Below are 57671 nucleotides of genomic sequence, written 5' to 3'. Positions count from 1 at the left end.
ATCGATGTCTTTGACGAGGGAGATCTTTTCGGAATCCGGCCGCTTTTAGCTAATGATACTTATCGAGGGTCTTCCGTTGTTCGTGAAGAGGGAATCATCTACTTCTTGCCCTTGGCTTCTGGTAAAAGGATCTTGGAGGGAAACGCTCGGGTGGCGATGTACTTTGCACGGGATTTTGCATCGTCCCGTAAGGGACTTAGAACTCAAGGGCTTGAGGCGATAACACTCGCTGATGTTCGGAAAGATGTTCTGTGCGGGACTGATGAGGTGCTGATTCGCCATGCCGCATTAGATATGAGCGAACGAGGCGTCGGGAGCTATGTGGTTGTCGATGATCTCAGACGTCCTGTAGGGATTGTCACTGACCGGGATCTGCGGGTGCAGGTGGCTACGGGTAAGGTGCCTTTGGAAGATCCAGTGACGGCCATCATGAGTTCACCCGTCCGCACAATGGCTCCAGATCAAAGTCATGCGGCTTACTTGATTCAAATGGTGGAGCGAAAAATCCATCACTTGGTGATTACAGAGGATGGGACAAGCAACTCCGCTGTAGTAGGCATGGTTAGCGAGCACGATATTCTCGCCGCGCAGGGTGATCATCCCGCTTTGATCATCCGCGAAATCCGATCCGCAAGCACGCGGGAGAAAGCCATGAAATGGAGAGATAAAGGTGATCGCCTTATTGAGCGTTACTTGGAACAAGACGTACAAGCGTCTACCATCAGTGCGCTTTCTGCCGCTATGAATGAATCGGTTTATCGACGAGTGGCTCGGGAGGTAGAGCAGGAGTTGGGTCCGCCACCCTGTGATTATACTTGGTTGATGCTGGGGTCTTTAGGGCGAAGAGAACAATTGATTCGCACGGACCAGGATCACGCTTTAGTGCTTGAAGATCAAAACGAGACCATTGATGCCTATTTCAAGGAATGGGCGGAGCGTGTCTGTGCTGGCCTCACCGCCTTTGGTTTTGAACCGGACGCCGCGGAGATCATGCCTACGGAAAGGAAGTGGAGAAGTTCCATTGCCGAATGGAAAGAGCGTTTTTCATCATGGATTCGCGTTCCGGATGAAGAACACGTTCTACAAACGACCATATTCTTTGATTTTCGACCTATTGACGGGCCAGATGAGCGCTCCAGAGCGCTGGCTGAACATATTTATGCCGAATGCGACCTTCATGAACGCTTTGCTTCGTTTTTGGCACGGGACGGTGCTGAAACTCCTCCGCCTTTGAGCTTTTTCCGACAGTTTATAGTCGAAAAGTCCGGGGAGCACAGAGATGAATTTGATTTAAAGCTCCGAGTGTTGTTGCCGCTCGTGGATGTTGCACGCATCCTAGCGCTCCAGCATCAAATCATGGACATCAACAATACACGAGAACGCTACCTGAAGGCAGCACAGGTTGAACCAACCAATGCCAAGTTGTTCCGAGATGCCGCGGAGGCTTTTGACTATGCCCTTAAACTGCGAGGAAGTGTCGGCATGAGGAATGAGACGTCGGGCCGATATATTCCGCTTTCCGACTTGAGTAAAATGGAACGTCAGTCTTTGCGGAGTATATTCGAGATCATTCAGAGCCTGCAGTCCATGCTTAAGGTTCGTTTTCAACTCAATTATTTTAGAAGCTGATGTGGGGCTGGTTTTCTAAGCGAGGTTCCACTGGCACACGCTTGTCACCGCGCGATGGATTCGGAAGGCGTCAAGTTGTTTTTGATTGTGAAACGGACGGCCTTGATCCCCAAAAGAACAGGATTCTTTCGTTGGGAGCCGTTGAAATTGTGGATCGAAAAATTCAATTAGAGAGCTCTTTTGAATGGCGACTAAAGCGATCATCCTTTGATGGTGGAGGGGCAGAAATACACGAGTTTACCGGAAGAGATTTGATTAGTGGGTTGGAAGAAGAAGAGGCTGTTAAACGATTTGTCGACTTCGTCGGAACGGACCTGCTCGTTGGTCATTTTATCGATTTTGACGTGGCCTTGATTCAAGAGTCCTTGAAGAGGTCCAGTATGCCGCTTTTAGAGAATAAAACCTACGACACCTTGGAGGTTGCTCGTCGGAAATTTCCCGATGGTGTAGAGCGAGGTCAAAAATCCTGGGCCTTATCTAAAGTTTGCCAAAAGCTCGGTCTCGAACATCACGGTGCACATACGGCATTAGGTGACGCCTATATGACTGCGGAATTATTCCTCTATTTGACTTCCGAGTAACATCCCCTTCCTTTCACCGTTGTTTTACTACCTTCCAATCATGAAAAACGCACGACTTTCGGGTGCACTATGCGCACTGTTACTGGCTTTCGGAGTTCATTCTGCTGAGGGTCAAGCTCTGTATTCCAGTCAAGAGTCTCTGAACCGGGTTTGGTCAAACCCTGCGGAAACAGGGTTTCAGACCATCGGAGGGTTGAGATTAAACACTCGACTTCAGCGTTTCTCCGGTGTGCCGGGAGTACCCTATCAAAGCTACTGGGTGACCAATGAAAATCGAATCAATGAGTGGTTCAATACCGGAATTTCTTTCTATTACGATTTAGATGGCCTAGCCTTGAATAGATTCCAGTTTGGCGTTCCTCTAGCTATTGATTTCGGGGATGAATTTCATTGGTCCGTAGGAGCTACTCCTTATGCGCATTTAAGCTACTACGGAACTGATCCAGGCGGTCCACCCATCGATACTCCGGGGGGATTTCCGGCTGAAAACGAGTGGATCTGGAATTTCGGAGCCCACTTTGGAGCCGCCATGGAGTATAGGGGTTTGCATGCTGGTGTGTCCTTTTTCAATGCGGTACATACGGAGAAGGACTTTACGGAATACGACGTGAGCCGAGTCTATGTTTCTTATCGATTTGAGCTGCAGGAGGACTTAGACCTGGAGCCGGTAGTGACCTTTCGACTCAACGAACAAAGCAATGCGAATGATTTTGGAGCCCATCTCTGGATTCGGGATGCGATGCTCATAGGGGCTCATTGGAGAGCCGCAGAATTAGATGGTCAGAACTGGCTCATTTTGCAGGTGGGATATGCCGCCATCAATCAATTTGAGTTCTACACCTCTTTTGACTTCGATATGGGGGTGACGTACCCGGGCTTCACGGCCGAGGTTGGGCTGCAGTACAGCTTTAATGACTAGGACCTAGTTCAGTGTTGCTTGATCTCGGATACTGCTTTGTCTGCACGTGCAAAAGCGGTCTTATTCTTCCACTTGAACCAGCTATTACCTATCGTTTTGCGCAGCAAATCGTCAACGTGCGTAGCGATACCTACTTTCCAAAGTCCTAAAAAGCGTGTGCTCCAACGAGGGCTCAATGAACGCAAGCTCATGGCAAATCCACCCTCCAGATACTCAATGTGGTGCCACCAAGCACTGGGAATAAAGAGCGTATCACCCATCTCCATAATTGTGCTTACCCCGCGCACGTGTTCTAGAGCTGGGAATTTCTCGTAATCCGGATGGTCCACGTCAACTTGGCTGTGGACGCCAAAAGGAAAACGGTAGAGTAATTCGCTCTGATCAGGAGGGAACAAGACTACGCGCTTTCTTCCGTGGAATTGGGTTAAAAAGACATTGGACATATCCATATCCTGATGAATGCGAACAATACTATTGGCTCCTCCAAAGAAGGTAAATGGAAGTTGTTTAACCCAACCCGAATTGATGTCTGGAAACTTAAAGTCATTCTTCAACTCCGGCATGTGCTTGAAGATGTTGAAGAGAAAAATTCGTTTGTTGGTCGGCTCGCGTTCGATGAGATCTAAGTAATCTCCAAAACGCATGTATTCATCAGGAGCCTTAAAGGAGCGGTCTACCTTTTCGGGGATTTCATCAAAAATTCCCACTTCAAGGTCCCCTAGGTTTTCCCGAAAGAAATCCATGGTCCACTTCGTATACGCTGGCTCATCCTTCAACAAGCCTCGAATGACCACGGGTTTATTTGGGAGGACGTATTTTTTGCGGAACTGCTCGGCAGTGATCTCTCCAACTTCGTAACGGTCTATGGGTGCACTAAAATCAATCGGCATAGGTCTGTCTCCTTCTCCTGGGCAAAATTAGATGCCCGTATAATTGTGTGGAGTGATTTTTATCATCTCCTGTTTAACTTCTTCGCGGACCTCCAACTGGCCGATGAAGACTGCCAGAGATTCCTGAGTGATGTGCTCGTTGGTCCGGGTTAGTGCTTTTAGGGCTTCGTAGGGTTTGGGGTAGCCCTCACGTCGAAGAATGTTTTGAATGGCCTCAGCCACAACGGCCCAATTCGCTTCCAATTCAGAGGCAATTCGTTCTTCGTTGAGCAGTAATTTACCCAATCCTTTTAACGTGCTTTTAATGGCGAGTATTCCGTGTGCCAATGGCATCCCGGCATTTCTCAGTACAGTGGAGTCCGTCAAATCGCGCTGTAGGCGCGAAATCGGGAGCTTCGCTGCCAAGTGCTCCAAAAGGGCGTTTGCAATTCCCAAGTTTCCTTCTGAATTCTCAAAGTCGATGGGATTCACCTTATGGGGCATGGCGGAACTACCTACTTCCCCGGCCTTAATCTTCTGTTTGAAGTAGTCCATGGAGATGTAGGTCCAAATGTCTCGGTCCAGATCCATGATGATGTTGTGGACGCGCTTCATCCCATCGCAGAATGCGGCAAAGTAGTCGTAGTGCTCAATTTGTGTGGTGGGCCAACTGTGCTTTAAACCGAGTACTTCCTCCACAAATTGAGTTCCAAAGGACTTCCAATCCTGATTTGGGTAGGTTACCTGATGGGCGTTGAAATTCCCGGTTGCTCCACCAAACTTCGCGGCGAATGGGATGCGCTCAATCTCGGCCATCTGAAGCTTCAGGCGTTCAACGAAGACCGCAATTTCTTTTCCCAAACGGGTAGGGGAGGCTGGTTGGCCATGGGTGCGCGCTAACATGGGAATATGAGCCCATTCTTGGCTCAGCTCATTCAAGCGCTCAATTAATTCCTCAAGTGCTGGCAAATAGGCTCGTCGGTAACCTTCTTTGAGGCTGAGCGGAATGGCTGTATTGTTGACGTCTTGAGAAGTCAGACCGAAGTGCACAAACTCAACGTACGATTCCAAGCCCAGAGCTGGGAAACGCTTCTTGATGAAGTACTCTACCGCCTTAACGTCGTGATTTGTCGTCTTTTCCGTTTCCTTGATTTCTTGAGCGTCTTCCTCAGAAAACTCCGTGTAAAGTGCACGCAAATCGTCAAAGGTTGAACTCGGTACATCAGCCAATTCTGGAACTCCAGAACCACACAAGGCAATGAAGTATTCAATTTCAACACGAACGCGGTATTGAATCAGGCCAAATTCGGAAAAGAAAGGCGCCAGTTCTTCCACTTTGCTTCGGTAGCGACCGTCGACGGGAGAAATGGCGGTTAAAGCGTTGAGCTTCATGGGTCTCTTATTAGGCGGCAAAGGTAGTAAAAAGGCACAGAAAATGGTATCATTGCAGCCTAGTTCAGTCCTATGGATTTGGTTCGCGTCAGCGCAGTTTCATACCTCAACACCCTGCCTTTTCAATACGGCTTTGTCCACGGCCCCAAGATCGCTATGGACCTGAGTTTGGATATTCCTTCAGAATGCGCTCAAAAGCTCATCGATGGACAGGCAGAGGTTGGGCTCATTCCAGTGGCGACACTCCCTGAGTTGCCTGAATTCAGCATCATCACGGACTACTGCATTGCTGCCGATGGTCCCGTACGAACCGTCCTCTTGTACAGCGATGTACCCATTCACCAAGTGGAGACCATTTGGCTCGATTATCAAAGCAGAACCAGTGTGAACCTCTGCCGCATCCTCTGCGCTGAATTCTGGAAGGTCAATCCGGAATTCAAGGCCACGACTCCTGGTTTTGAGCAGGGCTTTGGTGATCGAGAAGCCGCTGTGGTCATTGGCGACCGCACCTTTCGGATGGAAAAAGAGTACGCCTACACCTATGATTTGAGTGAGGTTTGGAAGAATATGACCGGCTTGCCCTTTGTCTTTGCCGCTTGGGTAGCGCACGCCGTGGTTACTCCCGAATTTACTCGGGCCTTCAACGACCTTTTGCGCTTTGGCATGGAGCATCGGCAAGAGGCGATTGATCAATACCTTCGGGAAAATGATGACCCCGGCGACCTACGGGGCTACCTTACGGATTCGATTAAATACGAATGGGGGACCAAAGAAGCTCAAGCACTCCAACTCTTTTTGACCAAGTTGGACGGCTTGCCGCCACTGCCTAAGTAAAACTGATCATCGCCCGGAATACGGCTTTGTCTCTCGGGGTACTATAGGCCTCCATGGTGTGATCGGTACCCTCGACCGAACGCTTGGATAAAATTTCTTCCCCTTCCGTCGTTTCCGCGAGGTAATTCGTGACTATTCTATTCCAGGGACGTTCCCATTCAGCACTTTCGAAGGTGTCCAATAGCCAACGGAGGTACTTGGTGTTGTTCACGTGTCGATTCAAGTCAATGTCGCTGAAGGGCACGATAAAAGAACGCTCTCGATCTGCCCTCTCTACGGGTTCCACTTTGAGTGGCATCTCCTCAATGGCATGAATATGCGCGCGTTCCGTGAGAATAGGTGCTAAATTCTCCAGAGGACTGACCCTACGGGTCGATGCGTCCAGCAGCACGTAGCTAGACGTAGCCCGTCCAAAGGTTTGTCCCTCTGAATCTTTCCACAGCCAATCCCGCCGGGCAAAGAAACCATCCTTTCCTTTTGGCCAGGTTTGCAAGCGCACTTCTTCTCCGGAACGAGGAAGGCGATCAAATTCCACTTGCATGCGGGTAACCACCCAGAAAACTCCCTGCTCCCTCAAAGCTTGTACTCCATAACCCAGTTCTTCAGCATGGAACCACGCAATCTCTTCCATGCGTTCCATGACTCCCGCGGGAGTCATTTTTTGATGGATATCGCTTTCCGAGGGGCGGACGACAAAGGTGGATTCTCTTGTGCTCTTCATTACTCGATGCGGTGACCCCGGGCCTTTTCAAGGATTTCGAACCAGCGCTCTCGGCTCATTTCTTCCGAGTGCTCGGTCATGAAGGCCTTCCAGCGCTCTGGCTTGGTGGAGCCAACAATCGGAAGGGGATTGGAAGGGTGTCGACGCATCCACTGTAAAACTTCACCGGGTTCGGCAATGTCCGTGAGTTTTCCACCACCCAGAGGTCCCCAAATCTGTGGTCGTTTCTTTCGGTGAGCCAATTGGTCGAGTTGTCCATTCCAAATGGGATCGAGATGCGTTAAACTCCATTCGATCTGGTTCGTCTCCAGCGCTATGTGCTTATTCAACAAATCCCATTGGTGGGGTAGGAAGTTCGATGTGCCCGCTGCCTCGAGCAGCCCTTCCTCTTGAAGACTTTGAAAGGCATGGGCGATTTCTTCGTAGACCATGAGGGGATCGGGCCGATGGATGAGGAGCATGTCCAGATAGTCGGTTTGAAGGTGCTCCAAACTGCGTTGCGCCGCAGTACGGATGTACTCGAAGGTCGTATTGTAGTGCTTGACTTCTCCTCGAACGATCCCGCACTTGGTGATGAGCGTAAGCCTTGAACGATCCGCGCCACTGTCTTGAAGGGCAGTGCCGAATTCAGCTTCTCCTTTTCCTTCACCGTAGATATCGGCCAGATCGAAATGATCAATGCCCATCTCTACGGCTTCCGCAATCCGATCACCCTGTTCTTGTGGAGACCAGCCCGCACCCCAAGCGCCCCAGCGCATGGTCCCTAAAATGAGTCTTGGTTCACTCATAAAGCTTGCTTTAAGATTCGCACGGTTCGTTTTTCTCCATTCGGCCATGTGAACTCGGCGAAGTACATTCCCGCCGGAAGCGCGCCCGTGGATAGTTCGTATTCCCCGAGGGACCAAGCTGATCGCGATAGATTAACCATCATGGCCAGTTTGCCTTTGGTCGAGTAAAGCCTGATGGATGTAGGCCGATCAGAAGCGTGTTCTACTCGGAAACGAACACTATCGGCAAAAGGATTTGGAAAAGTGGTGACCTCTGGTACTAAAACCTCTTCTGGTGTGGACAACTCATCGAGAGGGAAAGCGAAGTCGATGAGCTCGTCCAAAGTGGCACGCCATAGCCCCCAACTATGCCCTTCATAATATTCTCCCCAATGCACCGGGAATCCCTCTTGAATGAGCGAGTCTCTCAAGGTGCGGTTGTAGTATTTAACCGACTCATAGGTTCCCCAAACCATGGCGACCCGGATATTGTCAGCATCACTCTGGGCAATGACATCGAGTGTGTGGAAATCATCGGGCCAAAAAGCGCCACTGTGAAACCCGACATTTCCGAAGACTTCTTCGTGCTGAAAGGCAATCAGCGCAGAGATATTCCCACCAAAGGAATCCCCGAGCACCATGCGGCCCCACGGTCCATTAATTGTGGAGTACATGCCGTCAATGTAGGGCACCAATTCTTGCGCAAAGAATGCGGTGTAGGCATCGCGGAGAGCAAAGGCGTATTCGTCGTTGCGATTAGTGGGCGTTACAAAGACGCCGATAACGGGCTGAATGGAGTCTGCGGCAATGAGGTTGTCCAGAACGGTGGTCGAACTTCCGAGAAGTCGGTATTCCGTACCGTCTTGAAAATACACCGTCGGATAGTTCTGCGTACTGTCGTAGTTCGGTGGTAAATAGACGTGAACAGGGTAGGTTTTATTGGTATTGGTGCTGTTGATGCTGTGGGTAATGATCGTTCCGGATGGGACGGAAGGGTCGACGACAATCTCCCAGGGCTGAACGTATTGAGGCATGGCCAGCTCACTGTTGGCGCCAAAGCCTCCGGGAGCTGTATGTGGGTTTAAGGGATCCAAAACCCAATTGCCGCTGACAATGAGTTTGTAGTCTAATCGAGCCGTAGGCTCAAAACTCAGACTTCGATACTTTAAGGTTGAACCTCCAATGGGAAAGAGGTCGTTTCCACTGGGGTTCCAGCTGTTGAAATCACCCGCGACTTGTACGGAGGTGGCACTTCCTCGATGTAAGAAGACCGCTGAATCACCGCTGACGTAGGGGGTTTCGGGGTGTACTAGGAAGAAGCTGTCTATAAGGGCTTCTTGGACCGTCGAGTTTCCCTGATTCGCTAACAAGGCGTAGTACAGGGTTTGAAAATCATTCTGTCCTGAGCTCAAAAGAGGAATCAGTGCAAGGGCGATCAGCAGTCGTTTCATAGCGTTGAAAGGAATTGTACGAGAACATCTCGGTATTCTTCGGGGTGATCCAATACGGACTTGGCGTGCTCAGACCCCGGTGCCAGCCATTGTTGCTTAGGGCCAGGGTAAGCTTCGAAGTTCTCGTGAATCATGTAGGTGGGTACAAAGGTGTCGCTGTCTCCGTGGATGAACAGCATGGGCACCTCTCCATCGGCGATTTCCGCCCGCGGGACCACATCGTTGAAGTCGAATCCAAAGCGCCAGCCACTGACTCGATTGGCCCAGCGGGTAATGCCCCAGTCCGGTAACCCGTAGTCGTCGGTCAGCTTGTAGGACAGTACATCACGTGTGCTGGAATAGCCACAGTCTTCAACCGCAAAATTGATGGGCTGTTGACGCTTCGACCATCCGGTGTACATCATCACGGTTCCAGCGCCCATGGATTCTCCGTGGACTCCTACAGGCAAACCAGGTGCTCGTTCGCGGACCTCGGCCACCATGTGGTCTAAGTCTTCGCGCTCCAGCAGGCCGTAGCTCAAGAAGGGTCCTCCGCTCATTCCGTGGAATCGGTGGTCATAGATAAGTACGTTGAATCCTAAGTCATGCCAAATAACGGCGTATTTCACCATGGACCAGCGGTCCATGCGATAGCCGTGGCAGAGGACCACAGACCCAATAGCCGAATCCACGGGGATCCACGTGCCTTCGAGTTCATAGTCAAAAGCGCCTTGAAGTCGGAAGGTGTCCGAATTCACTGACATTGCGCGATAGGCAGTGGTGTCCAACCAGCCCAAATCAACAATGCGTTGATATTGACTTGTTCCTCGCCAATTGTCCGGACGCAAAGCGACTTCAGAGAAGTAATAGCCGATGGCCGAAAAGAGAATAAAATAGAGGATAATGGCCCCGATTGCGGAGCGCACGACGATCTTTCTGTTCATGGGGAAAAGTTACGGCCTTCGGCCGAGAAATCATCGATCCTTGTCGTGCCAGCCCCGGATTTTCAAAAAGACGGTGTCCTGAGATCCCTGCAGGTAACTTCTGTTGGGAATGTCCTCTCCATTTCCCTTGGTTTCGACCGTTGCCCAACTGCCTCTGTTGATTTTGTAGCTAAATCGATAGTTGACACGAGGGATGGTCAACACATAGCCAATCTCCGTTCGATCGAAGCGCAACTCTTCTTTATTGACTTCCCAATTGAACTGACTACTGGCGAGGTATAGGTCCTCTTGATCCGGAGTACTCATGGGGACATCTGTGACGACGAAGGTCAGCGAATTATGCTCTTCCGCTAATTGGTCCCACCATCCTTCAATGCGCACGGGAATGGTGTCGTGATCCTCCGGATCGATGTACCTGTTGATTCGGGGGTAGCCTTCTGCGTCAATTTCTCCGCTCTTCCACGAACCTCTGTGAAATTTGTAGTGCGTTCCAAACTGTGTTTTGGGTACGACAATGTGCCAGGGTCCTGGGCCGGCAGGCAAGAAGCCGAATTGCGAATCTTCTAGGTTCCAGTCGTTGAAATCACCGACGATGTAGATGGAATCCTCGGTTGAGGATGGAATGTCATCGACCCGAAGGGTCACGAAATTGCAAAAGTTCGGGTTGAGGTCTGACCAGTTTTCAATGCGTACCCGGGCAAAGGCATCTTCGCGAACGGAGAGTGTTCGGTTTTCAATTTCATATCCGCAACTGTCGGCTTCAACGGAAGTCCAGTCTCCACGGGTGAACTTGTATTCGATGTCTCCGACACCCGGTCCCAGTTGAACGAAGTAGCTCTTGGTTTCGGGCCGATAGGTCATCCGGTAGCGTTCATCTCCAGGATTCCACTGATTGAAATTCCCTGAAATATAGATGTCGGCTTGAGGCGGAGTATTCTCTGGAACATCCACCAGCTCAATTTCGGCGTTGTTGCAGCCGACCAGGAAGAGGAAACCTGCGAAGAGTAGGCCGAACTTTTTCATTGATCCATCCATTGCAAAAACTCTTTCGTTCGGCTCCGACTCACCAAAACACGTTCGTCAAAAGCTGGATTTAACTCCAGCATATATTGTCCTGCTCCGTAGCGTTCAATTTTTTCCATTGCAGTCATGGAGACAATAATCTTTCTACTGATTCGGAAGAAGAGCTCGGGATCTAGAATTTCGGTGAGCTTTTCCAGATTGTATTCCACAATACTGTTTCGCCCTTCGTAATCTCGAAGAAAGACAGTGTCGTCCTCTGCATAGAAATAGGCGATATCCTCGACCTTATAGTGCCGTAGGCGTTGCCCCACTTTGCCTACCATTCTCTTCTTGTAGGGCACTTCTTTATGACGCAAGGCATGAACCAGCTCCTTGTACATTGGAGTAGAGTGGGCAGGAGCCTCAAAGTACATGCGGTACTTCTCAATGGCGTGCGCCAACTTGTCCTTTTCCACGGGCTTCAGCAAATAGTCCACGCTGTACACCCCGAAAGCCTGAAGGGCGAACTGGTCGTAGGCCGTGGTGAAAATGACCGGTGACTTGACCTCCACTTGGTCAAAGATTTCAAAACTCAGACCGTCGGACAGTTGAATGTCCATGAAGATAAGGTCTGGAGCTGGGTTGTTTTGTAAATACTCCACAGCGTCTTCTACAGATTCCAAACCGGCCGTCATGCTCACATTGGACTCAAGGTCACCTATGAGGCGCATGAGTTCGCGTTGCGCGTGAGGCTCGTCTTCAATGATTAAGAATTGTTCTTCTTGGGCCATAATAAAGGGAGTTCAACGGAAAAGAATTCAGTGTTCTGTACAATCAAAACTTCACGAGTAGTGAGGGCGGCATACCGACTCTTGATGTTCTTGAGACCGACACGGGTCGATTCTTCGAGCGTTTGCTTGGGCTGAAAATTGTTTCGGACTTCAAGGCTTCGTCGCATTTCATTGTAGCGCAATTCAATATGTAGGGGACGCTTTAGGGAAACCTCGTTGTGCTTGAGCGCATTCTCGATGAGGAGCTGCAAACAAAGAGGTGGGAGCTGCATGTCCAAGGCTATGTCTGGAACCTCGGTAGTGAACTTCACGCGGTCTTCAAATCGCGTCTCTATGAGGTCTCTATAGGCCTCCATGAGTTGCCACTCTTCCCTCAATTGCACGGTTTCCCGATCGCGAATCTCCAACACGTGCCGATATACTTGAGAGATGCGACGCAAAAACGTGGTCGCCCGCTCCTGGTCCTCGTGAATCAGGGAGCTCAAGGTGTTGAGGGAATTGAACAAGAAATGGGGGTTGATTTGGGCGCGCAAGGTTTCCAATCGAACCTGGAGGTTTTCCTTCTTGTAGCGCTCCACTTCAGCAAGGGAAGAACGCCAGCGATCAAGGATAAATGCTCCGGTTACCCCGGCTACGTATAGGCTGGAAAGCAACCAACCCGTAACGACTTCGATTTGGAGGTAGTGAAGGCTGAGGTAATAGGCTCCTTCGGTTTCCCAAAGCTGGGCATAGCTTGCTAAGACGATGAATCCACCTACCCAAAAGGCCAAGACCGCGAAATGGCGGAAAAAGCGTGAACCTAAGCTGATGTTTGGATTGGCCTGGCGGAAGCGCTCGCGGTAGAGGTAGTCGATGCCCATGATCGCCAAGGCGCAAAGGGCGTCGATGAAGAAGTGATCTTCACGCAGCTCTACGGTGTACGGATTGTACACCAGCTTCACCAAAAAAACGATGAACCGGAAGGTGACCGCGATGAGCGCGGCAAATCCGATCCATCGAAAGAAGATTACGAGTCGTGTCAGCACAGCGGGAAATTAAGGCTTATTCGCTAAAGTTGCCTCAGGCTGTGCGGTGCTTCCGATCTGTACCAGGTCGCGCGTCAGCGTAGTGTCCGCTTGGCGCATTTCCAAGGTGTACTGCCCTTCTGGGAAATCGGCCAGCAAGAACTGCCCGTGGTACTGGTCCGTCTTCTTCCACTTCTTGCGGAAGACCACGTGGCCGTCTTGTCCGAGCAGGACCATATAGAGGTCTTGTTCTAAAGGGTTGTTGAATTGGACGTCAACGACTTCGTCTTGTGTTTCAACAGCAACTTGAAGCAGTGAAGCCGGTGGAGCTGGTGCGGCCTGAGCGTTAGCGCCAAGTGTGGCGAGGCCGAGTGCGATGGTAAGGAGGACTGTTTTCATGTGTGACAAAGAATTAGTGTGTGATGTGTTAAGTGTTTCTGTCATTGTACGCTTCAAAGGTGCAGCACCCCCGGTACTCCATTATGATAGAGTCCGGTGAGTGGTAAGCTTTCGCCGGTGAGTGGTTCAAAGTGCCTACGGCACGATGTTGAAGCCTCCAGAATGGTGTAGATTTGTGCGGTAGATCCGCGCATCGGCCCGTAGGGCCAAATACTCATCCTTGTATATCAATACATTAAAAAGGAATCCCTACCTTTGCAGCCCTTTTGAGCGCATGGGTGAATCGAAAGGGAATTCAATGAAGTTAAACGTCTCTGTACGTGCGCGCTAGATCACCCCACATGTATAGATACAAAGTGGACCCTGAATATGTCAGAGGAAAACAAAAACAAAGAAGTAGAAGAGGTGAAAGCCGACGCTACTGAAAACGCTGCCGCTGAGGCAGAAACTACTGCGGAAGAAGCCACTTCCGAGACTCCAGAAACTACAGAAGAACAAGTCGAAGAGCCTGCCGCTGAGGAAGCTGCTGCTGAAGAGCCTGTTGCTGAAGAAGCACCTGCTGCAGAAGAAGCTGCTGAGGAACCAGCTGTTGAGGAGGCTGTTGAGGAGCCAGCTGCGGAAGAAGCTGCTGAGGTTGCTCACGTTGAAGCTCCAGCTGAAGAGCCGGTTGCTGAAGAGCCTGTCGATTGGGACAACTTAGACGACAGCGGAATCTCCTACACGACTGAGGAGCACGACCAAATGGAAACCATGTACCTCGGTACGCTGAGCAGCGTTATCGAAAACGAAGTGGTAGACGGTGAGGTTGTGACGATGACGGATCGCGAAGTGATCATCGACATCGGTGCGAAGTCGGAAGGAGTTATCTCTTTGAACGAGTTTCGTTATAACCCAGAATTGAAAGAGGGCGATACCGTTGAGGTACTCGTGGACAAGCAAGAAGATAAAAACGGTCAGTTGGTGTTGTCTCACCGCATGGCACGTAGCATCAAAGCTTGGGACCGCGTGAACGCCGCTCACGACAACGAAGAAGTCATTACTGGTTTCGTGAAGTGTCGTACCAAAGGAGGTATGATTGTCGATGTATTCGGAATCGAGGCCTTCTTGCCAGGATCTCAAATCGATGTGAAGCCAATTCGCGACTACGATCAGTATGTGGAGAAGAACATGGAATTCAAAGTGGTCAAGATCAACCACGAATTCAAGAATGTTGTTGTTTCACACAAAGCATTGATCGAGGCCGACATCGAAGCTCAGAAGAAAGAGATCATCGGAAAGCTCGAGAAAGGACAAGTATTGGAAGGTACTGTGAAGAACATCACCAGCTACGGAGTATTCGTAGACTTGGGAGGTGTAGACGGATTGGTACACATCACGGATTTGTCTTGGAGCCGCATCAACCACCCAAGCGAGGTGGTAGAGCTCGACGAGAAGATCAACGTGGTTATCTTGGACTTCGACGAAGACAAGACACGTATCCAGTTGGGTCTCAAGCAGCTTAACGAGCATCCATGGGATAGCTTGAGCCAGGAGATCAAAGAAGGTGATAAAGTGAAAGGTAAAGTCGTTGTACTTGCTGATTACGGTGCCTTTGTTGAAATCCAGCCAGGTGTTGAAGGTCTTATTCACGTAAGTGAAATGAGCTGGTCAACACACTTGCGCAGTGCTCAAGACTTCATGAAAGTTGGAGATGAGGTAGAGGCGATTGTCTTGACCTTGGATCGCGACGAGCGCAAAATGAGCTTGGGTATCAAGCAATTGACGCCAGATCCATGGACGGATATCACCAGCAAATACCCACTCGGATCTAAGCACACAGGTTTGGTTCGCAACTTCACCAACTTCGGCGTATTCGTAGAGTTGGAAGAAGGAATCGACGGATTGATCCACATCAGCGACTTGAGCTGGACCAAGAAAGTGAAGCACCCAGCGGACTTCACCAAGATTGGAGCAGACCTCGAAGTAGTTGTTCTCGATCTCGACGTAGAGAACCGCCGTTTGAGCTTGGGTCACAAGCAAGTTGAAGACAATCCATGGGATACTTACGAAGGCATCTTCTTTGAAGGTTCTATCCACGTAGGTAAAGTCACGGACATCGTAGACAAAGGAGCTCAAGTTCTGTTTGAAACAGAAGGATTGGAAGCCTTTGCTCCAACACGCCACACTGCCAAAGAAGAAGGTGGAAACTTGGTGAAAGGAGACGAAGCGAAGTTCAAAGTGATCGAATTCAACAAAGATTCTCGCCGCATCGTGGTATCGCACACGCAGATCCACCGCGACATGGCAGATGAGGATAAGAAACAGCGTTCAGCTGCACGTAAAGCGGAAGCGGAAGAAGCTACACGCAACGTGAAGAAAATCCAGTCGAAAGTAGAGAAGTCTACTTTGGGTGACTTGGATGTCCTCAGCAAGTTGAAGGAAGAAATGGAAAAAGGAGAGAAGAAGTAATTCTTCCCCAACACCATATTTCAAGTAAAAGCCGCTCCGAGCAACCGGGGCGGTTTTTTTATTTGCTATTTTTGTGCGATGACTCAACGCACGCTACTCAACGCGAAGGAGGTGGACATCACCTTAAACCGGCTCAGCGCTCAGCTGATCGAGCAGCATCAAGATTTTTCTGATACCGTTATCATTGCCCTTCAACCCCGCGGGACACGCCTTGCGGATCGACTCAAAGCGCTCGTTGAACGCTTTGACATTGTTGAAGAAGTGCAATTGGGATATCTAGACACCACATTTTTCCGGGATGACTTTCGTCGTCGTGATGAGCCGCTAAAGGCCAACCAAACCAAGATTGACTTCTTGGTCGAAGGAAAGAAGGTGGTCTTTGTGGACGATGTGCTCTACACGGGCCGTTCGGTTCGCTCGGCTATGGATGCCCTACAGAGCTTCGGTCGCCCCGCGCAGGTGGAGCTACTGGTCTTGATCGATCGCCGCTTCAGTCGACATTTGCCTATTGAGCCCAATTATACGGGCCGATCGGTCGATTCCCTCGCCAGTGAACGCGTCAATGTATTGTGGAAAGAGTCTGACGGAGAAGATAAAGTTGAATTGACCAGTGCCCAATCATGAGTGAATTATCCGTGAACCACTTGCTCGGTATCAAAGACCTTCAACGCGAAGATCTCGAGCTCATTTTCAAAACCGCGGATCAGTTCAAAGAAGTCATCAATCGCCCGATCAAAAAGGTGCCTTCTTTGCGAGACATCACTATCGCCAACCTCTTTTTTGAAAACTCGACTAGGACCAAGCTCAGTTTCGAACTGGCGGAAAAACGACTATCTGCAGACGTAGTGAATTTCTCCGCGAGCGGATCTTCGGTGTCCAAAGGGGAGACCCTAATCGATACCGTCAACAATATTCTGGCGATGAAGGTGGATATGGTCGTTATGCGCCACCCCAACCCGGGAGCGGCCGTTTTCTTGAGCAAAAACGTCGACTCGCGCATCGTGAATGCCGGAGACGGTGCGCACGAGCACCCGACTCAAGCACTCTTGGATGCCTATTCGATCCGTGAACGAACAGGAGGTGTTGAAGGCAAAAAAGTAGTCATCGTTGGAGATATTCTGCATTCGCGTGTTGCTTTGAGCAACATCTTTGCCCTTCAGAAGCTAGGAGCTGAGGTAAAAGTCTGCGGACCGGCTACCTTGATTCCCAAACACATTGAGGCCTTGGGCATCGAAGTGGAGTCCAACTTGGACGAAGCCCTTGAATGGTGTGATGTGGCCAATATGCTTCGCATTCAACTCGAAAGACAAGACACGAAGTTTTTCCCCTCCTTGCGCGAATACAGCGCCCAGTATCAGGTGAACATGGAACGCCTGAATCGACTTGATAGCCCCATCACCATCATGCACCCGGGTCCGATTAACCGCGGTGTCGAAATCACCTCAGATGTGGCGGATAGTGAACACAGCATTATTCTGAACCAAGTAGAGAACGGTGTGGCCATTCGGATGGCGGTCCTTTATCTCTTGGCGTCGAAAATTGATCGATCCGCCTCATGAGCTTTACCATAGAAACAGAGGATAAGTACAAGATTGTGCGCTGCGCGGCGACCGAAATTGATGGCATGCTCTTTGGACAAATGGAAGAGGAGCTCAAGGATTATTATGCGGCAGGCGACCACTTGCTGATTGACTTTCTCCCGGCGAAGTCCATCACCTCTGAAGCGGTGGACGCTTTGTTGGACCGGGCCGAAAAGCAAATGGAAGCCCAGAAAACCTATGTGCTGATCAACAACAGCGCTGAGGTCGTCCAAGCCTTCGACGACAACCTAGCTCTTGTACCCACCGAGCATGAAGCGGTGGACTATTTTAATTTCGACGAACTCGAAAGACAATACGAACTATGAAAAAACGTGTACTCCTCTTCACTTTATTCTTTAGCGCCTACGGCGCGATGGCGCAATGCACGCCCGATGGCTCTTTAACGGTCCCTGATATTTATCCTCCCGCAGGGAGTACGGTGAACGCTGATAGCACCGTAAATTTGCCCGATGGGGCCATTGATTCATTCTACGACCAGGTAATCCAAGTGGTGATTCCTTCGGACACGTCCATCACATTCCTCGGAAGTACCGTTACGGCAACGGTCGATAGCTTCCGATTGGAAACCATCAATAATATTCCTCCTGGTTTGTCGTATAGCTGTGACAATCCCAGTTGTAATTGGGCCGGAGGGACCAATGGTTGCGTGCGCATCTTCGGTACGCCAACTGGACCCGTTCAGACCTATCCATTGGGTGTAGACATTCGTGCATTCCTGAAGGTCCTTGCTATTCCTATCGATACCATTCAGTCTGAAAATCGGTTCAAGATTCAGATCAACAATGCCGTTTCCCTTGCGGAGCGTCAAGATGTTACTGTACGATTATTCCCGAATCCAGCATCAGACTATGTTCAAGTGGAGCTCGGCAATCTATCCGGACAAGACGTTGAATGGGTTGTGATCGACTTGAGTGGTCGTACGGTTCAGGAAGGCGAGTTCGTACACGTACCGGGAAACGTTAATCGCTTGGAATTGAATCCTTCCGCGAACGGAATCTACTTGCTGAAGTTGGCTACCGATCGTGGAACCTTGACACGCCGGCTAACGCTGCATGACTAACGAAAACGAACTGCTGATTCTGGGCTGCGGAAGTGCTACGCCCACATCTAGTCGTTTTCCGACGAGTCAAGTCCTGCGCATGCGGGACGAGCTCTTCCTTATCGACTGCGGAGAAGGAGCCCAGATTCAAATGCGTCGAAACGGTGTTCGGTTCGGCCAAATCGATCATGTCTTCATCAGTCACCTCCACGGAGATCACTTTTTCGGTCTGGTCGGCTTTCTCAGTAGTCTTCACTTGTTGGATCGCAAGAAGACACTTTACCTCTATGGCCCACCAGGGCTGGTGGAAATCTTGGAATTACAATTTCGAAGTAGCGGAACCCGACTGCGCTATCCCATTGAATTCACGCCCTTAAATCCAAATTCAGAGGAGCTGATCCTCGAGACCAAGAAAGTAGAGGTGCGCACGCTGAAAATGGACCACAGCATTGATACTTGGGGCTTTGTATTCACTGAAAAGCCCAAGTTGCGCAATCTCATCAAGTCGAAATTGGAAGAACTGAGTATTCCTCGTTACGTCCGTGATCAAATCAAGCAAGGCTCGGATTGGGACCGAGGGGACGGGACCGTGATTCCGAACCATGAGTTAACGACCGATCCACCACCCATAAAGTCCTACGCCTTCTTTTCCGATACGGCCTACGTTGAAGAGAATGCCCAGAAGGTTGCAGGGGTTGATTTGATGTATCACGAGGCCACCTTTGCGGCAGAGGATGCGGATAAAGCGCATAAGACCCAGCACAGCACAACCTTGCAAGCGGCAACCATGGCCTTAAAGGCCAAAGCAAAGAAGCTGATCATCGGTCACTTTTCCGCGCGTTATGATTCTGCAGAGCCCCTGGTCCGAGAGGCTAAAACCATCTTTGAAGAAACGGTGGCTGGCCAAGAAGGAGGAAGGTATATCCTTTAGAGTAATCGGTAGTACCCTACACTCAGGGTCATCGACTGCGGGAGGCTGTAGAGATATACATCCACGGGATAGATGGGAATCAACTCTTGGCGAAAGTGCGCCATAACCTGAAAGATATTCTTCCCGGTTTGAAGTGCATATCCGGTTCCTAGGCTCAATCCAAAACGAAGTTTATCATTGGTCGGATAATCCCCTGAGGCGTATCCGACAAACGGCCCTAATTGTATGGGCATCCTATGGACTCCCTTGCCGATATTGAAATGGGAGAAAAACCTCAACTCCGTTTGCGGCCAAGATATACTGAAAGTGGAGTCTTCACTGTCTAGGGTCCAACCCAAGCTGGTTTGTGCTAGCTCCAGGGATACGCCGGAGTTCTTTTTGTTTAAATATTGTAGACCAACGCGAAACTCGGTATGTGCTGTTGCGGTTTGCTTCACCGATGGGTCAAAGAAGACTTGGTGACCTCCATAGCCTACGGAGCCTCCGATCGCGATTTGCGCTTTCACGGAAATCACAAGAATCAGGAATATCCAGGTACTAATGGCCTTCATTCCGTATGCTTTCAATGGTCTCCAAGACGGCGTTTAAATCATTTGGACCGAACCAATGGATGCTCTCATCCCGACGCAAATACGTCAACTGACGTTTTGCATAGCGCCGCGTATTCTTTTTAATCTCTTCGACGGCGGTTTCTAGATTCCATTTTCCTCCGAGGTAGGAGAAGAGTTCTTGGTACCCCACCGTCTGCAAGGCATTCTTTTCTCGATACGGGTACAGGGTCTTCGCTTCTTCCATGAGTCCTTGCATCATCATTTCGTCGACCCGTTGATTAATGCGCTCATAGACCTTGGTTCGATCTAGGTTGAGGGCAATGGTGATGCTCTTAAAGAAGCGCTGTTTGGGAGCTTGTTTTCGGAATCCAGAATAGGGCTTTCCGGTTTCTCTTGAGATTTCGAGAGCGCGAATCAAGCGAGCTGGATTCTTTAGGTCTACTTCCGCATAATATTCGGGATCAACACTGGCCAACTCCTTTTGAAGATGCTCAATGCCGAATTTTCGAAACTCCTGGTTCAGTTTCAATCGAACGCCTGGAGCCACTTTCGGGAATTCATCAAGCCCCTTGGTCAAAGCATCCATGTACAATCCAGAGCCACCTACCGCAATGACCACATCCCGTTCGTGAAATAATTCTCCGAGCTTTTTGAGGGCATCGTTTTCATAAGCGCCCACCGAGTAGTCGTCGTGAATAGATTTGTGGAAAATAAAATGGTGAGGGACGAGACTAAGTGCCTTTTCGCTCGGCGGAGCAGTTCCAATTTTCATTTCCCTGTAGAACTGCCTAGAATCAAATGATATGATTTCGGTTTGCAGTTTCAGTGCCAATTGAACACTCAAGGCGGTCTTCCCCACACTGGTCGGCCCAGTCAAAACAATGAGATACTTTTCGTGCTCCATCAATCCAGTCTTCCTCCGCAGTTGTAACAGAACTCGGCATCGTGCCGATGTCCTTCTTCTCCGCAGTGCGGACAAGCGTTATTCGTATGTCGATCCCCATCTTGGTGCCGTGTCAATTCTGAGGTGACAATGCCCGTGGGCACTGCTAAGATCCCGTAACCGAGGATCATAATGAAAGAGGCTATAAATTGGCCCAGTGTGGTTCCCGGAGAAATATCCCCGTAGCCTACGGTAGTCAGGGTGACGATGGCCCAGTATATGCTCTTTGGAATACTGTCAAAGCCATTCTCACCTCCCTCAACAACATACATAACGGCTCCAGCGATCATAACAATGGTCACAACAGCCAAAAGAAAGACCGTAATTTTCCGACGGCTGTTGCGCAAGGCTTTTCCCAGCATCTCAGCTTCAAAGAGGTAGCGACTCAGTTTCAGTACCCGGAAGACCCTTAAAAGGCGAACACCTCGAATGACCATGAGTGCCTGGCTTCCCGCGAAGAAAAGACCGATATACGTCGGTAAAATCGACAGGAGATCAATGACTCCGTAGAAACTCCGGATGTAGTGTCCAGGTCGGGTGACACTGTAGATGCGCAGTAGGTATTCGATCGTGAACAACACCGTAAACACCCATTCCACAATGCGCATCTCATCGCCGTACTCCTCGCGAATTCCGGGGACGGTCTCCAGCATAACGGCGATTAGGCTCAGAATAATGGAAATGAACAAGGCAACGTCAAAGATCTTTCCGGCAGGCGTATCCGCCTCGAATATAATCTCGTGGATTTTGCGTTTAAGCGATTGCTGCTTCGGTGGTTTTACCTCCTCCATTCCCCAAAGATAGCAAAGCGCTTAACTCAGGATATCTCGTTTTCCAAAGAGATAGTAGGTCAGTGCGGCAATACCGGTTCCCCAAAGAATCGTGCGGAACATAGCACCAATACCCGCGTGCTCCATGATGTCCAGTTCAACGATGTCCTTCACATAGCGTTTGAATGGGATCTCGCTCATATCCCGAATACTCTGAACCGGGAAGAAGGAGCCGATTGGTTCTCCGATTTGCCAGACGGCGATGGGCTCAATGACAAAGGTGTACAGAATGAGCGTGATGATGACAAATCCGGTGCGCTTGATCATATAGGCCACAAAGAAGGCAAAGATTAGGTACACGAATACTTCGAGGAAATAGGCCAGGACGAAGTCCAGCTTCAAGAAGATCACATCCATCGCTCGGTTGTTCGAGAATATCAATCCCAAAACAGAGGTGATCAAGACCACAACAACGGTGCTCACCACTGAGTAGACTAGAATCATCAAGAGTTTGGAAGTGATGAATTCACGGCGAGAGAGTCCGTCAATCACATTTTGACGTACGGTCCTATAGCTGTATTCATTGCAGATGAAAATCACCACAATAATGGCTAGGATGTACTTAAAGAATCCCGCGATGTACGTGATGTTCTGCCAGATGTACGGAAAGTCAAAGACTCCCAGTTTACCCAGGTTTAAGGTGGTTTGAATTCCATCCTCACTTCCGGTGGTCACTTCAAAGGATCCCATTCCGTAGGCCACCAGGGCCATAAGAATGATGTAAAACCCTCCGATAATGATAAAGGCGCGGCTGTTCCGGAGCTTCAGCCATTCAATGCGAAGTAATCTGATCATTTGCTTTGGCTTACAAGTTCGAGGAACTGCTGTTCCAGACTGGATTTACGATAGACGAGGTGATTCACCACAATACCCTGCTCTTGTAAGTAGGCATTCAAGCGAGCGGGATCAATGTGTTCCTCCAAATTCAAATGAAGTTGACGTGCGTTGTGATTCACAGCTTTTACGCCGGGGAAGGACGCACAGGCTTTTTCAAGGGCATCTCGGTCTTCCGCGCCGATTTCTATCATACCTGCTGTAGCGAAGACTTCATCGACAGGGCCTGAGAACAGGCGTTTGCCCTGTTTTAAAATGGTCACGTGTGAACACACCTTTTCAATTTCGTCCAATAGATGACTCGCAATCAAGATGGTGGTTCCCTGCCCGGCAATAGTCATGATCAATTCCCGCACCTCGGCGATTCCCTGAGGATCTAAGCCATTGGTCGGCTCATCGAGCACCAAGATTTCGGGCTCATTGAGCAGGGCAGAGGCAATGGCTAGGCGCTGCTTCATCCCTAAGCTGTACGTCGAGAATTTATCGTGCTTGCGTTCTGCCAGATTTACCTGTTCCAAGACTTCATCGATCCGGTGGCGTTCCACACCTTTGATCAGGCGAACGATTTCCAGATTCTTTACCGCACTGAGGTAGGGGTAGAAGTTTGGAGTCTCTAAGATGGCCCCGATACGCTGAAGACTTCGGTACAGAACGGGATTTCCGAACCAGTCGAAAGATCCGCTGTCCGACTTCAGAACGCCGAGTAGAATACCTAGAGTGGTGGTTTTACCGGACCCGTTCGGACCCAGAATTCCGTGAACTTGCCCGCGCTCAATAGTCATATCGAGCGATTGCAGGGCTTTCACCTTTCCATATGATTTGGAAAGTTGGGAGATGTTGAGAATGGTGCTCAAAGGAAGAGGTTTTGTAGTAGACGTCCCAAGGAACAAAATATTACAAAGACCTTACATTTTGTGCCTACGGCACGATGTGCCCTTGTGCCAGGCCTTAATAGTACGCCGATCCGTCGCTGTCGTCGTACCCAAATTGATCAAAGGAATCATCGCCGTCAAAGATATCTCCAGACCCACTGCCTGAGCTTCCTTCTTCTCCTGCGCCGTCCCAATCTTTATCGGGAGCTTCATCTGGTGTGTTCCCAACGGAAAGGGCAAGGTTGGGATAGTCCACACCACTTTCTGGCTCGTAGATGTCCATCACTTCGACAAAGAAGGTCCACATGCTCAAGAAGTCATAGACATAGAGCATTCGTTCGTTCTTCTTTTCCAACTTCTGATGGATGGCCAAATCAGCCATTCCGGGCTGATCATCACCCATGGCAAACAAGAGCAATTCATCCCCTTGTTCCCAGTCGTCATTGCTGTCGTAAAAGGAAGCCATTTGTGTACCATCGAATCCAAAAGCTTGTTGGATGCTGTTGTGCAAGTCTTCAAAGCTGGCGTCGTATTGAATCTCGATATCTCTGAAGATATCGTCATTGCTGTCGAGTATGACACGGAATCGATAGATCATGTGTTCTCCTTTTTTGGGCTTAGCCCTTGTTTTGCCGCGAGCTCAATCATCATATTCCAAGCTTCTTCGCGGTCGTTCTTTATAGTTCCTTCGAGTATGGCCTCTTTGATAGCGCTTTTAATGTCCCCAATAATTCGGCCTGGGGGCACGCCAAAAGTTTGCATAATGTCCTGTCCGCTGATCGGCGGTTCAAAATTGACAATGCGGTCGCGCTCCTCTACTTCCTTGAGCTTTTGGCGCACTACCTGATAATTCTTGAGAAATTTCTTTTTCTTCCACTCGTATTGAGTGGTCATGTCCGCTTCACAAAGCAACATCAAGTCTTCAACGTCTTCTCCCGCATCGAATAAGAGTCTTCTCACCGCGGAGTCGGTGACCTCTTTGCCCGAAAGCGCTGTTGGCCTGCTGCTCATGCGAACGAGTTTCTGAACGTACTTCATCTTTTCGTTCATCGGCAGCTTGAGCTTTCGAAAAATCTTTGGGACCATTTTAGACCCGACGAACTCATGAGAATGAAAAGTCCAGCCGAGCTTTTTGTCGTAGCGCTTCACGACGGGCTTTCCGATATCGTGGAGTAGGGCAGCCCAACGCAACCAGAGTTTATCTGAGGTTTGCGCTAGGTTATCCGTGACTTGAAGGGTGTGGTAGAAGTTGTCTTTATGGGTCTGACCATCGACATCTTCCACGCCTTTCAAGGTCAAAAGCACTGGAAAAAATTCCGCCAACAAACCCGTTTCTTCCAGAAGTCTCCAACCTACGGAAGGGCGCTGAGCCTGCATGATTTTATTCACTTCGTCCGTGATACGCTCTTGGGAGATGATTTTCAGACGATCGGCATTTCGGCCAAGGGCCTCATAGCTCTCGTGCTCGATGTCGAAGCCCAATTGCGTGGCAAAACGAATGGCTCGCATCATGCGCAAGGGATCGTCACTATAGGTACGGTCTGGATCCAAAGGTGTTCGAATAATCCCTTCGTTCAAGTCTTGAATCCCTCCAAAGGGATCCAGTAGTTCGCCAAAGTTTTGTTCGTTGAGGCCAAGGGCCAGGGCGTTGATGGTGAAATCGCGCCGTTGTTGGTCATCTTCTAAGGTGCCATTCTCCACAATGGGCTTCCGAGAATCCGCGCGGTAACTCTCTTTTCGAGCACCGACAAATTCAACCTCCCAGTCTCCATGGCGCAGCATGGCGGTACCAAAATTTTTAAATACCTGAACCTTGGGCTGGTGGGGAAGCTCATGGGCCACTGCCTGTGCGAGCTCAATGCCGCTCCCGACGCAAACAATATCCACATCCTTTGGACGTCCACGTCCCAAAAGGCAATCGCGCACATATCCACCAATTACGTAGGTTTCTACGTTCTGGGCCTCAGCGGCGCGCTGGATATAGGTGAAAATTTCGGGTTCTAAGAAGGACTTCATCCTGGACTTTTTGCGGGGTGCAAAGGTACGAAAAGCTATAGCTTTCCACTTCGTCGAAGGTCCCACATCTTCAGGTAGCGCATGCGAACCGCATAAGCTTGTAGGTACGATATAGTGAGGCCAGGAACTCCGTCCCGAAAACCTCCTTGTAGCCAGTAGTGCTTGAAAAAGCGAAATCCGGGCTTGAGCCATAATTCATAAAAGCCAATAGTACCCGTTTTGCTGTGGTAATCACGGGCTTGCCAGTCCGCGTAGCGATCCAGTTTTCGAATATACTCGTCAAGTCCTCGATAGGTGTCGTGGTCTAGACTGTTCTTTAACTGTCCTACTGGCCCATCTGCCAGGACCTCAGCATGCACGTGCTTTTCTTCATAACGACTCTTGCTCTTTCGGAAGAGTCGAATGACTCGATCCCCTTGCCAACCGGAGTGCTTGATCCATCGCCCCATGAATTTATTGCGCCTAGGAATCCAAAAAGCAACCTCTGAAGGGGCTCTGTTGATGGTTTCAATAATTTCGGCCCGTAGGGCATCAGGCACTTCTTCGTCGGCATCCAAGAGAACGATCCACTCATGAGTGGCCTGGGGAATGGCCCAATTCTTCTGGGAGGCACTGTTTTCGTATTCCCGTTGGATAATTCGAGCACCATGAGATTGTGCAATATCCAAGCTCTTATCTGTGCTGAAAGAATCAACTACGAGAATTTCATCGGCAAAGGCCACGGATTTCAGAGCCGCATCAAGTGTGCGTTCTTCGTTGTAACAGGGAATTATGGCCGTAATCTTCTCCACGACTGAAAGTTAGCTGTTTTTGACTACCTGCTGATAGACATCGAGCAGTCGACGGGTCGTTTCTTTGAGCGTGAACTGCCCCAAATGACCTTCTAGGCCTTCCGTTGACAAGCCGTCAGTCAGAACTCGCTTGAGTGCATGAGCAATACTCGTAGGATCTTCCACATTGGCGTAATAGCCAAAAGAGCCTCCCGCTTCTTTGAAGCAACCTTTTTCATTTGTCACCACCGGTGTGCCCTGAAAGAGCGATTCGATAATCGGAAGTCCAAATCCTTCGAATAGGCTAGGGTAGAGGCTTGCCGCCGCACCTTTGAACAAGGCGGGAAGAAAGGCTACAGGCACGTCTTGCAAAAAGTGAACACGACTTCCAATACCCAGTGATTCCACGCGCCGTTCAATCAGCTTCTGATGGTCTGTTTGGCGGCCCACAAAGGCAATGTGCAGATCGTTTATTTGACTCACAGCTTCCAAGCTGCGCAGCACATTTTTACGTGGTTCAAGGGTTCCCACTTGCAGGACATAGCTTTGCGGCAGTTGGTAGCCGGTACGGACTTGCTCTACCGTTTCGTCCTTGACCTCCTTTTGGAAGCCGGGATGACACGTCTGGTAGACCACGCTAATCTTATCTGGCGATACGGAATAGAACTCGATAAGGTCCTGCTTGGTCTGTTCACTGATGGCAATGATGTGATCAGCGGATGAACACGCTTCCTTGGTCTTACTTCGATAGATCATACGATCTATGCCCTTGTAGTAGTCCGGGAATCGCTCAAAGATCAGGTCGTGAACGGTGACGATAGATCGCGCTCTAATGGCTTCAATACCCGAGGGTAATTCGTTCGAAAGGCCGTGATACAGGTCAATCCCTTCGTTTTTAAGGTCATCGACAATACCCTTTCTGCGCCAAAGTGCCGGTGTTAACCGATCCTTCCATCGAGTGGGGTAGCGACGAACAAGACGCTCATCCCCAAAGTCGAATTCGGTTCCTTTCTTCGGGGAATAAAGCACATATTCATGCTCGGGCGCATTCATGCATAGACCTCGAATCACGTCGCGGCTGTAGTTTCCCAAGCCCGAGGTGTTGTGCTCGGCGCGTTTTCCGTCGAATCCAATCTTCATTATACGGCTACGTTGTAATCGCGTAATACCTGGTTTAGACTCGTTTTTTTATCGGTGCTCTCTTTCCGCTTCCCAATAATAAGAGCGCAAGGAACTTGGAAGGAACCAGCCGGGAATTCTTTGGGAACACTTCCCGGAATAACGACCGATCCTTTTGGAACACGACCGCGCAATTCAACGGGTTCATCTCCAGTGACGTCTATAATTCGAGTGCTGGCCGTCAGTACCACGTTGGCGCCCAATACCGCTTCGGCCTCCACGTGAACACCTTCTACAACAATGCACCTCGATCCGATAAAGCAATTGTCCTCAATAATAACAGGTGCGGCTTGAAGCGGCTCCAGTACCCCACCAATGCCAACGCCTCCGCTGAGGTGGACATTCTTGCCGATTTGAGCGCAAGAACCCACCGTAGCCCAAGTATCCACCATAGTTCCCGTGTCTACGTAGGCGCCGATGTTCACATAGGAAGGCATCATAATGACCCCGGGTGCCACAAAAGAACCGTGACGGGCAATGGCGTGCGGTACAACTCGAACACCGAGTTTGTTGTAGTCTTTCTTCAAGGGAATCTTGTCGTGGTACTCGAAGATTCCGACTTCGATGCGCTCCATTTTCTTAATCGGGAAGTACAAAACGACACCTTTTTTGACCCATTCGTTCACCTGCCAGCCGTCAGAAGTCGGCTCCGCACAGCGAAGGGTACCGGCATCAATATGCGCTACTACGGCCTCAACAGCCTCGATGTATTCCGCCTGCTCCAAGAGGCTCCGATCCTCCCACGCCGCCTCAATCTTTTGCTTCAGTACTTCCATGGGGCCAAAGATAGTAAAAGGTCTATGCGCCTACGGCGCGATGCGAAATCACTACATTGCTTCAAACCTAGGGCCATGCGTATTCATCTCTTTCTACTTTTAGGCACCCTTCTGGCTTCTGCCGTAACCAGAGCACAGCAATACCCGGATACCACCTACACTCCAAGCATAGGATCGCCTATGTACGCACAAGGGGAGGGTCCACTGATCTACATTGATGGAGCTCACCAGAACATGCATCAACGGGACGGTGGCTATGCTGCGTTTGCGAAGTTGCTCGAGCAAGACGGATACCAAACCGCTGCTTGGGACAAAGACTTTTCGAGCAAATCACTCCGAAATATGGAAGTCTTGGTGATCGTCAATGCCATTCACCCGGACAATCAAGGCCGGTGGTGGAAGCCCATTTACTCGGCTTTCACACCAAAGGAGGTTGAAGCGGTACAAGAGTGGGTTCGAAATGGCGGAAGGTTGTGGTTGACCGCCGACCATATGCCCATGGCCGGAGCGGCAGCAGAACTGGCAGCGGCTTTCGATGCTCGATTTCACGATGGATTTGCTTATGATACGGCACAAGGAGGAGTAACACTCATGTGCCGCGCCAACAGCACTCTATCAGAGGGTTCCGTGACCAATGGGTCCCAAGATCAGCGATATGTGGATTCCGTTTACTCCTTTACGGGTCAGGCTTTTGAGATTGACTCAAATTTCGAGAACATCATGCCCCTTACCGGACAATGGTGGAGCTTGGAGCCGGACACGGCTTGGCAATTCAATGACTCCACCCCGCGGTTTGCCGCTGAGGGATGGTCTCAAGGCGCTGTTCGTACGTTTGGAAAAGGACGTGTGGTCCTTTGGGGAGAGGCCGCCATGTTCACCGCTCAAATCGTCGAAACCGAAGAGGGAACCTTTAAGGCTGGAATGAACAGCGAACGGGCCAAAGAGAACTATAAATTGCTCTTGAACTTGATGGAATGGCTCACCGCGGGATTGTAGTCGTTTTAGTACTTTTGCGCTCATGCCCAGAGCACTAGCCTTTGATGTGGGGAAAAAGCGTATTGGAATCGCCGAGACCGATGAACTTCAGCTCATCGCTTCGGGTTTAAAGACGGTTGCCCCCAACGAGGTATTCGCTTTTGTCAAAGAATACATCACCCGTGAAAAGGTGGGTGTTTTTGTTCTAGGAGACCCGAGGAATTTAGACAACACTGCCGCGGAAAGTATGCCGCTTGTGGATCAGTTCGAAGCTTCCTTGAAAAAGCGTCATCCCGAAATTCCCGTGATGCGGGTCGATGAACGTTTTACCTCTGTTTTGGCATCGCGGGCGATGTTAGAGATGGGCATGAAAAAGAGTGAGAGAAAAAAGAAAGCCAACGTCGACGAGATCAGTGCCGTATTGATCTTACAGTCTTGGCTGGACCAACAGGTATAGCGCTTATGATACTTCCGATTGTTGCCTATGGCGATCCCGTTCTTCAGCAGGAAGGTTCGGAGTTGACTCCGGATCATCCAGGTTTGGCTGAATTGATCGAGAACATGTACGAGACCATGTACGCCGCGCAAGGTGTAGGTTTGGCGGCTCCTCAAGTAGGCCAGAGCTTGAAACTCTTCGTCATTGACGCTCGGCCTTTTGCCGAAGACGAGCCAGAACTTGAGAACTTCAAAAAGGTCTTCATCAATCCGGTTATCCTGAACGAAGAAGGGGAGGAGTGGTCCTTTAATGAAGGATGCTTGAGCTTTCCCGACCTGCGCATTGACATAGATCGCCAAGAAAAGATTCGAATCCGTTATCAAGACGAGAACTTTGTGGAGTACGAAGAGGAATATACCGGTCTCGCCGCCCGCGTCATTCAGCATGAATATGACCACGTGTACGGAGTTGTCTTCACGGACCGCGTGAGCCCTATTCGTCGACGTATGCTCAAAGGGAAGATGACCAATATCGCCAAGGGGAAAATGCGTGCAGACTACAAGATGCGCCTCTACTCAGCAAAAGGAACCACCATCGTATGATCCGATTGATTCTACTCAGCACGCTGATTGTTTGCTCCTGGTCATGCCAATCGCAGCAGCCAGAAGCCATTCGAGCCATTGAAGCTCAAGAAGCGATCCTTTATTCCGATACGACGGGAGATGTGGATCGTGCCGCAGGCACAAAAATGATTGAACTTTACTTGGCTTATGCCGACAGTAATTTGAGCGATACGGCCAGAACTTCGGACTACTTATTTAAGGCCGCAGAGGTGTCTATGGGTATCGAAGAGTACTGGAAGGCCATTCAGTTGTTTAATCGTCTTAAAGACGCGTACCCCAATCATTATTTAGCGCGTGAGGCGTTGTTCTACCAAGGATTTATTTTCGAAAACCATGTTCAATTGCTCGACTATGCGCGCAAGACCTACGGGGAGTATCTTCTCAAGTACCCTGAAGGAGAGCGCGCTGAGGACATTCGCAATATGATGGCGGTTATGGACCGTCCAATGGAGGATGTGGTGAACGAATGGGAAGAAAATCAAAACCGAGACACCGAGAACGAATGAATTTAGAAGGAATCTTGTCGATTGCTGGAAAGCCTGGACTACACAAACTCGTGGCGCAAAGCCGTGGAGGTCTAATCGTTGAGTCCCTGATGGATGGGAAGAGAATGCCTGTAAGTCAAGCGCAGAATATTTCTGCCCTGAGTGACATTGCGATTTTCACCTACAACGAGGAAAAACCTCTTCGCGAAGTATTCGCCACCATCAAGGAGAAGGAAAACGGACCTACGCCTGTTGGACACAAAGAGTCTGGGGCGAAGTTAGAGGCGTACTTTGCAGAAGTGCTGCCCGATTACGATACAGATCGTGTCTATGCTTCGGACATCAAGAAAGTGATTCAATGGTATAACCTCTTGGAAGAAAAAGGCCTCTTGGAGGCAACCGAGGAAGAAGCTGCTGAGTCTGCCGAAGGTGCCAGTGATTCGACGTCTAAGGACGAAGAAGAATAAATGCTGGAATTAAGCCCTGCTGAGCGCCACTTTCTAAAAGAGGGTGTTGCGCTAGACGATTGGAATCAAATACAACCTTATTATCGCGCATTGTCGGAGCGAGATCTCTCTTCATTGGAGGACTTGGAGCAGTGGATGCGCGACCGAAGTGAACTCGAGAGCGCTCTGGCCGAAGAGCTTGGCTGGCGCTACATTCACATGAGTCGCGATACGGGGAGTGAGGAAGCCGGTGGTGCCTACCGCAAAATGATTGCTGAGGTACTCCCAAAGGTGGCTCCTGAAGAACATGCGCTGAACCTCAAGCTGGTCGAGAGTCCTTTTTTCAAGGACTTGGATCACGAGACCTACCGCATCTACACCCGAGGTGTCGTCAATCAAATCGAACTTTTTCGCGAAGAGAATATTCCCCTTCAAACAGAACTGGCCGAATTGGCCCAGGAATATGGGGCCATTACGGGCGCCATGTCCATCAAGTGGAAAGGGGAGTCCATCACTCTTCAGCAGGCGGGCGTCATGCTGCGGGAAAACGACCGTGAACTTCGCGAAGAAGTATATCGCCTCATTCAAGGAGTGCGCTTGGGCAAAAAAGACGAGTTGAACCAGCTCTTCGATCGCCTGATTGCCAAGCGTGCAGAGGTAGCTGTGAATGCCGGTTTTGACAACTACAGGGATTACAAGTTTCGCGAACTCGGACGCTTCGATTACGGCCCGGACGATTGTTTCGATTTTCATCGAAGTATATCAGAAGCTATTGTTCCCATTGCCAAAGTCTTTGACGAGGACCGCAAGAAACGAATGGGCCTCGAGGAACTTCGGCCTTGGGACACACAAGTAGACCCTGAAGGCCGCGAACCCCTGAAGGTATTTGACGGAACCGAAGAGGATCTTTTGGCCAAGACGGTCCAGGTCTTTGAGGCTGTTGACCCTTATTTCGCCGCCTGTCTTTTGAAAATGAAGGAAATGGGTCACCTGGACTTGGCTTCCCGAAAGGGTAAAGCACCGGGAGGTTATAATTATCCCCTGTATGAGACGGGCGTTCCCTTCATCTTTATGAATGCCGCTGGGGTGCTGCGAGACTTCGTTACTCTGGTGCACGAAGGAGGCCACGCGGTCCACAGCTTTCTCACACGCGATTATGAGTTGAAGGAATTTCAGCGCACCCCATCCGAAGTGGCTGAATTAGCCTCAATGTCCATGGAGCTCATCAGCATGGAACATTGGCATCTGATTTTCGAAAATGAGGAGGCCACCAAAAGGGCTAAAAAAGAACACCTTGAGAAAGTGCTGGAAGTACTCCCTTGGATCGCCACCATTGATCATTTCCAGCATTGGATCTACACCAACGAACACGACGAATCAGCCCGGAGAGCCGCATGGCTCCGCATTAAAGGAGAGCAGAGTGCCGGCATCGTGAACTGGGCGGGTCTTGATGAAGAGCTCGCTTACCAGTGGCAATCTCAATTACACCTGTTCGAAGTTCCATTCTATTATATCGAATACGGTATGGCTCAATTAGGAGCTATTGCCCTTTGGAGACGGTATAAGGAAGATCCTGAATCGGCACTAGCGGACTACAAAGCAGCACTTGAGCTGGGATATACCAAGAGCATTGGCGAGATTTACCAGCGCGCGGGAATCCGATTTGACTTCAGTTCGGAGTATGTGCGTGAATTAGCCGATTTCGTCTTTAACGAGTGGAAAAACCTATAATATGCCGAACCATTCCGTAGAGCAAAAACTCGATGCCTTTGAGCGCCTTTTGACCATTATGGACGAATTACGCGAGCAGTGCCCATGGGATCGAAAGCAAACAATGGAAAGTCTGCGTCATCTCACTATTGAAGAGACCTATGAGTTGGCCGACGCTATTCTTGATGCGGATTTAGAGGAAGTAAAAAAGGAGTTGGGCGACCTCATGCTCCATATGGTTTTCTATTCCAAGATCGGCGATGAAAAAGGCTCATTTGACGTTGCGGACGTCCTCCATTCCGTTTGCGACAAACTCGTCGAGCGCCATCCCCACATCTATGGAGATATTGATGTGCAAGACGAAGAAGAAGTCAAGCAGAACTGGGAAAAGATCAAGCTCAAAGAAGGCAAGAAGAGTGTCCTAGAGGGAGTTCCCAAAAGCTTGCCCGCTCTAGTCAAAGCCTCACGAATTCAGGATAAGGCGCGCGGAGTCGGTTTCGATTGGGACAATAGGGAGCAAGTCTGGGATAAGGTCCAAGAAGAGATTGGCGAATTCAAAGCTGAGGTAGATGCAGGAGATGCCACGCGCATGGAAGGGGAATTTGGCGATCTGCTCTTTTCCCTGATAAACTACGCCCGCTTCATTGATGTGAATCCCGAAGATGCATTAGAGCGCACCAATAAGAAGTTTATACAGCGTTTTCAGCATATGGAAGAGGCCCTACGGGCCGATGGCAAATCCCTCGCAGACATGACCCTATCGGAAATGGATGTTTATTGGGAAGCCGCGAAGAAGTAAGGCGAAGGAGCGCAACGATCAGCATAAAATCATAGTGGATGAAAACACAAACGGCGGGTAAAAACCCGCCGTTCGTGACATTAACCTAAACTGAATCTACTATGAAAAGAAAACTACTCCTTTGTTGGGGCCAAGCTCGACTTTCTACAGGACAAATATCTTCTGTATTTGTCACCCGTAATTAGCCTTAAAAAGAACGATTTGTTAAATCGAATCAGAGTGCTTGGCTAACTGCTCTGAAATTCGGTGCAAATATAAGGGTAAAATTACAATAAACAAGACTTTGAGTGAAAATATCACTTTTCATTCAAAAATTCCCTAAGTAATTGATAAATAGACGTATATGTAAAGACTATTCAAAATAGACTCCGCTTATGGTTAAATAAACCAAAAGTATTAACCTTAACTTAACGCAGATTTATAAATTATACAAGGCTGAATTGAGGCATAATTTCTAGATTAAAGCGTTGGATTAATCGGAAGTTGGCATGTGAATCGCGTTCCTCTTTCTAAAGGCGTGTAAATCAGCTTACCCCGATGCGATTGTAGTATGCTCTTGCTCAGGGAAAGCCCAATTCCTGAGCCCTGGTCTTTCGTCGAATAGAAGGGGATGAATATTTGACTCCGCTTGTCGATATCAATCCCGGAACCATTATCATCCACTTGAATGGACCATTGCTCACCATGAGCTTCCAAATGGATGTCAATCTCTCCATCCTGCTGACCGGTTAAAGCTTCGTTGGCGTTTTTCACCAAGTTTATAAGGACCTGCTCGAGTAAATGTGGGTCATAGAAGGCGGTCTTGTTCCGCGTGATGAGTTGTGTATTTAGCTGGTTGCCGTTTCGTTGGCAGAGCTCTTGAAGAATGGGCTCAATTTCCTTCCACCACAAAGCGAGATCATTGTGTTCTGGTTCCGGTCTCGGAATTCGGGTCAGTTTTCGATAGTCGTCAACGAAGTGTAGGAGACCTTCTGACCTTTTGGAAATGGTTCTTAGACCTTGAGATAGATCCTCGAGCTGTTCGTCATCGAGGTCTTGAATTCTTTTACGATTGCCGTTCTCCTCGTCTCTAAGCATGCTGTCGAGAGTCTCGCTCAAGGATGAGATGGGTGTAACCGAGTTCATGATCTCATGCGTTAAGATTCTGATGAGCTTGTGGTAGGCCTGAATCTCTTGCCGTTCAACTTCGTCTTTGATTCCTTGAAAGCTGATTATGGTGTGTTCCGAATCGCCAAGGCGAATCTTTCCTTTAAAAGCAAGCTGAGGGCTGTTGACCACGCTTCCCTCGATCTCAACGGCTCGTTGTTCGTTAAAGGGGATTTCTTCCATGGCCTTGGTCCATCGCGGTCTTCTTTCTGAAATCATGCTCCAATCCTTTAGCGCCGGAATGTCGAGGATGTCCCGCGCCGCACTATTCATCAGATGAATATGACCCAATTCGTCATAGCTCAAAACGCCGGAGTTCAGGTACTCCACAACCTGGGCGAGTTGCTGGTAATGCTGTTCCTTCTGAACCTTCACTCTCTTGTAGGCATCAATGATGGTATTGAGCGAACTATGTAGTTCTTGAAATCCACTTCCTTCGTTTTTTTCGCTGAAGTGCAAACTGAAGTCGTTGTTTCGAATGCTCTCAAAGAGCCGGGTTAATTCTCTATTGGTTCTGCGAACCAGTCGAAAGAGTTCAAGGACCTGGAAAATCACGACAACCAAAAGGAGAAGTGCGGTCATGTATAATCCGCGGACAGAATAAAAGTAAACGGCTCCCCAACTGGCCAGCATGAGCAAGACAATTCGAAATACGATGCCCAAATAGTGTTTATTGAAGGTCATGTTTTTCCATTCTTCTGTACAAGGCAGCCCTTGTGATTCCTAGATCTTGAGCGGCCTTACTGATGTTTCCCTGGTGTTTTTCAAGGGCTCGTTCAATAAGCTTTCCTTCGGCCGCCAAGAGGTTGAGTTCTTCGTGTTCGGGAGCGTTATCCGTCCGGTTCGACAGCGATAAATCTCGCGTTTCGAGCCGATCCCCTTCATGTAGGATTAATGCGCGCTCTATGGTGTGCTCTAGTTCGCGAACATTGCCTGGCCAACGGTACGATTTAAGTCGTTCCCAGGCCTCTTTGCTGATCTTGGGAGCCTTCTTGTGATAGCGCTTAGAGAATCGATCCATAAAGTGATCAACCAGTAGCCCTAGGTCTTCCGCCCGTTCCCTCAAAGCGGGCATCCGCACTTCAACCGTGTTGATTCGATACAGGAGGTCCTGACGAAACTCATCTTTGCCGGCCATCTCGTACAATGGCATATTCGTGGCAGATACTAATCGTATGTCAACTTTGACGGGCTTTGAGCTGCCCACACGTGTGATTTCTCTGTTTTGCAAGGCACTGAGCAACTTAGCCTGTAGGGCGGGAGCGAGGTTTCCAATTTCATCTAGGAACAAAGTGCCTCCATGAGCCAATTCAAACCGGCCTATTTTATCTTCTTTGGCGTCCGTAAAAGCGCCTTTGACATGCCCAAAGAGCTCGCTCTCGAATAAGGACTCGGGAAGTGAGCCTAAATCCACAGAGACGAAAGGCTGATCCTTTCTATTCGAGTGTGCATGTACCGCACGAGCAGCCATTTCTTTACCCGTGCCGTTTTCACCCAGAAGGAGCACGTTGGCATCCGTCTCCGCCACCTTCTTGATGGTTTCGAACACCTTTTGCATGGGCAGGGATTCGCCCAAGAAGTCATTTTGGTCGGCTACTTGAGCTTCACTAAAGGCTTGATTGGTGGTTTTGAGCTGATCGACCTCCTTCTGGGTACGGTTCATACGCAAGCCTGCGAGTAGAGTGCCGAGCAGTTTTTCGTTTTTGAAGGGCTTCAGAATGAAGTCAAAGGCTCCGTGTTTGATCGCTTTCACGGCGAGCTCAACTTCTCCATAGGCCGTCATTAGGATAACCACGCTCGAAGGTCGAACCTCTACAATTCGGTTGAGCCAGTACATTCCTTCTCGACCGTCATCTTCTCCGGCCCTGAAGTTCATGTCGAGCAGAATCAGATCGACTTCATCCGTGTTTAGGTGCTCGGTAATACGGGTTGGTGTGTCTTCACAGATGACCGTTTTGAAGTGCTGCTTTAAAAACAACTTCAATGAGGTCAATACATCGGGGTCGTCGTCGACCACCAAAATACGAGCGTCTGTTTTCTTCATTCCATTGTCCTATTTTGAACAGTCAAGTGTACGAAAACGTACACAATTCATTCGTTAAAGCGCTGTTAAAAATTGTTAACGATCACATTTACAGGTGTATAGGGTTCGTGGCATGCGTATTGCCGTTATTGGGCTGAATCGAACCTATGGATAAAGTAATTGAAAAGAAAAAGTGGCCGATGAAACGCGTGCTGCTTTATATCGGCATAGCATCGGGAGCCTTGTTACTGGTCTACTTACTGATCATCAGCACCAATGACAGAACACTTACGATTGACCGGGACAGGACTTCCGTAGCTACCGTCGAACGCGGCTTATTCTTTGACAACATTCCCATCAGTGGGAATGTGGAACCCCTAAAGTCCATCTTCATCACTGCGGCAGAAGGCGGTAATGTCGAGGAAATCTTTGTCGAAGACGGTGCCATGGTCACCCGAGGGACTCCATTGATGAGGTTGAGCAATGCTAACCTGATGCTCGACTTCATGAATCGCGAAACGCAAATCATTGAGCAAATCAACAACCTGAGAACGACCCGGCTCACCATTGAACAGAACAAGCGTACGCTAAACGATCAGCTCATTGATATTGATTACCAACTCAAGGAGGCGGAACGTCAGTTCCGAATGGACAGCACGCTATACCGCGATTCGGTCATCGCTGGAAATCAATTCGAAGCCTCGCGAAACAACATCCAATACCTCAGGCAGAAAAGGGCCTTTACCAAGCGTAACATCGACCGAGAAGAGGCCATTCAAGAATCCCAATTGACGCGCATCGATCAGAGTATTGAGTTGATGGAGCGGAATCTCGACGCCATCCGTCAAAACTTAGAGAATTTGACCATTAAAGCTCCGCTCGACGGTCAACTGACAGGGTTTAATCACTACCTCGGCGAAACCAAGCAACGAGGCGAGTCCCTAGGCCAGGTGGATGTGACCGATGGATTTTTGGTTCGCTGTAATATCGATGAATACTACTTGAATCGGGTTCGGACGGGTCAAACGGGCACCTTCCCCTTTGGCGGTAAAACGCACGAACTGGTGGTCACCAAAGTATTGCCTCAAGTCTCCAATGGACAGTTCCAGATCGAAATGAACTTTCCGGATTCAATGCCTTCCGGAATCCGAAGAGGGCAAACCCTTCAAATTCGTCTTTCACTGAGCACCGAAGTGGAAGCGGTGATGGTGGAGCGCGGAGGGTTTTATCAGAGCACAGGCGGGCAATGGGTCTTTGTATTGGAAGGAGAGAGCGCCTCACGGCGCGATGTCGAACTCGGCCGCCAAAACACCGATTACATCGAGGTGCTCAGCGGCTTGGAGCCCGGTGAGCAGGTCATCACCAATTCCTACGCCAATTACGGAGAGGCTCAGCAACTCGTGTTTAAATAAAGAAGGGATTGACCTTGCATCGTGCCGTAGGCACAGAGTATTAGAATAGAAGAAAACCACATAACTCAGAACTAAGTATTCGCATATGTTGATTGATGTTAAAAACCTACAGAAGAAGTACCGAACCGACGAAATTGAGACGACTGCGCTCAATTCCATCAATGTTGGAATAGAAGAGGGTGAATTTGTTGCTATTATGGGCCCTTCCGGATGCGGAAAGTCCACCTTTCTAAACGTGCTCGGTCTACTAGATACGCCCGATGGGGGAACCTATACGTTTAACGGGCAGGAAATGACCCAACTCAGTGAACGCCAACGTTCCGTGGTTCGGAAGAACAATATTGGATTCGTCTTTCAGAGTTTTAACCTGATCGATGAGTTGAGCGTCTTCGAGAATATTGAATTGCCGTTGATTTACTTGAAGGTCTCGGCGTCTGAGCGTAAAGAACGTGTGGATCGCATCTTGGAACGAATGGGAATTGCCCACCGAGCCAAACATTATCCTCAACAGCTCTCGGGAGGTCAGCAGCAGCGCGTCGCCGTGGCTCGAGCATTGATTGCAGATCCCAAAATCATATTGGCCGATGAGCCGACTGGAAATCTCGATTCAGCGCACGGTAACGAGGTCATGGACTTGCTGAGTGAATTGAATCAGGGGGGAACCACTATTGTCATGGTAACGCACTCGGCTCACGACGCGGGCTATGCATCGCGCATCATTCGTCTCTTGGACGGTGAAGTGATCGCCGAAAACAGCGGTAAAAAAGCTGAAGAGATCCTCTGATGTTTGGGAGTCGCATCAAATTGGCCTTCCGTCATTTGTGGAAGGAACTGGGCTTTACGAGCATCAACATCTTTGGTCTAGCCATTGGATTGGCAGCGTCTTTGGCCATTTTCATCTATGCGGGCTACCATTTCAGTTTCGATCGTTTTCACGAAGGCTCTGATCGAATCTTCCGAGTGCTTACTATTGATCGGGCACTTGGGGTTAGCTCCTCCGCAGTGGGTATAACCACTCCAGCCGCTGGCCCTGCGGCCTTTGAACGCGTCAGTGGAGTTGAAGCACAAGTGCGCTTTATGCAACAAGGTCAGAACTTGCTGCGCGCAGGGGATCAAACCTTTTTCGCCGATAATTTTGCCTTTGTCGATAGCAATTTCTTCAGCTTCTTCAACTTCCCTCTGGTACAGGGAAATCCGGAGACGGTTCTTCGAGAGCCCAACAAGGTTTTGCTCTCCGAGTCTTTGGCTGCAAAGCTCTTTCCCGATACGGACCCAATAGGGCAACAGATTGAAGCCGCTCATACCGCAGATCCGGTTCAAATTCAAGGAATCTTCGAGGACCCTCCCGCCAACAGCCACTTGGACTTTGATATGGTGGTGAGTATTCTGCCGGTAGCCTCGGACACCAACACCGCTCAGTTTTTACAGACCTGGACCTCTATCGCCGCACCGACCTATGTGCGCTTAGCGGACGCCTCGGACTGGGAACGCGTGTTGGCAGACCTAAAAGAAATTGGCCGAGAGAACGACTACGGCAATGAGGGAGATAATTTTGACTTAACCATGCAACCTCTACTCGAGACTCATATGTACTCGACAGAGCTTCTTTTCGACAACCACAACAACCGAAAAACAGATTTCGGTCAAATTCGGAATCTGTTATTGGTGGCTATTTTCCTTTTACTCATAGCCGCCTTTAATTTTATGAATCTCAGTACGGCACGAAGCGGTAAACGCGCTCGAGAAATCGGCGTGCGTAAAGTGCTGGGTGCCCAACGCAGTCAACTTGTCGGGCAATTCCTTTTGGAGTCCGTCCTGCTCGTTTTCTTTGGATTCCTGGTGGCTCTGGCCATATTGGAATTGCTCGGCGAGTACGTGGGCATCAACGTGCCTTCGGGTTTCGTAAACTACTTCATGGGGCATAGAGAGCTTTGGGGATACAGTCTGTCCTTAATTCTCATCCTCGGCCTGCTCAGTGGACTGTACCCCGCCTTTGTTCTATCTCGATTTGATCCCGTTCACACTTTAAAGGGCAATGTGCAGAGTCAATCTTCGGGTAAGTGGTTGCGTCGCATCCTCGTGACCTTGCAGTTCACGGTTTCGGTTGCTGTGATCATCGGTATGCTGATTGTCCGACAGCAAGTGGCTTACATGAATGCCAAGGATATGGGTTTTGACAAAGACTATGTGCTCACCTTGAACCTAAATTCTCAATCGGCCTTTGAAAACGCCCAGACCTTGCGGGATGAACTCACCGAGGTAAAGGGAGTGGAAGGGGTTGCGTTTACCAATGCTCTCCCCGGAACAGGGTATGGCAGAACCTCCATTACTCCTGAGGGCTATACCGGCGAAGAAACCTGGATTTTCAGTATTACCGGCGTGGGTTATCGCTTTGCCGAAGTTCTCGGTCTCGACCTGCTGAAAGGTCGGTTCTTCGATGAAGAACATGCTACCGATGCATGGGAAGCCATTGTTTTGAACGAGGCTGCGGTGGAAGCCATCGGCTGGGATGATCCAATCGGCAAGACCATTGAACTGGGAGGTCGACCTCGAACAGTGATTGGAGTAATCAAGAACTTCCACTACGTGGGCTTGAGATATCCCATTGAACCCTTGATGCTGGCTCCTCTTCAAAATGCTGGAGGAACCATTGCGGTTAAATTGAAAGCGGATCAAGCCTCAGCAGCCATTGCTTCCATAGGAGAAGTATGGAAAGAGGTCAATCCGTCGGATCCCTTTGAATACGAGTTTTTCGACGAGGAATTCCAGCAACTCTTTACCGATGACGAGCGATTTGCCCAGGTGCTTTCCAGTTTCAATTGGTTGGCCATTCTCATTGCCTGCCTCGGGTTGTTGGGCTTAACGGCCTACACGGTGCAGCAGAAAACCAAAGAGCTGGGGGTTCGGAAGGTCCTCGGCGCTAGTATGTTCCAAATGCTTTTGGTCCTCAGTAGAGAATTCTGGTGGATGCTATTGGTCGCCAATATCATTGCCATTCCAATTTCCTACTACTACATGAGTCGATGGCTCAGTGAATTCGTTTATCGCATCGATCTCAACTTTTGGCCTTTCCTAGTGGCGGTGGTGGCCTCTTTCATGGTTGCTCTGGTCACAATTTTGACTCAGGCCCTCCGGGCGGAACGCATTGACGCCGTTAAAGCGCTGAAATACGAATAGTCATGTGGCAGAATTACCTCAAAACGACCATTCGATCCTTGGTGCGTAACCGGGTCTACGCCCTCGTGAGTATTTTGGGTTTAGGTCTAGGCGTTTCTTGTGCGATTTTGATTGCACTATATGTGTCGGACGAGCTGAGCTATGAGTCCATGCATGAAGACGTAGGGCGAATATACCGGGGGTATGTGGACTTAGAAATGGAGGAAATTCTTCATGCAGGTGTCAGTCCCATGGCATTAGGGCCAACTCTTGTCGCTGATTATCCGGAATTTGAAACCTTCTCGCGCTTCATTTCCGCCGGGAACGAAGTGACCGTTCGCGTAGAAGATCAGATTTTCACAGAAGAGCATTTCTGGTTCGCGGACAGCTCCTTTTTCCAAATCTTCTCCTTTGACCTAATTGCTGGAGATCCCAAAAAGGCCTTGGTGGCGCCTAATTCTGCCGTTCTAACTCGATCTACGGCCCTCAAGCTTTTCGGGGACTTGGACGTTCTGGACACCACCATACGCATCAATAACAACTTTTATACGGTGACTGGGATCGCAGAAGATCCCCCCGCACAAACGGAAGTCTATTTTCACACGCTCCTTTCCCTCAGTACGTGGCCCCAGCAAACGGTAGAACAGGCTTCCGGTGACTGGTATTGGTTGATTTCATACACCTATTTTAAAACCCATCAGGCCCTTCGGGCCGATGAAAGAGACCGCATCATGGCCGACTTCAAGGAGCGGTACGTGGTTCCCTTCCAGGAGACCAACGGTCTTGAGCAGGACGCGCAATATTTCTTGAAACCCTTGGAAGGTCTGCACTTTTATCGTGCAGCTGAGTACGACCATCCCAAAGGGAACCTGAGCTACCTCTATATCTTCGGAATCGTGGGACTTTTCATCGTCACCATTGCCAGCATCAACTTTGTCAACCTCTCTCTGGCACAAAGTGGGAAACGCTCTCGAGAAGTGGGGATTCGTAAGACGCTAGGCGGAAGCAAGGACGAAATTCGACGTCAATTCTTGGGAGAAAGCCTCTTGGTTGCCTTCTTGGCTACCTTGCTCGGACTTGCCCTAGTCGAGGTTATGATTCCAACCTTCAACAACCTCGCGAATAAAGAATTCACCTTTGGCAGCCTATTTCAAATGGAGCTATTGGTGTCGATACTCGCCTTATGGCTGGTCGTCGGACTATTGAGCGGTGCCTACCCGGCCTTAGTTTTGTCTCGATTTGACCCGGTTCGCGTGCTCAAGGGGCATCTTCCTCAATTCGGTCGAATAGGAGCCCTGCGTCGTTCTTTGGTTGTTGTACAGTTTGTCTTCAGCCTTTTGATGATCGTCGGGACCATCGTGGTCTTTCAGCAAATGAACTTCATGCGGAATCGAAACCTCGGTTTTGACGGGGATCAAGTCCTCGTTCTTCAATTGCCCCGGGACACTGCGGTGACCAATCGAGGAGCTTCACTAAGATTGGAACTCGAGCAGCTGCCCCAAGTTCAAGAAGCCACCTTGTCGACAAATTTTCCGGGCCGAACTGTAGGTGAACTCTTGTTTCGAATAGAGCAAGAAGGCGCCCTTAAAGAACGAGGCATCAAGTTTATGGCCGTCGATGAGCATTTCTTGGATACCTATGGCATTGAGCTCCTTGAAGGACGAAATTTTCGGCGCGAAGGGGGAACAGATGCCACCCAAGCTTTCATCATCAATCAAACAGCGGCGGAGCGATTTGGCTGGAATCAAGAAGCCATAGGGAAACGTATGCAATGGGGCCTAATGGCCAATGATTCCGCAGCCAATGACGGCCGGGTGGTTGGAATAGTCGAAGACTTCCATTTTGCTTCCTTACACAACCCCATCGAGCCCATGGTTTTTCGCTATCACCCCGGAAACAGTAGGCTCTTAGCGGTGAAGATTCAATCGGATGACCTGGCCTCCGGCATGAAATCGGTCGAAAAGGTCTGGGACAACATGAGTGGGGGTTATCCCTTCGATTATGAATTTGTCGACGAAGAATTCGATGCGCTCTACCGGAGTGAAGAGCGAATGTTGACCATTTTCGGATACTTCAGTTTTATCAGCATCTTCATCGCCATCCTAGGCTTATTTGCCCTGTCCTCCTTTACCATTGAGCAGCGAATCAAGGAGATCGGCATCCGAAAAATCCTCGGAGCCTCTGTGGCGCAAATCATTCGTTTGATCTCTAAGGACTTCATGCTCCTGGTCGCTATAGCCGTCCTCATCAGTTTACCCGTTTCCTACGTGTTGCTGCAGCGTTGGCTTCAAGACTTCGCCTACCGTATTGAACTTTCCATTTTTATACTCCTAATCTCAGCCGGACTGGCCTTTTTACTCGCGTTTCTGACAGTGGGTTACCACAGTTTCCGGGCCGCACGGGCCAATCCGGTCAATGCCCTACGTTATGAATAGATCAGTCCTATTACTCCTTTTTCTATGTGTTTTTAGTGCCTACGGCACGATAGCCAAAACCGCAGAGCCCGTTGGTTACAAGGTTTCCTTTGACCTCAATCACTTGGTCGAAGACCGCCTCACCATAACCATGGAAACACCCCAGGTCCATACCGATGAAATCGAGTTTCAAATGCCGAAGATTGTCCCTGGAACCTACGGAATCAGCGACTTTGGACGTTTTGTTTCGTCTTTCTCTGCCTTGGACACCAATGGTCAGCCCCTTCCCGTGAAGCAAATCGGAACCAATCGCTGGGGAATATCAGGTGCGCAAGGACTCGGCACCCTTTCCTACCAAATCGACGACACCTTTGATGGTGAGCCGGGCAAAACGGTCTTTGAACCAGGTGGTTCCAATTTTCAAGCGGATACCAATTTTGTGCTGAACCTCTTTGCTATGGTCGGATACCTGGAAGGTATTGAGGACCGACCTTTTGAGTTGACCATTGCGCATCCATCGGAATTATATGGAGTCACGGCCTTAGAGGTCGTGGACCGAAGTGCCGACCGTGATCGGTTCATGGCCAGTGATTACTTTACTATGCATGACTCCCCAATTATGTATTCGGCTCCCGACACGGCCTCTGTTCAAGTGGCCAATGCCCGAATTGAGGTGATGGTCTATTCTCCAAACGGACAGTTGAATGCCCGCGAAGTCATGGACCGCAACAAAGACCTCTTTGCTGCGGCAGCGGAATATCTGGGCGGAACTCTACCTGTAGACCGCTATGCTCAATTGATCTATCTATGGGACGGTCCTACCAATTCAGGTGGCATGGGTGCTTTAGAGCACAGTTACTCCACGGTTTTCTCATTACCGGATCTACCGGATTCCGTGATGGGCCAAGAAATTCAAGACGTCACCGCGCATGAATTCTTCCACATCGTAACTCCTTTGACGATTCATTCTGAAGAGATCCACGATTACAACTGGATTGAACCTCAAATGTCTGAGCACTTGTGGCTCTATGAAGGAGTTACCGAGTATTCCGCCCATCATATGCAGGTAAAGGCCGGTTTGATTTCCGAGCAAGAGTTCTTGGAGACGATGCAGGAAAAAATGACGCAAAGCACCACTGCCTATGATGATCAGGTTCCCTTTACCACGATGAGTGCCCACTGTTTGGATGTATATGCAGGTGAATACGGGAATGTATATCAAAAGGGTGCGCTGATCGGAATGGCCTTGGATCTCCAATTACTTCATTGGAGTGAAGGAGCATATGGCCTGCAATCCTTGATCAAGGATCTTCAGGACCGATACGGAGCTGAAAAAGCCTTCAAGGATGAGGAGCTATTTGACGCTATAGCCGAGTTGACGTACCCCGAGATCCGTGAATTCTTTACCCGCCATTTGGAGAGCTACGAGGCGCTGCCATTTGAAGAAGTGCTGAATTATGCTGGAGTGAGCTACCAGGCATCTGTACCTAGCACGACCATCACGTTTGGGAAAATCCCTCTGGGCTACAACCCAAATACAGGACGTCTATTCATCGCTAGTTTGGACGATGCCAACGACTTCGCGGCCAACATGGGATACCAGGTTGGAGACGAATTCATCAGTATTAACGAATTCGATTTGACCAATGTGCAGATGGTAGGAAGCCAAATAGATGCTTGGCGAGCGTCCACCTCAGAAGGGGATAAGGTCAAGATCGTGGTCGCTCGAAAAAGCGGTGAGGAGTTCGAAAATGTCGTGCTTAAGGGTAAGGCTATGGAGGTCGAAACCAGTGATGATCACGTAGTGCAATTCGTTACGGAACCCACGCCCGAACAACAAAGAATTAGAGATCACTGGTTGAAGGATAAAAAGGGATAAGCTATGTGGCGGAATTACCTCAAGACGGCCTGGCGAAGCCTTCTTCGCGATAGGCTCTACACGATTATCAATTTAGTCGGGCTCACGGTTGGGCTCATCAGTTTCGTGTTCATCGCGCTGTACATCAGCGATGAGTTGAGCTATGACCGATACCACAGCCAGGCAGATCGCACCTACCGTCTTTGGGAAATTCTAGACTTTGAAGGAGCCGGAGAAGAGAGCTCCAGCATGCAGTTTCCAGTGACTCCAGCACTCCTCAATGACTACCCTCATCTCATCGATGATGTCGTTCGATTCTTCAATTTTCAGCGGCCCGTTTTTACCATGCAGGTCGAAGATCTCAAGTTCAACGAGGAAGGTATTTTCTTTGCGGATTCCGGAGTTTTCCGAGTTTTTGACTGGCCACTCATCGGCGGGGACCCCAAGGTTATGGGGCAACCGAATATGGTAGTGATCAACGAGGAATTGGCGGAAAAATACTTCGGAGACGAAGACCCTATAGGAAAGGATGTAATCATTGAGGGGGGTATTCAGTTGAAGGTCGGTGGCGTCATGAAAGATGTTCCTGCGCAATCGCATTTCCGTCCCAAAGCCCTCATTAGTTTTATTACCCTCAGGAACTTTATGGGTAACCCCATTGGAGGGAATAATTGGGTATGGAATCCGTGCTGGACCTACGTCATGCTTCAAGAAGGAGTCACTCCTGAAGAACTTGAAGGTCAATTCCCCTCTTTCATTGAGAAATACTACCCTGAATTCATGGCTGGTCAGACCTCGTTCTACCTGATGCCGCTGGCTGATATTCACTTGGAATCGCACTTGGAGTACGAGATCCGACCAAATCACGAGCGTTCCTACTTGTATATTCTCGGTGCTATTGGGTTTATCATACTCCTTATCGCGGCAACGAATTTCACCAACTTGGCAACGGCAAGGAGTTCTCGTCGGGCCCGAGAGGTAGGCGTGCGGAAAGTCCTTGGCGCAGAGCGGCAACAGCTCGTAGGTCAGTTTCTTTCCGAATCGATTCTTTTAACCTTGATTGCGGTCATACTCAGCCTGGCCCTAATTCAGATTCTTTTGCCTGGATTCAATGGAATGGCTTCCAAGGAATTGGCCTTTGCAACTCTGTTCGAACCTCTGAACCTCATTTTCATTCTGGCCAGTGCGCTCTTTTTGGGAGTGGTCGCAGGGCTGTATCCTGCCGTCTTTTTAAGCGGATTTCAGCCCGTTAAGGTGCTGAAAGGCGGAACCCCTGGAAAAGGAAAACAAGCCTTCAGGAGAGTGCTTGTGGTTTTACAATTCACCCTTTCCGCTGCACTAATTGTCGGAACCCTTATGGTCAATCGACAATTTCAGTTCATGCAGAGTCAGGATCCGGGATTCAACGAATCCAATGTGATTGTCATGTCGACCAAGCAACAGATTCTGCAGCAATTTGAAGCGTTTCGCACGGAGGTGCTGGCCGATGAGAGTATCGAGAAGTTTACCATCATGAACGATATTCTCGGCGAGGACCACAACGTATTCGAGTACAACTACGAAGGCATGCAGCCGGACAAGTGGCAGTATTTACCCTCATTGATCGTCGATGAGCACTTCGTATCCACTATGGGGCTGGAAATCGTTGCGGGACGTGACTTTAACGAGGATATCAAGTCGGACGACACCGCCGCAGTACTGGTCAATGAGACCCTAGTCCGTGAAATGGGTTGGGGTACTCCCGAGGAGGCCCTGGGCCAGCGAATGACCACTCCTAGGGGTCAGGAGCGTGTCGTCGGTGTGCTTAAAGACTTTCACTACGTCTCCTTAAATGAGCCCATTCGACCTTTTGTTTTGGATATGATCAAAACCCAGGGGTTTTGGGTTCAGGAATTTGCGGTGCGCGTCAAACCGGGAATGGATCAGCGCGCCATTGACCACCTTGAGGAGGTCTGGGGGAAATTTGGCTCTCAGTTCCCCTTTGAGTACTTCTACCTTGAAGACCGCCTGGACAGCCTTTATCAAGGACAGAATACCCTACGCGTATTGGTGGCACTCTTTAGCCTTGTGGCTATCGTTATTTCCTGTATTGGTCTCTTTGCTTTAACCTCCTTAAGTGTGGAGCAGCGTACCAAGGAAATTGGAATTCGCAAAATTCTAGGAGCAGAAGCGGGTTCTTTGATTCGCTTGATCGCTAGAGAATTCCTTTCACTGGTCTTGATCGCCTTCGTCATTGCTATCCCGTTTGCTTATTGGGCACTGAACAACTGGCTCAATGGATTCGCTTATCGGATAGACTTCAGTTGGGGTGCAGTAGCCGTTGCAGGACTGTTGTCCATAGCAATATCTGCCCTTACGATTAGTTATCACGCTTGGAAGGTTACACGAACAGATCCAGTGAAGAGTCTACGGTACGAATAGTATCTTTGCGCCATGGCGCAGAACCTGCCTTTAATGGAACATTTTTACACCGTCCAGGGTGAGGGAGCTCATTCGGGAACGGCGGCCTACTTCCTGCGTTTAGGAGGGTGTGATGTTGGCTGCGTTTGGTGCGATGTCAAGGATAGTTGGGATGCGGCCGCGCATCCTGCCGTGGAGGCAGAAAAAATGGCCGATATGGCTCGGTCTTCACAAGCAGAAATTGCGGTGGTTACGGGCGGAGAGCCCCTCATGTATGACCTCGAGTTCCTCACTCAGACCCTTAAGGCCAAAGGACTGAGAACCCATGTGGAAACCTCTGGCGCTCATCCGTTGACCGGCCAGTGGGACTGGATCACCTTTTCACCGAAGAAATTCAAAGCACCTCTGGAGGATTTTTACCCTTCCGCACATGAATTGAAGGTTGTGGTTTTCAACAAGCACGATTTTAAATGGGCCGAAGAGCATGCAGCCCGTGTTTCGGACGACTGTCTTCTTTTCCTCCAGCCAGAATGGGACCGTCGGCACGAAATGATGCCGCTGATCGTTGATTATGTAAAGGCTCATCCGCGCTGGCGTATATCGCTTCAGACGCACAAATACCTGGACATTCCCTAATGCGTAACCTCCTTCTTGCCCTATTCCTCTTGCTTGCACCATCTCTTGTGGCGCAATCGCGACAATCCATCCGGGACGTGGAATACGCGCGCCAAGCCATGGGGCAGAATAAAGTAGGGGAGGCCGTGAATTACCTGAACAAGGCCATTGAACGCGATCCAGACTATCGAGATGCTCACCTCATGCTCGGTGAGCTGCAATTGCGGCAAGAGCAATTCGATAAGGCCTTGGCCAGTTTCGACCGCGTGCTGGATCTTTCACCGGGCTATTTCCTAGGACTGTATCGACGCGGTCTGGCCTACTATCGAATGGAAGACTTCGAGCGGGCCATTGACGATTACGAGGCGTACATGAAGTCAGAAGGTGCATCGGACCGCGGAAAGGAAGAAGCCGAAAAATACTTGGCTTGGGCTCGCTTTGGCCTTGATGCCAAGGCTAATCCCGTACCCTTTGACCCCATCAACCTAGGCGATTCCGTCAATGGGCCCTATATGGAGTACTTTCCCGCAGTAACGGCTGATGGAAAGGAATTGATTTTCACGCGCAATCAGCCAAGTCCCCGCGCCTTGAAAGAAGACTTCTACGTCAGTCGGGGAGGACAGGGGCAGTGGTCCCTGGCCGAAGCCCTTGACCGTCAAGTGAACTCGGACGGTAACGAAGGTGCCTTGTGCATTAGTGCAGATGGAAATGTTGCCGTGTTTACAGCCTGCGGACGGGAAGATGGCGCCGGGAGCTGCGACCTCTACATGACCATCCGAGAAAATGGAACATGGGGGAAACCCTTTAACTTGGGATATCCAATCAACACCGAAGCCTGGGAGAGCCAGCCAAGCCTTAGCCCAGATGGACGAACCATTTACTTCACTTCAAATCGCCGCGGCGGAAAAGGCGGAAAAGACCTTTGGAAGTCAACCTTCGAAGGGGGCGGAGAATGGGGTGAACCCATCAACCTCGGGGATTCCATCAATACCCGCGGCGACGAAATCACGCCCTTCATGCACTGGGATGGCCAGTCCTTGTATTTTGCGAGCACCGGACATCCGGGCATTGGCGATTTCGATATGTACTTGAGCCTACGGCTCGATAACAATCTTTGGTCCACACCTCAAAACCTCGGATACCCCATCAACTCCGTGCGGGAAGAAAACGGGCTCATCGTTGCTCCAGATGGACGAACAGCCTACTACAGCCGTGAAGGTTATGAGGACTCGAGGGGAATGCTGGACCTGTACAACTTTGACTTACCAGAAGACGTCCGGGCGGCCCCCATCGCTTACGTCAAAGGCTTTATAACCGATCATCAATCGGGTAGCGCCCTCAGCGCTACCGTCGAGTTTGTCGACGTTTCCACCGGTGAAACCTATCTGGAAATGAACACGGGTTCGGCTGGTTACTACTTTGCTTGCTTACCCGGGAATAGAAATTACGCATTGAATGTTCGACATCCGGGCTACCTCTTTCACAGCGAAAGATTCACTTTGGAAGAATCGACCGAGAACTCGGCTCGAGACCTTCCTGTCTCACTACACGCTATTGAGACCGGTGCTTCCCTCACCTTGCGGAATGTGTTTTTCGACTCAGGAAGTTCTGAACTGCGCGGTTCAAGCTCACCAGAACTGGACCGAACGGCGGAGTTTCTTGCCTTAAACCCGTCACTGGTTGTGGAAATATCAGGACATACGGACAATGTGGGTTCACAAGAATCAAATCAATCGTTGAGTGAACAACGAGCTATTGCCGTTGTAAACTACCTAGTCAATCGTGGGGTGCCCCGCGAGCGGCTGAAAGCAGTGGGGTACGGTGCAACGGATCCCGTTGCTTCAAATGAAACAGAATTGGGTCGTCAGGAGAATAGACGAACCGAACTTAAAATCATTCAGAACTAGATGGATTTTCTTTCCCTCAAGGTAACCGATGTGCATCGCGAAACCGCAGATGCCGTTTCAATAAGCTTTAAAATACCGCTCTTTCGCAAAAAGGATTTCCGCTATCGCGCTGGTCAATACTTGACCATTAAAGCCGTGATAGACGGTCAAGAGGTTCGTCGGAATTATTCTTTCAGCAGTTCGCCAGGAGAGAAGAAATGGACCATTACCGTAAAGGAAATGCCAGATGGAACAATGTCCCGTTTCTTAAACCGTGAAGTCTCCGTGGGGGATACGCTGCTTGTTCATCCGCCCGAAGGGCGTTTCACCTTGGAAACACGCCCAGATCTGGCTCGTAAAGTAGTTCTAGTGGGTGCCGGAAGCGGAATCACTCCACTAATGTCACATTTAAAGACACTCCTGAAGGAAGAGCCCAAAACAGAAGTACTTCTTCTTTATGGCAACCGGTCCGTATCCGACATTATCTTTAAGGAAGAGCTAGATGGGATGGAGGAGCACTACGATGCCTTCAAGGTGGTGCATTTTCTTTCTAGAGATAGACAACCGCAAAACTGTAAGCACTGGGAAGAAGGCCGCATTTCTAGGGACAACCTATACGATGTGGTCAAAAAGCACTTGGGGTTCCCTGGACATCCCGTGGTTCCTGTATACTTGCTTTGCGGGCCTGGAGAAATGATCGAGGATTTACAGGAGTACCTCTATGAAATCCTTGTTCCTCGGTTGAACGTACATTCTGAGTTCTTCACGGCAGCAGCTCCTGCTCCTGGGGTATCGACCGCTGAAGCAGTCGACTGTCGTGCAACAGTCATCCTAAACGGTGAGGAGCATTCCATTTCCATACCGGCAGGAACCACTGTTTTGGACGCTGTCACAGATGCCGGATTGGACGCTCCTTACAGCTGTACGAGTGGTATTTGCGCTACGTGTATTGCGAAACAAACAGAAGGCGAGTTTGATACCTCTAAGAATATTTCCTTAGGCCAAAGTGATATTGAGGAAGGATTTATTCTGACGTGCAGCACCACGTGCTCAAGCTCCACCGCACGTATTGACTACGACGACGCGTAAAGGCTCGTTTGTGGTTTAGAGAATAGCCTCGCGGACGCGCAGTAACTTGGTCAGAAGCTCTTCGAGCTGATCAATGGGCAGCATATTGGCGGCATCGCTTTTAGCGTTCGCCAGATCATCGTGGGTTTCAATGAAGATTCCATCCGCCCCCGCGGCAATAGCGGATTTCCCAATGGTTTCTATCAGTTGAGGTCGCCCTCCAGTAACTCCGGAACTTTGATTGGGCTGTTGTAGACTATGGGTAATATCCATGACCACAGGAAATCCCAATGCCTGCATTTGCGGAATGGCCCTTGGATCCACAACTAGGTCCTGATAACCGAAGGAGGTGCCACGGTCTGTAAGCATGACTTTGTCGTTACCTGAGTCTACAGCTTTTTGTGCGGCAAATTGCATGGCTTCAGGTGAAAGGAATTGTCCCTTCTTGATGTTTAAGAATTTTCCAGTCTTGGCCCCCGCTACAACGATATCGGTCTGTCGGCATAAAAATGCCGGAATCTGCAGAACATCTACATACTCTGCCGCCATTTCAGCTTCTTCTGCGGTATGATAGTCGGTAACGGTTGGCACCTCAAAAGTCTCACTGACCTTCCGCAGTATTCTGAGTGCCTTTTCATCTCCGATTCCAGTGAAGGAGTCAATTCGAGATCGGTTGGCTTTTCGATAAGACCCTTTGAAGACGTAGGGAATACCCAGACGGTCGGTAATGTCCACAACTCGCTCAGCAATTCTTAAGGCCACATCTTCACCCTCTATCGCGCATGGGCCAGCCAGTAAAAAGAATGCCTTTGAGTCGGCATGTTTAATTCTAGGGAGTTGCTCGATCATTTTACCAGGTTTTTCTTAAGCCAATGCCCAGGTGAATCCCGTAGCTCTGTTTAGGGGCAACCCATGAGTTCAGATTACCCAATTGCAAAAGTAGGTCTGTTCCTGAGATATTCCATCGGTAATCGACTGAAAGCCCAAACCGGTTGTATCCGCCATAATGCACGGTTGGACTCAATTCATGATTCTCGCCCAGTTTCATGTCATAAGCTGCATAGAGGAGCGGCAAGTTGAAAACCCGGTACCGGTATTGCAGACCGGCTCTTAAGGCTTGAGTTTCGCTTATTTTTCTGTGCGCTTCAAATCGTACCAGGAAAGGCGTAACGCCGATTCGAGAACCTTGCTCACCGTCAAAATATGCGCGACCGAGACTATCAATGGACTCTTCAAAGAAGTTATCTTGAATATCGAATAGATTATCGATGTAAAGCCCTTCGTATCGGTAGTTGGTGTCTACATCAATAGAATAGCTTTGGTCATTCCATCGAATAAAGCCAAAGTCTTCAAGTGCTCCGTGAAAGGTCCAATCACCTTCATAGTATGTCCCCGAAAGACCAACCCCCAATCCTAGGCCATTGATTGCGCTACGACCTGAAGAGGTATCCGTCAAGCTTCCCACGGCTTTAGCGCTTAGATCGATATACTCGCCTGATTCGGGTGTGAACCAGTCTAGACGATCTGCTCCGAAACGTTGCTCTTCAAGACCCACGAGAATCGAAGCGCTAATGTCATAGGACCATTTGTCTTTATCAAAGCCCCACGAATAGAACCCTTCAAAATAACGGACTCTCCACCATGCCGTTGGAGTTAAATCAAGAGTCTCTCCCGCATATGGGGCGTTTCCGTACAAGGCCAATTTCAATAGGTTTTCACTGTAGTTGACCGCGCGGATGCTGTTGTAGTGAATACCAAAGGTTCTGCGTTGAGCCTTCGCATCGTCCAATCGATACCCATAGTTAAACTCAAAAAGGTCGTTCAGGGCACTTTGGTTATTGTCCTTAACACTGGACAAAAAGAGCTCTTTGTCACTTTCATCGAGAAAATCATCATAGAGAATGCTCTGTTGGGCGGCAAAAGGTATGGAGGCCGACCCCAAAGCGTATACATAGCTCAAATCCACAAAGCGCTGTGCGTCCGGATTTCGTTCCCAAGGCCCACTTTGAAGGGCTTGGCTATAGCCCGAAAAAGGGGCGATCAAAAGGAGGAGTAGTGCTCTTTTCATCAATTATTGAGGCGGTAGGTAAAGTCACCAATCATTTTGATGTCCATCTTATACGTCGAGTAGATTTTAACCGAACTAGGAAGCTGAGCCGTGTTAAATACGATCTCATAACGAACGTTTGTCGCTTCTTTGAATCGCTGTATACGCTCTGGCGAAAGGGGAATAGTCAACGTCGAAGACTTAGGTTCAATGACCTTGAGGTTTGCATCTAAATCAGGGGATTGGACTACATCATTCAATAGTATGTCTTCCAGTACATCTCCATTTATATCCAACAAGGTCATCGTGGTTACGGCCTCGAAAGGGAAACCATTGGCAACTAAGAGACGAATCTCGCCTCCGCGGATTTGATCCCATTCTGGGGCCGTACCCAAATCAAAATCACTCGTATCGACGAGAGTGAGGTTTTCCGCTGACAGTCCTAGGGGAACCTCCAGGTTTAGGCGGGCTTCGAAAGGGTGATCGTAGTAAATAAAACCGGAGTACGGGCCGTCAGGATTCATGATAACCTTTCCCGAAAATTTGATTCGATCAGGCAGATTCGCAAGGAATTCGTTGATGTTCGAATTGCTTTCTGTTAAATCAAGAGTACTTTGCGCTGCGTTGATGGAACCTCCCGATTCAGTTGCTGGCCCAACTTGAAGGCTACTTCCCGTTTGAGATATATCAAGTGTGACTTGATTGTTCGTTCTTCTGTTTTCTCCAACAATTTCATCCAACTGGAACCGAGCACTTGCTCCAATGGGATTGTACAGTTCTAGACTTCCAAGAGCTTGATCGAGATTTACCATGCCCGATACAAGGCTGTTCATTCCTTGTAGCTCGGAATACTCAGGACCAATACCAGCACTGTCTTGTCCGAGATCGCCCAGTGCATAGTCTATGACCAGGTCATTCATGGCTAACTCAACGACCAGACTATCCTCTAACGACAGTTCAACGATCAAGCCTGTGGAGTCAATTCGCCCGAGAATAATGTGATAAAACGTATTAAACCGGTTATTCTTTTTGCCGGTGAGATCCATGCTGAGCCCTGTGAAATCGTAGTCCTTCACCAAGGTCGAAACTCCATTTGGAGGAGCGGCAGGAACAGCTTCAACAAACCCAAATGGACTGCCGTTCAATTCAGATTCCGGGATGAGGTATTCAAACTCCACGCTATCCTTAATCGTGGATTCGATTGACATTTGAATTTCACCTGTCTTGATCTCCCCATAGGTGAGTTCAAGTCCTTCGGAACCGGAAAGAAAGACTTCTGAGGTATCATTTATAATGTTTTGTGCTGGCCAGATTGTGGTTGCGCTTAATGGGCGTAGATCTCTAATAGTCAATGTGATTCGCAAGGCATCGGACGTATCGATTAATACGCTTTGACCATTTGATCCTGGCGAAGACAGGCCATAAATCTCGGCTAATAAATCGCTGTCGATGGTCTTTCCAGCAAGGGAATTAGTGCTGGTGACCGTGGCTCCAGCTGGAATAATATCCAAGGTGTCCTGAATCAAGTAGTCGTTAGAAATGTTGTTTTGAATTCCGAAACCGAAATCTTCGACATCAATGGGTAGTTCATTCTCTATACTGATCTCCAAGGTTCCATCAATAAGTTCGATTGATTCAAAGTACTCGCTGGCATCAATTGGAGCACTTGTTCCCGGAACGCTACCCAAATCTGGAACGACCATGTTGTTGCCATTGTTGGCAATGATAATAGCGCCTACAAAGCCTGCGCTATTGGCAATTTGACCAAGACTGATACTGGACGGAATTACGATATCGTCGAGCTCAAGGGAATCGAGACTCAAGAATTCATAGTGTGTGTACGAGAAGGGCTCCATCAAATCGCCAAGCCCGTATTCGACCAAAGGGGTTGAATAAACCAGAATAAGAGAGGAATCTGGATTGACCACAAGATTGGTGTCACCGACGATATCGCCCATATCCAACTCAGAAATCAGAATTGGAGCAAGCAAATCAACATCCCAATCCGCAGTCTCGAGATCATTTCTGCATGACAGTATTCCGAGAAGTATTGCGAAAAGAGGTAAAAGATGGAGTTTCTTCATTACGGACGAAAGTACAAAATGCGTTCTTTAAGAATACGATATCATCAAGTTCAACGATAGGGCCAAACACGATATTTTACTAAATTGGTCGTGTCATGAACAAACCACAACCCTAATCTCCCTTACTCATGAAGAAGTATTTAGTGCCCCTGTTGGCGGTGCTGATCCTTTCGAGTTGTTCAAACAATCTCGATTTCGATAAGGATCTGACGCTGTCACCGGAGCTGGTTCTTCCCATTGCAACCTTGAACATGTCCTTAGAGGACTGGGCTGGTGAAGACATCGAAGCGGATTCATCCGGCGTTTTAAAAGTTGTTTATTCGGACACCTCGGTGATTGACCCCATAGTCATTGCTGACTATATAGACATTCCTGATGGTGAAGGATACGACAGTGCTTATTTTCCTTTGTTCAACCCGGAAGTCGCCGGATTTTTGATCAATGCAAATACCACATTAAATCAAGTTTCGACCAACTTCCCACCTGCAGATCGCGCAGCGCTCGTCGCAGCCGACGGGACTAACGCTGCATTTCCAGCGATCGTTGCTTCTTCAGGAGGTTCAGGATATACATTGACGACGCCTCCAAACTTTTTAAATGCAGACGCCACGTCCGTTACCTATAAACTGACGCTAAGTAATTCTTGGCCTGTGGACATTGATAATGTGATTGTCAACTTAAAGAGCGGGGGAAGTGTCGTAGCGAATTTCACTTTTACTTTGGTCCCTGCCGGAGGGAACGTTACCGAGATTCTAACGGTCCCTTCAGTTATGACCAATGCATTTGAAATTGACATTGTTTCTATTTCTACACCCGGTTCATTAAGTCCAGTGGCCATTGATCTGAATGATCAATTGGGTTGGTTGTTAGAGACTGAAGACGTTTTCGTCTTCTCGGGAAATGGGGATGTTATTCCTCAGACGCTCTTGGACAGTACGGCTGAAGTAGATTTTGAGTTTTCAAATGGCGAAGAAATTGAGATTCTCGAACTCTTTTCCGGGAACCTAGACTACGATCTCGTGAGCAGTATGGAGCGACCTACAGAGGTCGTGGTTCAGTTTATAGGTGGAACAGACGTTAATGGTGATCCTCTTGAAGCTGTGATTCCTGTCCTTCCTAACCAGGCGAACACGGGAAGTATTGACTTGAGCGGGGCGACCCTTCGTCTCGATGAGGACGCCAACCAACCCTATAACCGACTGAGCTTGGGCTTTCAATTCCGAATAGCTTCTTCGGATGGCTCTATTGTATTCATCGATACCGCACAAACCGTTGAGGGTGATTTGATTTTCAATGATCTCGATTTTGAATATATCGAAGGTTATTTCGGGACCATTCAAGAAGATTTGACTGGAACCAGTGTCGATTTGGACATCGATTTCTTGAATGACTTCGGCGGTGACTTCCAATTTAATACACCGGTCCTTAAATTGTTAACGACTAACGGTGTTGGAGCACCTATCCGGACAAATTTTGACATGCTTGGACGAAATGAGGATGGTACGGAAGTCGCCCTCAACATGCCCGCCTCGGATATTGCATACCCTGGCCCAGGTCAGGAGGGGCAAAATATTGAAGGAGAGATAATCATCGATAATACCAATAGTAATGTAGTCGATTTTTTGGCAAATGTTCCATCGACGATTGACATCAATGGGACAGTCGATATTAATCCAGACGGAAATACGGATCCGAATTTTGTGTTTAGAGAATCTCTCCTCAAAGTAGGTCTTGAAGTGGATGTAAACCTAAATATCAGTGCTAGTAATTTAGCCCTAACCGATACGATAGAAGCCAGTTTCGAACTTGAAGATGAAAGTGTAGACCCCGAGACCGTGACTCTGTTCATCAATGTGGATAATGGAATTGGACTTGACGCCGTAGTTACGCTGGTAATGCAAGACGAAAATGGAGCGGGACTTGATTCTGTTCAGACACAATTGCTTCAAGCAGCACCAACGGACGCCAACGGATATGCCACGGGTATTACATTTGTTGAGAACGTTGTAGAGCTCG

Annotated in this window: 52 protein-coding genes (2 of these 52 cut by a window edge); 27 read left to right on the top strand and 25 right to left on the bottom strand. The window is 49.3% G+C overall.

Going from position 1 to position 57671, the window contains the following annotated elements; genetic code table 11:
* The 3 genes in view from HZ996_11255 to HZ996_11245 are tightly spaced (at most 40 nt apart) and all read left to right on the top strand, a layout consistent with a single transcriptional unit that may run on beyond the window.
* A protein-coding gene (locus HZ996_11255) for a cyclic nucleotide-binding domain-containing protein (GenBank protein ID QTN39692.1) crosses the window boundary here: on the top strand, positions 1-1629 show its 3' portion. The gene continues 219 nt to the left of window position 1, outside the view; the window shows 1629 of its 1848 coding nt (coding positions 220-1848); its start codon lies beyond the left edge, outside the window; its stop codon occupies positions 1627-1629.
* Positions 1629-2210, top strand: a complete 582-nt coding sequence (locus HZ996_11250; protein QTN39691.1) for a 3'-5' exonuclease — start codon at positions 1629-1631, stop codon at positions 2208-2210. Before HZ996_11255 ends, HZ996_11250 begins: the two co-directional genes overlap by 1 nt.
* 40 nt (positions 2211-2250) lie before the next feature.
* Positions 2251-3129 carry a hypothetical protein gene (locus tag HZ996_11245; GenBank protein ID QTN39690.1) on the top strand — a complete coding sequence of 293 codons (879 nt, stop codon included), beginning with the start codon at positions 2251-2253 and terminating at the stop codon, positions 3127-3129.
* An 8-nt stretch (positions 3130-3137) separates the two neighbouring features.
* Here the strand turns inward: HZ996_11245 and HZ996_11240 are convergent, their stop codons facing one another.
* Together HZ996_11240 and purB are read right to left on the bottom strand one after the other, a co-directional pair.
* Positions 3138-4019, bottom strand: a complete 882-nt coding sequence (locus HZ996_11240; GenBank protein ID QTN39689.1) for a cupin-like domain-containing protein — start codon at positions 4017-4019, stop codon at positions 3138-3140.
* A gap of 27 nt (positions 4020-4046) precedes the next feature.
* Positions 4047-5390, bottom strand: coding sequence for an adenylosuccinate lyase (purB, locus tag HZ996_11235; GenBank protein QTN39688.1), 1344 nt, complete (start codon positions 5388-5390; stop codon positions 4047-4049).
* A gap of 72 nt (positions 5391-5462) precedes the next feature.
* Here purB and HZ996_11230 point away from each other — a divergent pair, with 72 nt between their 5' ends.
* Complete coding sequence (locus tag HZ996_11230; GenBank protein QTN39687.1) at positions 5463-6224, top strand: menaquinone biosynthesis protein; 762 nt, start codon at positions 5463-5465, stop codon at positions 6222-6224.
* Here the strand turns inward: HZ996_11230 and HZ996_11225 are convergent.
* From HZ996_11225 to HZ996_11190, 8 genes are read right to left on the bottom strand one after another with little or no spacing between them, the layout of a single operon-like run.
* On the bottom strand, positions 6217-6945 hold the full coding sequence (locus tag HZ996_11225) for an acyl-ACP thioesterase (protein ID QTN39686.1): 729 nt from the start codon (positions 6943-6945) through the stop codon (positions 6217-6219). The genes HZ996_11230 and HZ996_11225 overlap by 8 nt on opposite strands.
* Positions 6945-7733 (bottom strand): aldo/keto reductase, encoded by a 789-nt coding sequence (locus HZ996_11220; protein QTN39685.1) that lies wholly within the window; start codon positions 7731-7733, stop codon positions 6945-6947. Before HZ996_11220 ends, HZ996_11225 begins: the two co-directional genes overlap by 1 nt.
* On the bottom strand, positions 7730-9163 hold the full coding sequence (locus HZ996_11215; protein QTN39684.1) for a T9SS type A sorting domain-containing protein: 1434 nt from the start codon (positions 9161-9163) through the stop codon (positions 7730-7732). The genes HZ996_11220 and HZ996_11215 overlap by 4 nt, the downstream gene beginning before the upstream one ends.
* A complete protein-coding gene (locus HZ996_11210; protein ID QTN39683.1) occupies positions 9160-10086 on the bottom strand; it encodes an alpha/beta hydrolase in 927 nt (308 codons plus the stop codon). Before HZ996_11210 ends, HZ996_11215 begins: the two co-directional genes overlap by 4 nt.
* Before the next feature lie 30 nt (positions 10087-10116).
* A complete protein-coding gene (locus HZ996_11205) occupies positions 10117-11109 on the bottom strand; it encodes a hypothetical protein (protein QTN39682.1) in 993 nt (330 codons plus the stop codon).
* Complete coding sequence (locus HZ996_11200) at positions 11106-11879, bottom strand: response regulator transcription factor (GenBank protein ID QTN39681.1); 774 nt, start codon at positions 11877-11879, stop codon at positions 11106-11108. Before HZ996_11200 ends, HZ996_11205 begins: the two co-directional genes overlap by 4 nt.
* Positions 11855-12904: a histidine kinase gene (locus tag HZ996_11195; protein QTN39680.1), complete on the bottom strand. Its 1050-nt coding sequence runs from the start codon at positions 12902-12904 to the stop codon at positions 11855-11857. Before HZ996_11195 ends, HZ996_11200 begins: the two co-directional genes overlap by 25 nt.
* Positions 12905-12913: 9 nt before the next feature.
* Positions 12914-13282, bottom strand: coding sequence for a hypothetical protein (locus HZ996_11190; GenBank protein ID QTN39679.1), 369 nt, complete (start codon positions 13280-13282; stop codon positions 12914-12916).
* Between the two features lie 369 nt (positions 13283-13651).
* Between HZ996_11190 and rpsA the strand changes: the two genes are divergently transcribed.
* From rpsA to HZ996_11160, 6 genes are all read left to right on the top strand, one after another.
* Entirely contained in the window at positions 13652-15730 is a 2079-nt protein-coding gene (gene rpsA, locus HZ996_11185) for a 30S ribosomal protein S1 (GenBank protein ID QTN39678.1), read from the top strand.
* A gap of 78 nt (positions 15731-15808) precedes the next feature.
* Entirely contained in the window at positions 15809-16354 is a 546-nt protein-coding gene (gene pyrR, locus HZ996_11180; protein ID QTN39677.1) for a bifunctional pyr operon transcriptional regulator/uracil phosphoribosyltransferase PyrR, read from the top strand.
* Positions 16351-17289, top strand: coding sequence for an aspartate carbamoyltransferase catalytic subunit (locus tag HZ996_11175; protein ID QTN39676.1), 939 nt, complete (start codon positions 16351-16353; stop codon positions 17287-17289). The genes pyrR and HZ996_11175 overlap by 4 nt, the downstream gene beginning before the upstream one ends.
* Positions 17286-17636: a hypothetical protein gene (locus HZ996_11170; protein ID QTN39675.1), complete on the top strand. Its 351-nt coding sequence runs from the start codon at positions 17286-17288 to the stop codon at positions 17634-17636. The genes HZ996_11175 and HZ996_11170 overlap by 4 nt, the downstream gene beginning before the upstream one ends.
* A complete protein-coding gene (locus HZ996_11165) occupies positions 17633-18391 on the top strand; it encodes a T9SS type A sorting domain-containing protein (protein ID QTN39674.1) in 759 nt (252 codons plus the stop codon). Before HZ996_11170 ends, HZ996_11165 begins: the two co-directional genes overlap by 4 nt.
* Entirely contained in the window at positions 18384-19301 is a 918-nt protein-coding gene (locus HZ996_11160; GenBank protein ID QTN39673.1) for a ribonuclease Z, read from the top strand. The genes HZ996_11165 and HZ996_11160 overlap by 8 nt, the downstream gene beginning before the upstream one ends.
* On the opposite strand, the gene HZ996_11155 is transcribed toward HZ996_11160, so the two are convergent.
* From HZ996_11155 to HZ996_11110, 10 genes are all read right to left on the bottom strand, one after another.
* Positions 19298-19852, bottom strand: coding sequence for a hypothetical protein (locus tag HZ996_11155; protein QTN39672.1), 555 nt, complete (start codon positions 19850-19852; stop codon positions 19298-19300). The two genes, HZ996_11160 and HZ996_11155, sit on opposite strands and share 4 nt — an antisense overlap.
* Complete coding sequence (miaA, locus tag HZ996_11150) at positions 19839-20756, bottom strand: tRNA (adenosine(37)-N6)-dimethylallyltransferase MiaA (protein ID QTN39671.1); 918 nt, start codon at positions 20754-20756, stop codon at positions 19839-19841. The genes HZ996_11155 and miaA overlap by 14 nt, the downstream gene beginning before the upstream one ends.
* Entirely contained in the window at positions 20756-21586 is an 831-nt protein-coding gene (locus HZ996_11145) for an ion transporter (protein QTN39670.1), read from the bottom strand. Before HZ996_11145 ends, miaA begins: the two co-directional genes overlap by 1 nt.
* A gap of 21 nt (positions 21587-21607) precedes the next feature.
* Positions 21608-22420, bottom strand: a complete 813-nt coding sequence (locus HZ996_11140; protein QTN39669.1) for an ABC transporter permease — start codon at positions 22418-22420, stop codon at positions 21608-21610.
* On the bottom strand, positions 22417-23313 hold the full coding sequence (locus tag HZ996_11135) for an ATP-binding cassette domain-containing protein (GenBank protein ID QTN39668.1): 897 nt from the start codon (positions 23311-23313) through the stop codon (positions 22417-22419). Before HZ996_11135 ends, HZ996_11140 begins: the two co-directional genes overlap by 4 nt.
* A 94-nt stretch (positions 23314-23407) precedes the next feature.
* On the bottom strand, positions 23408-23929 hold the full coding sequence (locus HZ996_11130) for a hypothetical protein (protein ID QTN39667.1): 522 nt from the start codon (positions 23927-23929) through the stop codon (positions 23408-23410).
* Positions 23926-25347: an HD domain-containing protein gene (locus tag HZ996_11125; GenBank protein QTN39666.1), complete on the bottom strand. Its 1422-nt coding sequence runs from the start codon at positions 25345-25347 to the stop codon at positions 23926-23928. The genes HZ996_11130 and HZ996_11125 overlap by 4 nt, the downstream gene beginning before the upstream one ends.
* A gap of 35 nt (positions 25348-25382) precedes the next feature.
* Positions 25383-26138, bottom strand: coding sequence for a glycosyltransferase family 2 protein (locus HZ996_11120; protein QTN39665.1), 756 nt, complete (start codon positions 26136-26138; stop codon positions 25383-25385).
* Between the two features lie 9 nt (positions 26139-26147).
* Positions 26148-27257 (bottom strand): glycosyltransferase family 4 protein, encoded by a 1110-nt coding sequence (locus HZ996_11115; protein ID QTN39664.1) that lies wholly within the window; start codon positions 27255-27257, stop codon positions 26148-26150.
* Positions 27257-28072: a 2,3,4,5-tetrahydropyridine-2,6-dicarboxylate N-succinyltransferase gene (locus HZ996_11110; GenBank protein QTN39663.1), complete on the bottom strand. Its 816-nt coding sequence runs from the start codon at positions 28070-28072 to the stop codon at positions 27257-27259. Before HZ996_11110 ends, HZ996_11115 begins: the two co-directional genes overlap by 1 nt.
* A gap of 75 nt (positions 28073-28147) precedes the next feature.
* Here HZ996_11110 and HZ996_11105 point away from each other — a divergent pair, with 75 nt between their 5' ends.
* The 7 genes from HZ996_11105 to mazG are packed head-to-tail and all read left to right on the top strand — an operon-like array spanning position 28148 to position 33546.
* Positions 28148-29068, top strand: coding sequence for a DUF4350 domain-containing protein (locus HZ996_11105; GenBank protein ID QTN39662.1), 921 nt, complete (start codon positions 28148-28150; stop codon positions 29066-29068).
* A gap of 22 nt (positions 29069-29090) precedes the next feature.
* Positions 29091-29504: a Holliday junction resolvase RuvX gene (gene ruvX, locus HZ996_11100; GenBank protein QTN39661.1), complete on the top strand. Its 414-nt coding sequence runs from the start codon at positions 29091-29093 to the stop codon at positions 29502-29504.
* A gap of 5 nt (positions 29505-29509) precedes the next feature.
* On the top strand, positions 29510-30085 hold the full coding sequence (locus HZ996_11095; protein ID QTN39660.1) for a peptide deformylase: 576 nt from the start codon (positions 29510-29512) through the stop codon (positions 30083-30085).
* Positions 30082-30612 (top strand): hypothetical protein, encoded by a 531-nt coding sequence (locus HZ996_11090; GenBank protein QTN39659.1) that lies wholly within the window; start codon positions 30082-30084, stop codon positions 30610-30612. The genes HZ996_11095 and HZ996_11090 overlap by 4 nt, the downstream gene beginning before the upstream one ends.
* Positions 30609-31058: a DUF5606 domain-containing protein gene (locus HZ996_11085; protein QTN39658.1), complete on the top strand. Its 450-nt coding sequence runs from the start codon at positions 30609-30611 to the stop codon at positions 31056-31058. The genes HZ996_11090 and HZ996_11085 overlap by 4 nt, the downstream gene beginning before the upstream one ends.
* Positions 31059-32768 carry a M3 family oligoendopeptidase gene (locus tag HZ996_11080; protein QTN39657.1) on the top strand — a complete coding sequence of 570 codons (1710 nt, stop codon included), beginning with the start codon at positions 31059-31061 and terminating at the stop codon, positions 32766-32768.
* A gap of 1 nt (position 32769) precedes the next feature.
* The gene (gene mazG / locus HZ996_11075; protein QTN39656.1) at positions 32770-33546 is read left to right on the top strand and encodes a nucleoside triphosphate pyrophosphohydrolase; all 777 of its coding nucleotides are present in this window, start codon (positions 32770-32772) and stop codon (positions 33544-33546) included.
* A 459-nt stretch (positions 33547-34005) separates the two neighbouring features.
* Here the strand turns inward: mazG and HZ996_11070 are convergent, their stop codons facing one another.
* Together HZ996_11070 and HZ996_11065 are read right to left on the bottom strand one after the other, a co-directional pair.
* Positions 34006-35376, bottom strand: coding sequence for a hypothetical protein (locus tag HZ996_11070; protein QTN39655.1), 1371 nt, complete (start codon positions 35374-35376; stop codon positions 34006-34008).
* Positions 35363-36736 carry a sigma-54-dependent Fis family transcriptional regulator gene (locus tag HZ996_11065; GenBank protein ID QTN39654.1) on the bottom strand — a complete coding sequence of 458 codons (1374 nt, stop codon included), beginning with the start codon at positions 36734-36736 and terminating at the stop codon, positions 35363-35365. Before HZ996_11065 ends, HZ996_11070 begins: the two co-directional genes overlap by 14 nt.
* A gap of 146 nt (positions 36737-36882) precedes the next feature.
* Here HZ996_11065 and HZ996_11060 point away from each other — a divergent pair, with 146 nt between their 5' ends.
* The 9 genes from HZ996_11060 to HZ996_11020 all read left to right on the top strand — a co-directional run bounded on the left by HZ996_11060 (position 36883) and on the right by HZ996_11020 (position 51545).
* A complete protein-coding gene (locus HZ996_11060) occupies positions 36883-38127 on the top strand; it encodes an efflux RND transporter periplasmic adaptor subunit (GenBank protein ID QTN39653.1) in 1245 nt (414 codons plus the stop codon).
* A gap of 88 nt (positions 38128-38215) precedes the next feature.
* On the top strand, positions 38216-38911 hold the full coding sequence (locus tag HZ996_11055; protein ID QTN40045.1) for an ABC transporter ATP-binding protein: 696 nt from the start codon (positions 38216-38218) through the stop codon (positions 38909-38911).
* Positions 38911-41304, top strand: a complete 2394-nt coding sequence (locus HZ996_11050) for an ABC transporter permease (GenBank protein QTN39652.1) — start codon at positions 38911-38913, stop codon at positions 41302-41304. The genes HZ996_11055 and HZ996_11050 overlap by 1 nt, the downstream gene beginning before the upstream one ends.
* Before the next feature lie 2 nt (positions 41305-41306).
* Positions 41307-43718, top strand: a complete 2412-nt coding sequence (locus HZ996_11045; GenBank protein QTN39651.1) for an ABC transporter permease — start codon at positions 41307-41309, stop codon at positions 43716-43718.
* Positions 43711-45576, top strand: coding sequence for a peptidase M61 (locus tag HZ996_11040; GenBank protein ID QTN39650.1), 1866 nt, complete (start codon positions 43711-43713; stop codon positions 45574-45576). The genes HZ996_11045 and HZ996_11040 overlap by 8 nt, the downstream gene beginning before the upstream one ends.
* Positions 45577-45579: 3 nt before the next feature.
* Positions 45580-47976 carry an ABC transporter permease gene (locus HZ996_11035; GenBank protein QTN39649.1) on the top strand — a complete coding sequence of 799 codons (2397 nt, stop codon included), beginning with the start codon at positions 45580-45582 and terminating at the stop codon, positions 47974-47976.
* A gap of 33 nt (positions 47977-48009) precedes the next feature.
* Entirely contained in the window at positions 48010-48591 is a 582-nt protein-coding gene (locus HZ996_11030) for a radical SAM protein (protein QTN40044.1), read from the top strand.
* On the top strand, positions 48591-50477 hold the full coding sequence (locus HZ996_11025) for a tetratricopeptide repeat protein (protein QTN39648.1): 1887 nt from the start codon (positions 48591-48593) through the stop codon (positions 50475-50477). The genes HZ996_11030 and HZ996_11025 overlap by 1 nt, the downstream gene beginning before the upstream one ends.
* The gene (locus HZ996_11020) at positions 50478-51545 is read left to right on the top strand and encodes a ferredoxin--NADP reductase (GenBank protein ID QTN39647.1); all 1068 of its coding nucleotides are present in this window, start codon (positions 50478-50480) and stop codon (positions 51543-51545) included.
* A gap of 15 nt (positions 51546-51560) precedes the next feature.
* Here HZ996_11020 and kdsA read toward each other — a convergent pair whose 3' ends face one another.
* Genes kdsA through HZ996_11005 form a run of 3 tightly spaced genes read right to left on the bottom strand, consistent with a single transcriptional unit; the run spans position 51561 to position 55655 of the window.
* On the bottom strand, positions 51561-52373 hold the full coding sequence (kdsA, locus tag HZ996_11015; GenBank protein ID QTN39646.1) for a 3-deoxy-8-phosphooctulonate synthase: 813 nt from the start codon (positions 52371-52373) through the stop codon (positions 51561-51563).
* Position 52374: 1 nt separating this feature from the next.
* Positions 52375-53592, bottom strand: coding sequence for a hypothetical protein (locus HZ996_11010; GenBank protein QTN39645.1), 1218 nt, complete (start codon positions 53590-53592; stop codon positions 52375-52377).
* The gene (locus tag HZ996_11005; protein ID QTN39644.1) at positions 53592-55655 is read right to left on the bottom strand and encodes a hypothetical protein; all 2064 of its coding nucleotides are present in this window, start codon (positions 55653-55655) and stop codon (positions 53592-53594) included. The genes HZ996_11010 and HZ996_11005 overlap by 1 nt, the downstream gene beginning before the upstream one ends.
* 128 nt (positions 55656-55783) lie before the next feature.
* On the opposite strand from HZ996_11005, the gene HZ996_11000 reads away from it, so the two are divergent.
* Positions 55784-57671 carry the 5' portion of a membrane lipoprotein lipid attachment site-containing protein gene (locus tag HZ996_11000; protein ID QTN39643.1) on the top strand. Its footprint extends 167 nt past the window's final position, so 1888 of the gene's 2055 nt are visible here — the first part of the coding sequence; its start codon is at positions 55784-55786; the stop codon falls past the right edge of the window.

This window comes from Cryomorphaceae bacterium (assembly GCA_017798125.1).
Lineage (GTDB): Bacteria > Bacteroidota > Bacteroidia > Flavobacteriales > ECT2AJA-044 > ECT2AJA-044.
The sequence above is the reverse complement of the archived record's forward strand: the minus strand, read 5'-3'. Positions and strand labels throughout refer to the sequence as shown.

Excerpts from the sequence above, each read along its gene's own strand:
- HZ996_11145 (QTN39670.1), bottom strand. The coding sequence starts at position 21,586 with ATGGAGGAGGTAAAACCACCGAAGCAGCAATCGCTTAAACGCAAAATC.
- HZ996_11160 (QTN39673.1), top strand. The coding sequence starts at position 18,384 with ATGACTAACGAAAACGAACTGCTGATTCTGGGCTGCGGAAGTGCTACG.
- HZ996_11200 (QTN39681.1), bottom strand. The coding sequence starts at position 11,879 with ATGGCCCAAGAAGAACAATTCTTAATCATTGAAGACGAGCCTCACGCG.
- HZ996_11140 (QTN39669.1), bottom strand. The coding sequence starts at position 22,420 with ATGATCAGATTACTTCGCATTGAATGGCTGAAGCTCCGGAACAGCCGC.
- pyrR (QTN39677.1), top strand. The coding sequence starts at position 15,809 with ATGACTCAACGCACGCTACTCAACGCGAAGGAGGTGGACATCACCTTA.
- HZ996_11030 (QTN40044.1), top strand. The coding sequence starts at position 48,010 with ATGGAACATTTTTACACCGTCCAGGGTGAGGGAGCTCATTCGGGAACG.
- HZ996_11230 (QTN39687.1), top strand. The coding sequence starts at position 5,463 with ATGGATTTGGTTCGCGTCAGCGCAGTTTCATACCTCAACACCCTGCCT.
- HZ996_11125 (QTN39666.1), bottom strand. The coding sequence starts at position 25,347 with ATGAAGTCCTTCTTAGAACCCGAAATTTTCACCTATATCCAGCGCGCC.
- HZ996_11085 (QTN39658.1), top strand. The coding sequence starts at position 30,609 with ATGAATTTAGAAGGAATCTTGTCGATTGCTGGAAAGCCTGGACTACAC.
- HZ996_11205 (QTN39682.1), bottom strand. The coding sequence starts at position 11,109 with ATGAAAAAGTTCGGCCTACTCTTCGCAGGTTTCCTCTTCCTGGTCGGC.
- purB (QTN39688.1), bottom strand. The coding sequence starts at position 5,390 with ATGAAGCTCAACGCTTTAACCGCCATTTCTCCCGTCGACGGTCGCTAC.
- HZ996_11105 (QTN39662.1), top strand. The coding sequence starts at position 28,148 with ATGCGTATTCATCTCTTTCTACTTTTAGGCACCCTTCTGGCTTCTGCC.
- HZ996_11110 (QTN39663.1), bottom strand. The coding sequence starts at position 28,072 with ATGGAAGTACTGAAGCAAAAGATTGAGGCGGCGTGGGAGGATCGGAGC.
- HZ996_11165 (QTN39674.1), top strand. The coding sequence starts at position 17,633 with ATGAAAAAACGTGTACTCCTCTTCACTTTATTCTTTAGCGCCTACGGC.
- miaA (QTN39671.1), bottom strand. The coding sequence starts at position 20,756 with ATGGAGCACGAAAAGTATCTCATTGTTTTGACTGGGCCGACCAGTGTG.
- HZ996_11170 (QTN39675.1), top strand. The coding sequence starts at position 17,286 with ATGAGCTTTACCATAGAAACAGAGGATAAGTACAAGATTGTGCGCTGC.
- HZ996_11040 (QTN39650.1), top strand. The coding sequence starts at position 43,711 with ATGAATAGATCAGTCCTATTACTCCTTTTTCTATGTGTTTTTAGTGCC.
- HZ996_11005 (QTN39644.1), bottom strand. The coding sequence starts at position 55,655 with ATGAAGAAACTCCATCTTTTACCTCTTTTCGCAATACTTCTCGGAATA.
- HZ996_11245 (QTN39690.1), top strand. The coding sequence starts at position 2,251 with ATGAAAAACGCACGACTTTCGGGTGCACTATGCGCACTGTTACTGGCT.
- HZ996_11060 (QTN39653.1), top strand. The coding sequence starts at position 36,883 with ATGGATAAAGTAATTGAAAAGAAAAAGTGGCCGATGAAACGCGTGCTG.
- HZ996_11225 (QTN39686.1), bottom strand. The coding sequence starts at position 6,945 with ATGAAGAGCACAAGAGAATCCACCTTTGTCGTCCGCCCCTCGGAAAGC.
- HZ996_11155 (QTN39672.1), bottom strand. The coding sequence starts at position 19,852 with ATGAAGGCCATTAGTACCTGGATATTCCTGATTCTTGTGATTTCCGTG.
- HZ996_11065 (QTN39654.1), bottom strand. The coding sequence starts at position 36,736 with ATGAAGAAAACAGACGCTCGTATTTTGGTGGTCGACGACGACCCCGAT.
- HZ996_11080 (QTN39657.1), top strand. The coding sequence starts at position 31,059 with ATGCTGGAATTAAGCCCTGCTGAGCGCCACTTTCTAAAAGAGGGTGTT.
- HZ996_11115 (QTN39664.1), bottom strand. The coding sequence starts at position 27,257 with ATGAAGATTGGATTCGACGGAAAACGCGCCGAGCACAACACCTCGGGC.
- HZ996_11240 (QTN39689.1), bottom strand. The coding sequence starts at position 4,019 with ATGCCGATTGATTTTAGTGCACCCATAGACCGTTACGAAGTTGGAGAG.
- HZ996_11250 (QTN39691.1), top strand. The coding sequence starts at position 1,629 with ATGTGGGGCTGGTTTTCTAAGCGAGGTTCCACTGGCACACGCTTGTCA.
- HZ996_11210 (QTN39683.1), bottom strand. The coding sequence starts at position 10,086 with ATGAACAGAAAGATCGTCGTGCGCTCCGCAATCGGGGCCATTATCCTC.
- HZ996_11025 (QTN39648.1), top strand. The coding sequence starts at position 48,591 with ATGCGTAACCTCCTTCTTGCCCTATTCCTCTTGCTTGCACCATCTCTT.
- kdsA (QTN39646.1), bottom strand. The coding sequence starts at position 52,373 with ATGATCGAGCAACTCCCTAGAATTAAACATGCCGACTCAAAGGCATTC.
- HZ996_11010 (QTN39645.1), bottom strand. The coding sequence starts at position 53,592 with ATGAAAAGAGCACTACTCCTCCTTTTGATCGCCCCTTTTTCGGGCTAT.
- HZ996_11190 (QTN39679.1), bottom strand. The coding sequence starts at position 13,282 with ATGAAAACAGTCCTCCTTACCATCGCACTCGGCCTCGCCACACTTGGC.
- HZ996_11130 (QTN39667.1), bottom strand. The coding sequence starts at position 23,929 with ATGATCTATCGATTCCGTGTCATACTCGACAGCAATGACGATATCTTC.
- HZ996_11035 (QTN39649.1), top strand. The coding sequence starts at position 45,580 with ATGTGGCGGAATTACCTCAAGACGGCCTGGCGAAGCCTTCTTCGCGAT.
- HZ996_11050 (QTN39652.1), top strand. The coding sequence starts at position 38,911 with ATGTTTGGGAGTCGCATCAAATTGGCCTTCCGTCATTTGTGGAAGGAA.
- HZ996_11175 (QTN39676.1), top strand. The coding sequence starts at position 16,351 with ATGAGTGAATTATCCGTGAACCACTTGCTCGGTATCAAAGACCTTCAA.
- HZ996_11020 (QTN39647.1), top strand. The coding sequence starts at position 50,478 with ATGGATTTTCTTTCCCTCAAGGTAACCGATGTGCATCGCGAAACCGCA.
- rpsA (QTN39678.1), top strand. The coding sequence starts at position 13,652 with ATGTCAGAGGAAAACAAAAACAAAGAAGTAGAAGAGGTGAAAGCCGAC.
- HZ996_11045 (QTN39651.1), top strand. The coding sequence starts at position 41,307 with ATGTGGCAGAATTACCTCAAAACGACCATTCGATCCTTGGTGCGTAAC.
- HZ996_11070 (QTN39655.1), bottom strand. The coding sequence starts at position 35,376 with ATGACCTTCAATAAACACTATTTGGGCATCGTATTTCGAATTGTCTTG.
- ruvX (QTN39661.1), top strand. The coding sequence starts at position 29,091 with ATGCCCAGAGCACTAGCCTTTGATGTGGGGAAAAAGCGTATTGGAATC.
- HZ996_11090 (QTN39659.1), top strand. The coding sequence starts at position 30,082 with ATGATCCGATTGATTCTACTCAGCACGCTGATTGTTTGCTCCTGGTCA.
- HZ996_11215 (QTN39684.1), bottom strand. The coding sequence starts at position 9,163 with ATGAAACGACTGCTGATCGCCCTTGCACTGATTCCTCTTTTGAGCTCA.
- HZ996_11095 (QTN39660.1), top strand. The coding sequence starts at position 29,510 with ATGATACTTCCGATTGTTGCCTATGGCGATCCCGTTCTTCAGCAGGAA.
- HZ996_11220 (QTN39685.1), bottom strand. The coding sequence starts at position 7,733 with ATGAGTGAACCAAGACTCATTTTAGGGACCATGCGCTGGGGCGCTTGG.
- mazG (QTN39656.1), top strand. The coding sequence starts at position 32,770 with ATGCCGAACCATTCCGTAGAGCAAAAACTCGATGCCTTTGAGCGCCTT.